56 protein-coding genes and 1 riboswitch (1 of these 57 running past the window's edge) are annotated in these 55449 nt (G+C 66.3%); of the genes, 25 read left to right on the top strand and 31 right to left on the bottom strand.

All coding sequences use genetic code 11. The features are described 5' to 3' along the window. From QHG62_RS24585 to QHG62_RS24575, 3 genes are all read left to right on the top strand, one after another. On the top strand, positions 1-15 hold the end of the coding sequence (locus tag QHG62_RS24585; RefSeq protein WP_432445630.1) for a c-type cytochrome. 693 nt of this gene lie to the left of the window's left edge; only the last 15 of its 708 coding nucleotides appear in the window; its start codon lies beyond the left edge, outside the window; it ends in the stop codon at positions 13-15. A gap of 16 nt (positions 16-31) precedes the next feature. Beyond that, positions 32-1312, top strand: a complete 1281-nt coding sequence (locus QHG62_RS24580) for a c-type cytochrome (RefSeq protein WP_281151800.1) — start codon at positions 32-34, stop codon at positions 1310-1312. Between the two features lie 167 nt (positions 1313-1479). Next, complete coding sequence (locus QHG62_RS24575; RefSeq protein WP_281148223.1) at positions 1480-1728, top strand: hypothetical protein; 249 nt, start codon at positions 1480-1482, stop codon at positions 1726-1728. Between the two features lie 19 nt (positions 1729-1747). Here QHG62_RS24575 and QHG62_RS24570 read toward each other — a convergent pair whose 3' ends face one another. The 3 genes from QHG62_RS24570 to ruvB form a co-directional block, all read right to left on the bottom strand. Beyond that, positions 1748-2617 (bottom strand): UDP-2,3-diacylglucosamine diphosphatase, encoded by an 870-nt coding sequence (locus QHG62_RS24570; protein WP_281148222.1) that lies wholly within the window; start codon positions 2615-2617, stop codon positions 1748-1750. A gap of 94 nt (positions 2618-2711) precedes the next feature. Then, complete coding sequence (gene dmeF, locus QHG62_RS24565; RefSeq protein WP_281148221.1) at positions 2712-3698, bottom strand: CDF family Co(II)/Ni(II) efflux transporter DmeF; 987 nt, start codon at positions 3696-3698, stop codon at positions 2712-2714. A 9-nt stretch (positions 3699-3707) separates the two neighbouring features. Beyond that, positions 3708-4772, bottom strand: coding sequence for a Holliday junction branch migration DNA helicase RuvB (gene ruvB / locus QHG62_RS24560; protein WP_281148220.1), 1065 nt, complete (start codon positions 4770-4772; stop codon positions 3708-3710). 82 nt (positions 4773-4854) lie between these two features. On the opposite strand from ruvB, the gene QHG62_RS24555 reads away from it, so the two are divergent. From QHG62_RS24555 to QHG62_RS24525, 7 genes are read left to right on the top strand one after another with little or no spacing between them, the layout of a single operon-like run. Beyond that, positions 4855-5457 (top strand): CDP-alcohol phosphatidyltransferase family protein, encoded by a 603-nt coding sequence (locus tag QHG62_RS24555; RefSeq protein WP_281148219.1) that lies wholly within the window; start codon positions 4855-4857, stop codon positions 5455-5457. Between the two features lie 40 nt (positions 5458-5497). Beyond that, positions 5498-7273: a bifunctional alpha/beta hydrolase/class I SAM-dependent methyltransferase gene (locus tag QHG62_RS24550; RefSeq protein WP_281148218.1), complete on the top strand. Its 1776-nt coding sequence runs from the start codon at positions 5498-5500 to the stop codon at positions 7271-7273. Between the two features lie 19 nt (positions 7274-7292). Next, positions 7293-8642: a phosphatase PAP2/dual specificity phosphatase family protein gene (locus QHG62_RS24545; RefSeq protein ID WP_281151799.1), complete on the top strand. Its 1350-nt coding sequence runs from the start codon at positions 7293-7295 to the stop codon at positions 8640-8642. Continuing rightward, entirely contained in the window at positions 8635-9075 is a 441-nt protein-coding gene (locus QHG62_RS24540) for a hypothetical protein (protein ID WP_281148217.1), read from the top strand. Before QHG62_RS24545 ends, QHG62_RS24540 begins: the two co-directional genes overlap by 8 nt. Then, positions 9072-9806, top strand: a complete 735-nt coding sequence (locus QHG62_RS24535; RefSeq protein WP_281148216.1) for a lysophospholipid acyltransferase family protein — start codon at positions 9072-9074, stop codon at positions 9804-9806. The genes QHG62_RS24540 and QHG62_RS24535 overlap by 4 nt, the downstream gene beginning before the upstream one ends. After that, positions 9803-10756, top strand: a complete 954-nt coding sequence (locus QHG62_RS24530) for a phosphatidate cytidylyltransferase (protein WP_281148215.1) — start codon at positions 9803-9805, stop codon at positions 10754-10756. The genes QHG62_RS24535 and QHG62_RS24530 overlap by 4 nt, the downstream gene beginning before the upstream one ends. Positions 10757-10791: 35 nt before the next feature. Beyond that, a complete protein-coding gene (locus QHG62_RS24525) occupies positions 10792-11379 on the top strand; it encodes a YdeI/OmpD-associated family protein (RefSeq protein WP_281151797.1) in 588 nt (195 codons plus the stop codon). Between the two features lie 16 nt (positions 11380-11395). Here QHG62_RS24525 and ruvA read toward each other — a convergent pair whose 3' ends face one another. Continuing rightward, a complete protein-coding gene (gene ruvA / locus QHG62_RS24520; RefSeq protein WP_126749423.1) occupies positions 11396-11968 on the bottom strand; it encodes a Holliday junction branch migration protein RuvA in 573 nt (190 codons plus the stop codon). A gap of 169 nt (positions 11969-12137) precedes the next feature. Here ruvA and QHG62_RS24515 point away from each other — a divergent pair, with 169 nt between their 5' ends. Genes QHG62_RS24515 through QHG62_RS24505 form a run of 3 tightly spaced genes read left to right on the top strand, consistent with a single transcriptional unit; the run spans position 12138 to position 14146 of the window. Continuing rightward, positions 12138-13085, top strand: coding sequence for a PhoH family protein (locus QHG62_RS24515; protein ID WP_281148214.1), 948 nt, complete (start codon positions 12138-12140; stop codon positions 13083-13085). 1 nt (position 13086) lies between these two features. Continuing rightward, positions 13087-13548, top strand: coding sequence for an rRNA maturation RNase YbeY (gene ybeY / locus QHG62_RS24510; RefSeq protein ID WP_281148213.1), 462 nt, complete (start codon positions 13087-13089; stop codon positions 13546-13548). Position 13549: 1 nt separating this feature from the next. Next, positions 13550-14146 (top strand): class I SAM-dependent methyltransferase, encoded by a 597-nt coding sequence (locus QHG62_RS24505; RefSeq protein WP_281148212.1) that lies wholly within the window; start codon positions 13550-13552, stop codon positions 14144-14146. 10 nt (positions 14147-14156) lie between these two features. Here QHG62_RS24505 and dtd read toward each other — a convergent pair whose 3' ends face one another. Both dtd and QHG62_RS24495 read right to left on the bottom strand, forming a co-directional pair. Continuing rightward, positions 14157-14600 carry a D-aminoacyl-tRNA deacylase gene (gene dtd / locus QHG62_RS24500; protein ID WP_281148211.1) on the bottom strand — a complete coding sequence of 148 codons (444 nt, stop codon included), beginning with the start codon at positions 14598-14600 and terminating at the stop codon, positions 14157-14159. Continuing rightward, positions 14597-15508, bottom strand: coding sequence for a cation diffusion facilitator family transporter (locus QHG62_RS24495; RefSeq protein ID WP_281148210.1), 912 nt, complete (start codon positions 15506-15508; stop codon positions 14597-14599). Before QHG62_RS24495 ends, dtd begins: the two co-directional genes overlap by 4 nt. Positions 15509-15651: 143 nt before the next feature. Between QHG62_RS24495 and QHG62_RS24490 the strand changes: the two genes are divergently transcribed. Both QHG62_RS24490 and QHG62_RS24485 read left to right on the top strand, forming a co-directional pair. After that, positions 15652-16149, top strand: coding sequence for a FecR family protein (locus QHG62_RS24490; RefSeq protein WP_281148209.1), 498 nt, complete (start codon positions 15652-15654; stop codon positions 16147-16149). Positions 16150-16151: 2 nt separating this feature from the next. Continuing rightward, positions 16152-16766, top strand: a complete 615-nt coding sequence (locus tag QHG62_RS24485; RefSeq protein ID WP_281148208.1) for an OmpA family protein — start codon at positions 16152-16154, stop codon at positions 16764-16766. Positions 16767-16826: 60 nt separating this feature from the next. Here the strand turns inward: QHG62_RS24485 and tyrS are convergent, their stop codons facing one another. Further along, entirely contained in the window at positions 16827-18059 is a 1233-nt protein-coding gene (tyrS, locus tag QHG62_RS24480) for a tyrosine--tRNA ligase (RefSeq protein ID WP_281148207.1), read from the bottom strand. Between the two features lie 157 nt (positions 18060-18216). Here tyrS and QHG62_RS24475 point away from each other — a divergent pair, with 157 nt between their 5' ends. Both QHG62_RS24475 and QHG62_RS24470 read left to right on the top strand, forming a co-directional pair. Continuing rightward, positions 18217-19557, top strand: coding sequence for a peptidoglycan DD-metalloendopeptidase family protein (locus QHG62_RS24475; RefSeq protein WP_281148206.1), 1341 nt, complete (start codon positions 18217-18219; stop codon positions 19555-19557). A 55-nt stretch (positions 19558-19612) separates the two neighbouring features. Beyond that, the gene (locus QHG62_RS24470; protein WP_281148205.1) at positions 19613-20740 is read left to right on the top strand and encodes an anhydro-N-acetylmuramic acid kinase; all 1128 of its coding nucleotides are present in this window, start codon (positions 19613-19615) and stop codon (positions 20738-20740) included. Between the two features lie 103 nt (positions 20741-20843). Here the strand turns inward: QHG62_RS24470 and erpA are convergent, their stop codons facing one another. The 3 genes from erpA to rplM all read right to left on the bottom strand — a co-directional run bounded on the left by erpA (position 20844) and on the right by rplM (position 22223). After that, positions 20844-21209: an iron-sulfur cluster insertion protein ErpA gene (gene erpA, locus QHG62_RS24465; RefSeq protein WP_126749433.1), complete on the bottom strand. Its 366-nt coding sequence runs from the start codon at positions 21207-21209 to the stop codon at positions 20844-20846. A gap of 177 nt (positions 21210-21386) precedes the next feature. Continuing rightward, complete coding sequence (gene rpsI, locus QHG62_RS24460; RefSeq protein WP_126749434.1) at positions 21387-21779, bottom strand: 30S ribosomal protein S9; 393 nt, start codon at positions 21777-21779, stop codon at positions 21387-21389. Positions 21780-21791: 12 nt separating this feature from the next. Continuing rightward, the gene (rplM, locus tag QHG62_RS24455; protein ID WP_028259766.1) at positions 21792-22223 is read right to left on the bottom strand and encodes a 50S ribosomal protein L13; all 432 of its coding nucleotides are present in this window, start codon (positions 22221-22223) and stop codon (positions 21792-21794) included. Positions 22224-22445: 222 nt separating this feature from the next. Between rplM and QHG62_RS24450 the strand changes: the two genes are divergently transcribed. Continuing rightward, positions 22446-23405, top strand: a complete 960-nt coding sequence (locus QHG62_RS24450; RefSeq protein WP_281148204.1) for a 23S rRNA (adenine(2030)-N(6))-methyltransferase RlmJ — start codon at positions 22446-22448, stop codon at positions 23403-23405. Between the two features lie 30 nt (positions 23406-23435). Here QHG62_RS24450 and QHG62_RS24445 read toward each other — a convergent pair whose 3' ends face one another. From QHG62_RS24445 to ahcY, 4 genes are all read right to left on the bottom strand, one after another. Further along, positions 23436-24032, bottom strand: coding sequence for a septal ring lytic transglycosylase RlpA family protein (locus QHG62_RS24445; RefSeq protein WP_281148203.1), 597 nt, complete (start codon positions 24030-24032; stop codon positions 23436-23438). A gap of 86 nt (positions 24033-24118) precedes the next feature. Then, on the bottom strand, positions 24119-24943 hold the full coding sequence (metF, locus tag QHG62_RS24440) for a methylenetetrahydrofolate reductase [NAD(P)H] (protein ID WP_281148202.1): 825 nt from the start codon (positions 24941-24943) through the stop codon (positions 24119-24121). Between the two features lie 10 nt (positions 24944-24953). After that, positions 24954-25745 carry a TlyA family RNA methyltransferase gene (locus QHG62_RS24435; protein ID WP_281148201.1) on the bottom strand — a complete coding sequence of 264 codons (792 nt, stop codon included), beginning with the start codon at positions 25743-25745 and terminating at the stop codon, positions 24954-24956. Then, entirely contained in the window at positions 25746-27185 is a 1440-nt protein-coding gene (ahcY, locus tag QHG62_RS24430; protein WP_281148200.1) for an adenosylhomocysteinase, read from the bottom strand. Between the two features lie 66 nt (positions 27186-27251). Next, positions 27252-27320: riboswitch (S-adenosyl-L-homocysteine riboswitch) on the bottom strand. Between the two features lie 116 nt (positions 27321-27436). Here ahcY and QHG62_RS24425 point away from each other — a divergent pair. The 3 genes from QHG62_RS24425 to QHG62_RS24415 all read left to right on the top strand — a co-directional run bounded on the left by QHG62_RS24425 (position 27437) and on the right by QHG62_RS24415 (position 30440). Beyond that, positions 27437-28069, top strand: a complete 633-nt coding sequence (locus QHG62_RS24425) for a hypothetical protein (RefSeq protein ID WP_281148199.1) — start codon at positions 27437-27439, stop codon at positions 28067-28069. 142 nt (positions 28070-28211) lie between these two features. Further along, on the top strand, positions 28212-28724 hold the full coding sequence (phaP, locus tag QHG62_RS24420) for a TIGR01841 family phasin (protein ID WP_281148198.1): 513 nt from the start codon (positions 28212-28214) through the stop codon (positions 28722-28724). A gap of 87 nt (positions 28725-28811) precedes the next feature. Further along, positions 28812-30440 (top strand): peptide chain release factor 3, encoded by a 1629-nt coding sequence (locus QHG62_RS24415; RefSeq protein ID WP_281148197.1) that lies wholly within the window; start codon positions 28812-28814, stop codon positions 30438-30440. A 23-nt stretch (positions 30441-30463) separates the two neighbouring features. Here QHG62_RS24415 and QHG62_RS24410 read toward each other — a convergent pair whose 3' ends face one another. Genes QHG62_RS24410 through QHG62_RS24400 form a run of 3 tightly spaced genes read right to left on the bottom strand, consistent with a single transcriptional unit; the run spans position 30464 to position 33109 of the window. Then, positions 30464-31267, bottom strand: coding sequence for an ABC transporter permease (locus QHG62_RS24410; RefSeq protein WP_281148196.1), 804 nt, complete (start codon positions 31265-31267; stop codon positions 30464-30466). Between the two features lie 7 nt (positions 31268-31274). Beyond that, entirely contained in the window at positions 31275-32117 is an 843-nt protein-coding gene (locus QHG62_RS24405) for an ABC transporter permease (protein ID WP_281148195.1), read from the bottom strand. Continuing rightward, positions 32114-33109, bottom strand: a complete 996-nt coding sequence (locus QHG62_RS24400) for an ABC transporter ATP-binding protein (protein WP_281148194.1) — start codon at positions 33107-33109, stop codon at positions 32114-32116. Before QHG62_RS24400 ends, QHG62_RS24405 begins: the two co-directional genes overlap by 4 nt. 103 nt (positions 33110-33212) lie before the next feature. Here QHG62_RS24400 and QHG62_RS24395 point away from each other — a divergent pair, with 103 nt between their 5' ends. After that, positions 33213-34052 carry an HAD-IIB family hydrolase gene (locus QHG62_RS24395; protein WP_281148193.1) on the top strand — a complete coding sequence of 280 codons (840 nt, stop codon included), beginning with the start codon at positions 33213-33215 and terminating at the stop codon, positions 34050-34052. Here the strand turns inward: QHG62_RS24395 and QHG62_RS24390 are convergent. After that, positions 34042-35310, bottom strand: coding sequence for an MFS transporter (locus QHG62_RS24390; protein ID WP_281148192.1), 1269 nt, complete (start codon positions 35308-35310; stop codon positions 34042-34044). The two genes, QHG62_RS24395 and QHG62_RS24390, sit on opposite strands and share 11 nt — an antisense overlap. An 88-nt stretch (positions 35311-35398) precedes the next feature. Between QHG62_RS24390 and QHG62_RS24385 the strand changes: the two genes are divergently transcribed. Beyond that, positions 35399-36001, top strand: coding sequence for a TetR/AcrR family transcriptional regulator (locus QHG62_RS24385; protein WP_281148191.1), 603 nt, complete (start codon positions 35399-35401; stop codon positions 35999-36001). On the opposite strand, the gene QHG62_RS24380 is transcribed toward QHG62_RS24385, so the two are convergent. The 4 genes from QHG62_RS24380 to uvrA form a co-directional block, all read right to left on the bottom strand. Beyond that, positions 35955-36935, bottom strand: coding sequence for a Bug family tripartite tricarboxylate transporter substrate binding protein (locus QHG62_RS24380; RefSeq protein WP_281148190.1), 981 nt, complete (start codon positions 36933-36935; stop codon positions 35955-35957). The two genes, QHG62_RS24385 and QHG62_RS24380, sit on opposite strands and share 47 nt — an antisense overlap. 97 nt (positions 36936-37032) lie before the next feature. Then, entirely contained in the window at positions 37033-38079 is a 1047-nt protein-coding gene (locus QHG62_RS24375; RefSeq protein ID WP_281148189.1) for a histone deacetylase family protein, read from the bottom strand. A 7-nt stretch (positions 38080-38086) separates the two neighbouring features. After that, the gene (locus QHG62_RS24370; protein WP_281148188.1) at positions 38087-39136 is read right to left on the bottom strand and encodes an ornithine cyclodeaminase; all 1050 of its coding nucleotides are present in this window, start codon (positions 39134-39136) and stop codon (positions 38087-38089) included. Positions 39137-39306: 170 nt separating this feature from the next. Beyond that, a complete protein-coding gene (gene uvrA, locus QHG62_RS24365; RefSeq protein WP_281148187.1) occupies positions 39307-45156 on the bottom strand; it encodes an excinuclease ABC subunit UvrA in 5850 nt (1949 codons plus the stop codon). A 179-nt stretch (positions 45157-45335) separates the two neighbouring features. Between uvrA and QHG62_RS24360 the strand changes: the two genes are divergently transcribed. Together QHG62_RS24360 and QHG62_RS24355 are read left to right on the top strand one after the other, a co-directional pair. Next, positions 45336-46442, top strand: coding sequence for an ABC transporter substrate-binding protein (locus QHG62_RS24360; protein ID WP_281148186.1), 1107 nt, complete (start codon positions 45336-45338; stop codon positions 46440-46442). A 158-nt stretch (positions 46443-46600) separates the two neighbouring features. Further along, positions 46601-47722: an ABC transporter substrate-binding protein gene (locus QHG62_RS24355; protein WP_281148185.1), complete on the top strand. Its 1122-nt coding sequence runs from the start codon at positions 46601-46603 to the stop codon at positions 47720-47722. Positions 47723-47726: 4 nt separating this feature from the next. Here QHG62_RS24355 and QHG62_RS24350 read toward each other — a convergent pair whose 3' ends face one another. The 9 genes from QHG62_RS24350 to QHG62_RS24310 all read right to left on the bottom strand — a co-directional run bounded on the left by QHG62_RS24350 (position 47727) and on the right by QHG62_RS24310 (position 55393). Then, positions 47727-47873 (bottom strand): hypothetical protein, encoded by a 147-nt coding sequence (locus tag QHG62_RS24350; protein ID WP_281148184.1) that lies wholly within the window; start codon positions 47871-47873, stop codon positions 47727-47729. A 117-nt stretch (positions 47874-47990) separates the two neighbouring features. Next, positions 47991-49685 (bottom strand): MFS transporter, encoded by a 1695-nt coding sequence (locus QHG62_RS24345; RefSeq protein WP_281148183.1) that lies wholly within the window; start codon positions 49683-49685, stop codon positions 47991-47993. Between the two features lie 169 nt (positions 49686-49854). Continuing rightward, positions 49855-50499, bottom strand: coding sequence for a 2-hydroxychromene-2-carboxylate isomerase (locus QHG62_RS24340; protein WP_281148182.1), 645 nt, complete (start codon positions 50497-50499; stop codon positions 49855-49857). Next, the gene (locus tag QHG62_RS24335; protein ID WP_432445559.1) at positions 50496-50762 is read right to left on the bottom strand and encodes a DUF1289 domain-containing protein; all 267 of its coding nucleotides are present in this window, start codon (positions 50760-50762) and stop codon (positions 50496-50498) included. Before QHG62_RS24335 ends, QHG62_RS24340 begins: the two co-directional genes overlap by 4 nt. Next, on the bottom strand, positions 50759-51247 hold the full coding sequence (locus QHG62_RS24330) for a YbaK/EbsC family protein (RefSeq protein WP_281148181.1): 489 nt from the start codon (positions 51245-51247) through the stop codon (positions 50759-50761). The genes QHG62_RS24335 and QHG62_RS24330 overlap by 4 nt, the downstream gene beginning before the upstream one ends. A gap of 16 nt (positions 51248-51263) precedes the next feature. Beyond that, the gene (gene rhtB, locus QHG62_RS24325) at positions 51264-51911 is read right to left on the bottom strand and encodes a homoserine/homoserine lactone efflux protein (protein WP_281148180.1); all 648 of its coding nucleotides are present in this window, start codon (positions 51909-51911) and stop codon (positions 51264-51266) included. Between the two features lie 23 nt (positions 51912-51934). Next, on the bottom strand, positions 51935-52855 hold the full coding sequence (locus QHG62_RS24320) for a hydroxymethylglutaryl-CoA lyase (RefSeq protein WP_281148179.1): 921 nt from the start codon (positions 52853-52855) through the stop codon (positions 51935-51937). Between the two features lie 148 nt (positions 52856-53003). Continuing rightward, positions 53004-54173 carry an acyl-CoA dehydrogenase family protein gene (locus tag QHG62_RS24315; RefSeq protein WP_281148178.1) on the bottom strand — a complete coding sequence of 390 codons (1170 nt, stop codon included), beginning with the start codon at positions 54171-54173 and terminating at the stop codon, positions 53004-53006. Continuing rightward, a complete protein-coding gene (locus QHG62_RS24310) occupies positions 54170-55393 on the bottom strand; it encodes a CaiB/BaiF CoA transferase family protein (protein WP_281148177.1) in 1224 nt (407 codons plus the stop codon). The genes QHG62_RS24315 and QHG62_RS24310 overlap by 4 nt, the downstream gene beginning before the upstream one ends. Between the last annotated feature and the right edge of the window lie 56 nt (positions 55394-55449).

Raw genomic sequence — 55449 nt, 5'->3', positions numbered from 1 at the left:
GGCATGCCGAAGTGAGGCGGCGATGAAGAAGATGAAATATCTCGGCTGGACGCTGCTGGCTGTGGTGCTGCTGCTGGGCGGCGCGGCCGGCGGCATCGTGGCGCTGAACCTGCGCGGCGAAGACCCGCTGCCGGAGCAGGCCGAGGCCTTCAACGCCACGCCCCAGCAGGTCGAGCGCGGTCGTTATCTTGCGCTGGCCGGCAACTGCGCCGGTTGCCACACCACGCGCGGCGGCCAGCCCTACGCGGGCGGCCTGCCGATCAAAACGCCTTTCGGCACCGTGTATTCGAGCAACCTGACGCCGGACGAAAAATCCGGCATCGGCAGCTGGAGCAGCGCCCACTTCTGGCGCGCAATGCACAACGGCCGCAGCAAGGATGGCCGGCTGCTGTATCCCGCGTTCCCTTACCCCAACTTCACGCAGGTCACGCGCGAAGATTCGGACGCCATCTATGCCTACCTGCGCAGCCTGCCACCCGCGCCGGCGCCCAACCTGGCGCACCGGCTGCGGTTTCCCTACGACACGCAGGCCGCGCTGGCAGTGTGGCGGGCTCTTTCCTTCAAGCCCGAGACCTTCGTCGCCAACGCAGGCAAGCCCGCGGAATGGAACCGCGGCGCGTACCTTGTCGGCGGGCTGGGCCACTGCATCGCCTGCCACGGCCCCCGCGATTCGCTGGGCGCCACGCAGACCCAGCTCGGCCTTTCGGGCGGGCTGATCGCGGCAGAGAACTGGTATGCGCCGTCGCTTGCCGATCCGCACGAAGCGGGCGTGGCCGACTGGCCCACGGCGGAAGTGGTCGCGCTGCTCAAGAGCGGCATCGCACCGCGCGGCTCCGTCATGGGGCCGATGGCCGACGTGGTGTTTCGCAGCACCCAATACCTGAGCGATGCCGACCTGGCCGCGATGGCGAGCTACCTGAAAGACCTGCCCGGCGCGCCGGCTGCAACTGCCGCCCCCGCGCAACCTGCCGCCGTCCTGCGCCGGGACGCCGGCACCATGGCGCGAGGCGCGAAGATCTACGATCAGCGCTGCGCCTATTGCCATGGCGACCAGGGCCAGGGAGTGCCAGGGGCGTTTCCGCCGCTGGCAGGGAACCGCGCCGTGAACATGGCGCAGACGGCGAACCTGATCCAGGTGATCGCGCACGGTGGCTACCTGCCCGCCACCGAAGGCAATCCGCGCCCCTACGGCATGCCGCCGTTCGGACACCTGCTGGACGCGGGCGACGTGGCCGCGGTGCTCGCCTTCGTCCGCGGCTCATGGGGCAACGACAGCCCGCCCGTGACACAGCTCGACACGATGCGGCGCTGAGCTGGCGCTCCAGGGCACTCGATGCGCTGTGGAAACGCCCCGCTTTATGAACTCTTTTGTTTTCATTCGGGATTGCCCGAGGCGCTTTCTCCCGCGTTTACTGTTCCAATTCGTTACGGGAGTTGTTCTTAGGTGCCCCAGAACGCGCCGCTCGAAGGAGAGCAACCTTGAGCCTTGTCGCCACGAATTTCTCGCACGCCAGCGTCGAGCGGCTGTGCGACTACGAACTGCCAGACCCGCAGGCACAAGCCGCCCCAACGGCCGACCCGCTACCGGAACCCACGGGCGCAGAAAATCTTGCGCTCGCCTGGTGGCTTTGGGCCGATGAAGTGGGCAAGTCCATGCTGCGGCACTACGACAGCTGGCGCGAACAGCACCTCGGCCAGTCGCCGCATCGGCCTGGAGCCGGCCAGTAGCCGCTGAGCCGCCCCTTGTTCAGGCCGCGACGGGCTCGCGCTGCGCGCCGGCCTTCGCGTTCACCGGCATGTGCCGGGCCCAGTCGATGATCTCCAGCGTGCCGTCGGCATGCTCGGCCAGGGCCGTGAGGCTTTCGACCCAGTCGCCGTCGTTGCAATAGAGGATGCCGTCGATGTCGCGCATTTCGGCGTGGTGGATGTGGCCGCAGACCACGCCCTGCACCCCGCGCTTGCGAGCCTCGCGCGCCACCGCGTTCTCGAAGTCGCCCACGTAGCTCACGGCACGCTTGACCTTGCCCTTGAGATACTTGGAAAGCGACCAGTAGGGCAGCCCCATGCGCGCGCGCAGCGAGTTGAGGTGCCGGTTGAGCTTGAGCGTGAACTCGTAGAGCGAATCGCCCACATGCGCGAGCCACTTGGCGCACTGGATCACGCCGTCGAACAGGTCGCCGTGAATGATCCAGAGCTTGCGGCCGTCCGCCGTCTCATGAATCCATTCCTCCGCCACGTCGATACCGCCGAAATTGTGGTGCAGGTACTTGCGCGCAAACTCGTCGTGATTGCCCGGAATGAAGATCACGCGGGTGCCCTTGCGCGCCTTGCGCAGCAGCTTCTGGATCACGTCGTTGTGCGCCTGCGGCCAGTACCAGTGCCGCTTGAGTTGCCAGCCGTCGATGATGTCGCCGACCAGGAACAGGGTTTCGCACTCGGTGTGCTTCAAAAAGTCGAGCAGCGCACGGGCCTGGCAGCCGGGCGTGCCCAGGTGCAGATCGGAGATCCAGAGGGTGCGATAGCGCAGCGGCGGGCGCGCAAGATCGTCGTCCTCCGGCTCGGGGGTCCGGGTCGCGGTGTCGCGCCATGCGCGGAGGAAAGCATCGTCGCGTTGCATGGACGGGTAGGCTCCCACCGCCGCGTGACGGCGCGATGGCTTTCCCGTGACACTCCGGTGACGCGTGGTCAGGACGCCACGCGCCGCAGTCGGCTCAAGTTGTGCAGCGCTGGATTTCCACCGTCGAGTGGCGGATTTCCTCGTGCATCGAGAAGCAGGCGCGCACCTCGTCGGCCGAGAGCGTGGGGGAATGCGTCACCACGGTGAGCGCACAGGCATAGGCCTCGCGCCCCACGCGCCACACATGCAGGTCGACCACGCGCGTTTCCGAATCGGCCAGCATGGTTTCCACGCCTTCGCGAATCTCGGCCGTGACGGGATGGTCCATCTCGCGATCGAGCAGCACGCGGCCGGTTTCCTTCAGCAGGCCCTTGGCCCAGACCGACACCAGCACCGCGCCGACGATACCCATCATCGGGTCGAGCCAGGCCCAGCCGAAGAACCAGCCGCCCAGCAGCGCCGCGATGGCGAGCACGGAGGTGGCGGCGTCGGCCACCACGTGCAGGTAGGCCGAGCGCAGGTTCAGGTCGTGGCCGTGAGAACCGTGTGCATGGCCGTGCGAGTGGCCATGATCGTCGTGATGGTGCGCATGTCCGTGGTCATGGTCGTGCCCATGCCCGTGGTGGTGAGCCGATCCGAGCAGCCGCGCACAGACCAGGTTGACCACCAGCCCCAGCACAGCCACAGCCACCGCTTCGCGGTAGTGGATGGCCGAAGGCGAGAGAAGCCGTTCGATGGAGCCCACCACCATCAGCGCCGCAACGCCGAGCAGCATCAGCGCGCTCGCAAAGCCGCCCAGCACCTCGATCTTCCAAGTGCCGAAAGCAAAGCGCGGATCGTTCGCGTAGCGCCGCGCCGCCGCATAGGCAAAGGCGCTCAGGCCGATGGCCAGCGCATGTGAGCTCATGTGCCAGCCGTCGGCCAGCAGCGCCATGGAGTTGAACCACCAGCCGGCGCCGATCTCGACCACCATCGCGGCGACGGTGATCCACATCACGAGGCGGGTGCTGCGCTCGGCCGATTCGTTGCCTGCGCCGAAATGATGGTCGTGCTGCCAGGCACTCAGGTCATGGGTATGCATGGATAAAAATCAGATTCCGAAAAGGTCTTGTCCGTCCGAGCGGCTCGAAGGCGGCGTCACGCCCAGGTGGCGGTAGGCCGCCAGCGTGGCGATGCGTCCGCGCGGAGTGCGCTGGAGGTAGCCCTGTTGAATGAGGTAGGGCTCGATCACGTCCTCGATGGTGTCCCGCTCCTCGCCGATGCTGGCCGCCACGTTGTCAAGGCCCACCGGGCCGCCGTCGAAACGGTGGATCACAGCCTCGAGCAGCTTGCGGTCCATCAGGTCGAAGCCCTGCGGATCGACGTCGAGCATGGCGAGGGCCTTGTGCGCAATCTCTTCGGTGATGCGGCCGTTGCCCTTTACCTCGGCGTAGTCGCGCACGCGCCGCAGCAGGCGGTTGGCAATGCGGGGCGTACCGCGTGAACGGCGCGCAATCTCGAAGCCGCCGGCTTCGTCCGTTTCGACCTTGAGAAGCCCGGCGCTGCGCCGCACGATGAGCGCCAGCTCCTCGGGCGTGTAGAACTCCAGCCGCGCGACGATGCCGAAGCGGTCGCGCAATGGGTTGGTGAGCATGCCGGCACGCGTGGTGGCGCCCACCAGCGTGAAGGGCTGCAGGTCGAGCTTGATGCTGCGCGCCGCGGGGCCTTCGCCGATCATGATGTCGATCTGGTAGTCCTCCAGCGCGGGGTAGAGGATTTCCTCGACCACCGGGCTCAGGCGGTGGATCTCGTCGATGAAGAGCACGTCGTTCGGCTCGAGATTGGTCAACAGCGCGGCAAGGTCCTTGGGCTTCTCGAGCACCGGGCCGGAGGTCTGGCGCAGGTTCACGCCCAGTTCGGCCGCAATGATGTGCGACAGCGTGGTCTTGCCGAGGCCGGGGGGGCCGAACAGCAGCACGTGGTCGAGCGCCTCCTTGCGCTTGCGCGCCGCGCCAATGAAGATTTCGAGCTGCTCGCGCACCTTGGCTTGGCCGACGTATTCGTCGAGCAGCTTGGGGCGCAGCGCCCGCTCTATCGCCTCTTCCTGGGGCGACGCGGGGGCGGCGGACACCACGCGAGGAGGAGCGGGCGCGAAGTCGTCGGTCTGAATGGTCATTTGAGGGGTCTTCGGCTTGAGTTTAGTGCCTGCCACACTGGCAGAATGCTCCGGCCATATAACAAACGAGGGGAAGCCAAGGGTGTCGATCTACGAACTGAAGCCTCGGTTCCAGGCGCTGCTGCGGCCGCTCGTCGGCCGGCTGCACGCCATGGGCATCACCGCCAACCAGGTCACGCTGGCCGCGTGCGTGGTTTCGGTGGCCATCGGGCTCTGGCTTTTCTTTGCGGCGCCGTCGCTCGCGGCCTTTGCGCTCATACCGGCCTGGATGTTCGTGCGCATGGCTTTCAACGCCATCGACGGCATGCTGGCGCGCGAGCACGGGCAGCAGAGCAAGCTCGGCGCTTTCCTCAACGAACTGACCGACGTGGTCTCCGATGCTGCGCTCTACCTGCCGTTTGCGCTGGTTCAGCCGTTCAGCCCGTTCTGGGTCGGCGCCGTGATCATGCTCGCCGGACTGAGCGAGTTTGCCGGCGCACTTGGCCCCACGGTGGGCGCCTCCCGCCGCTACGACGGCCCGCTCGGCAAGAGCGACCGCGCCTTCGTGTTCGGGGCGCTCGGCCTTTATGTGGCGCTGGGCTGGCCCCTGCCGGGCTGGACCGCCTGGCTGATGCCGCTTATCGCAGTGCTGGTCGCCTGGACAGTGGCCAACCGCGTGCGGCGCGCGCTGGCCGAAGCCGCATGAACCCATGCATAACAAACAAAAGAACAGCGATCTGGATTCAATGACCGATACCGATACCAACACCCACCAACGCACGGCGCAAGAGCGCCAGTTCCGCACGCACGACGGCGAATCGCTCTTCTACCGGCATTGGCCGGCCACGGGCGCAGCGCGCCGCGGCGCCATCGTGCTGTTTCACCGCGGGCACGAGCACGGCGCGCGCATGGCGCACCTGGTCGACGAACTCAACCTGCCCGACTTCGACTTTTTTGCCTGGGACGCGCGCGGCCACGGCCGCTCGCCGGGCCAGCGCGGCTACAGCCCGAGCTTTGCCACGTCGGTGCGCGACGTGCAGACCTTCGTCCAGCACATCGGCAGCGCGCATGGCGTGGCCGAGCAGGACATCCACGTTGTTGCGCAGAGCGTGGGGGCCGTGCTGGTCTCCACCTGGGCGCACGACTACGCGCCCAAGGTGCGCGGGCTCACGCTGGCCTCGCCGGCCTTCAAGGTCAAGCTCTACGTGCCTTTTGCGCGCGCCGGGCTGGGCCTGATGCACAAGCTGCGCGGCCTGTTCTTCGTCAACAGCTATGTGAAGGCGAAGTTCCTCACGCACGACCGGGAGCGCATTGCGAGCTACGAGAGCGATCCGCTGATCTCGCGGCCCATCGCCGTCAACATCCTGCTGGGCCTCTACGAAGCCGCCGACCGCGTGGTGGCCGATGCCAACGCCATCACGCTGCCGGTTCAGCTGCTGATCTCGGGCGCCGACTGGGTGGTGCACCACAAGCCGCAGCACCAGTTCTTCGAGCGGCTGGGCAGTGCCATCAAGACCAAGCTGGAACTGCCGGGCTTCTTTCACGACACGCTGGGCGAGAAGGACCGCGCACCGGCGGTGCAGGCCATCCGCGAGTTCGTCCTGCAGCTGTTCGAGGAGCCGCCGGCACCGGTCGACCTGCGCGCCGCACACCTGAGCGGCAACACGGCCGACGAGTCGCGCGCGCTGGCCGAGCCATTGGCGACGCTGTCTCCGCGCGGCGCCTACTGGGGACTGACGCGCGCCGGGCTGCGCTTTGGCGGCACTCTTTCGCGCGGCGTGAAGCTGGGGCACGACACCGGCTTCGATTCGGGCAGCACGCTCGACTACGTCTACCGCAATCATCCGGAAGGCAAGGGGCCGCTCGGCCGCTCCATCGACAAGACCTACCTGAACTCGATCGGCTGGCGCGGCATCCGGCAGCGCAAGATCCATGTCGAGGAGTTGATCCGCATTGCGATGGAGCGGCTGGCCGAAATGCATCGCGAGGTGCGCGTGATGGACATCGCAGCGGGCCATGGCCGCTATGTGCTCGACGCGGTGGCTGCAAGCCCTGTGAAGGCCAGCTCGATCCTGCTGCGCGACTACAGCGACATCAACGTGCGCGACGGCCGCGCGCTCATCGCCGAAAAAGGCCTGGAAGACGTCGCGCAGTTCGTTCAGGCCGACGCCTTCGACCGCATCAGCCTGGCGACCGTAACGCCGCGCCCCACGCTGGCCGTGGTGTCGGGCCTGTACGAACTCTTTCCCGACAACGACATGGTGCGGCGTTCTCTCGCGGGTGTGGGCGACGCGGTGGAAGACCGCGGCTACCTGGTCTACACCGGCCAGCCCTGGCATCCGCAGCTCGAGATGATTGCGCGCGCGCTCACCAGCCACCGCCAGGGTGAGGCCTGGGTCATGCGCCGCCGCACGCAGGCCGAGATGGACCAGCTGGTCGAAGAAGCGGGCTTCCGCAAGATCGACCAGCGCATCGACGAGTGGGGCATCTTCACCGTCTCGCTCGCAGTGAGGATGGCATGAGCTCGGGGCCTTGCGCAAAATGAAGCACTGGCTGGCACAACGCCCGTGGAAGCGGGCCGCGGCATGGCTGGTGCTCCTGGGGCCGCTGTTCTATACGACCTACGGCCTTGCCAATTGGTGGGCCACCACGCGCGCGCAGGTGCCCTCGATGGCTTTCGAGTGGGAGCGGCAGGTGCCGTTCTGGGCCTGGACGATCTTTCCGTACTGGACGATCAACGTCTTCTACGCACTCTCGCTTTTTCTCGCGCGCAGCAAGCACACGCTCGACCGGCATGCGCTGCGGCTGGTGAGCGCCACGCTCATCGCGTGCACCTGCTTCGTGCTCTGGCCGCTGCATTTCAGCTTTGGGCAACCGGAGGTCCAGGGTGCCCCCGCGTTCCTGTTCAATGCGCTGCGCGGCTTCGACCAGCCCTACAACCAGGCGCCGTCGCTGCACATTGCACTGGCAGTGATCCTGTGGGACTGGTACCGGCAGTTCCTGCGCGCAGCGTGGACAAGATGGGTGCTGCATGTGTGGGCATTCGCCATCTGCGCATCGGTGCTCACCACCTGGCAGCACCACTTCATCGACATTCCCACGGGCGCACTGCTGGGCCTTTTCTGCGTATGGCTGTGGCCGCTGGAGCGCACGGTGTCGATGCCGCGCGCCTGGCAATGCACGCGCGATGCGCAGCGCCGCAAGCTCGCGAGCTTCTATGCCGCCGGCGCGGCGTTGTTTCTTGCCGCCGGCCTGTATGGCGGCGGCCTATTGCTGTGGCTCGCCTGGCCTGCGGTTTCGCTGGCCTTGGTGGCGCTCAACTACATCGGCTTCGGCGCCCGTGGCTTCCAGATGAACGGCGGCGGGCACATGAGCTGGGCCGCGCGTTGGCTGTTTGCGCCCTATCGCCTGGGCGCCGCCCTCAATGCGTGGCTCTGGACGCGCAAGCTGCCCGCCTCGGTCGAAGTAGTACCGGGGCTGCGCCTCGGACGCCTGCCGACAAAGGCCGAGTGGATTGCTGCCGGGCAGCCCCGGCTCGTCAGCCTGTGCGCCGAACTGCAGACGCCAGCCGGCGTTCCGCACGCGCGCTGCGTGCCGATACTCGACCTGACCGTGCCACCGACCGTGCGGCTGCAACGCGCCGCCGCGGTGATCGAAGGGCAGCGCCTCGATGCCGGAGGCGCAGCCGTGTGGGTCTGCTGCGCGCTGGGCTTCTCGCGCAGCGCCGCGGCAACCATCGCATGGCTGGGGCGCTACGGCGCGTCAGGCGGGCTGGCGCAGGCGGAAGACACGGTGCGCATGGCGCGTCCGCAGATCGTTCTTCGCCCCGCGTGGCGCGTTTCGCTCGAGCCGCTGGGCACCACTGTTCCCGGAGTGCCGCCCCATGACTGAAAGCGATCGCGCCACCTGCGCCGCCCTTGCCGGATTGCTGCGCTCGGTGACGGTGCTGGCGGTGTGGGGTTTCGCACTCATGTGCATTGCGGCGCTGGTGCTCGCCCTCACGGTGCGCTCCCTCTCGACCACGGCAGCCATGAGCCTTGGCGCGGTGGTGGTGCTTGGAGCGCTCGAACGCTATTTCGCATTCAGGCTGCGGTTCGACGAGGCGTTGTTCGCCAATCTGGCGCGCGGCACCATCGCATCGCTCGACGCGCTCGACTCCGCACTCGACCGGCTCGGCCTGCGCAACGCACAACCGCCCATGGCCCTGCGGCCGCTCGATGACCGCGTGCAAGGCACGCGGCAGCTCATGCAGCGGCATGCCATCGTGGTTGCTTGCCAGAGCGCGATGTTTCTCCTTGCCTTGATGACACAGGACCTGTCGTGACCGAAGAAGACAACAACAGCAACAACAAAGAAAAAGACTCCCGGCCCGAGAGCACGCTATTTCGCCGCGCACTCGCCGTGGTTGCGGGCAAGCTGATCATCGGCGCAGCCGGGCTCTTGACGGGCGTGCGCGCCATCTGGAGCGGCACCACGCCCAAGGCCGAGCAGACGCTGTATTTCGCCAACCACACGAGCCACGGCGACTTCGTGCTGCTGTGGGCCACGCTGCCGCCCGATCTTCGCGCGCTGACGCGGCCGGTGGCGGGGCAGGACTACTGGATGGCCTCCAAGGTGCGCCGGTTCATTGGCGCCGATGTGTTCAACGCACTGATGATCCGCCGCGACGGCTCGGGCCAGGGCGGCAACCCTGTCGATCAGATGAAAGCAGCGCTGGAAGGTGGGGACTCGCTCATCATGTTTCCCGAGGGCACGCGCAACACCGGCGACGAGATCCTGCTGCCGCTCAAGAGCGGGCTCTATCACCTGGCACGCGCCTGCCCCGAAGTGCGGCTGGTACCTGTGTGGATCGAAAACCTGAAGCGCGTGTTGCCCAAGGGCACGCTGGTGCCCATTCCATTGGCCTGCACGGTTCGCTTCGGCGCGCCGATCCGCCTGGCCGACGGCGAAGACAAGACCAGCTTTCTCGCCCGCGCGCGCGCCGCCATGCTCGACCTGCGCCCCGAATACGACCGCGTGCCCGAACAAGAAAAAGCAGCTGCAACCACGCCATGAACATCTCGCCCTCCACCCAGACCACGCTGCAACTGTTCGGAGGCGTGGCCGGCGTGCTGATACTTGCCTCCGCCATTGGCGCCACGCTCAAGTGGCGCGTGGCGCAGGGCCAGCCCAATTCCGTCATCGACAACCTCAACGCCCGCGTCAATGCGTGGTGGGTGATGGTGGCGGTGATCGGCCTTGCCTTTGCCTTCGGCAAGGGCGGCGTGATCGCGCTGTTCTATCTGATCTCGTTCTATGCGCTGCGCGAGTTCATCAGCCTGGCCTACACGCGGCGCGGCGACCATCATGCAATTGCGGCGGCGTTCTACATCGGGCTGCCGGTGCAATACTTTTTGGTGTGGATCGAGTGGTACGGGCTCTATTCGATCTTCATTCCGGTCTACGCCTTTCTGGTGCTGCCGATTCTTGCGGCCGTGGGCGGCGACACGCAGCGCTTTCTGGAGCGCACCTCCAAGATCCAGTGGGGCCTGATGATCTGCGTGTTCTGCATCAGCCACGTGCCCGCGCTGCTCACGCTGCAGATTCCCGGTTTTGAGGGACGCAACCTGCTGCTGATCGCTTTTCTGGTGATCGTGGTGCAGGGCAGCGACGTGCTGCAGTACGTCTGGGGCAAGCTCTTCGGCAAGCGCAAGGTGGCGCCCGAACTTTCGCCCTCCAAGACCTGGGAAGGCCTGGTCGGCGGGGTCGCCAGCGCCACCGCGCTGGGTGCGGCGCTCTATTGGGCGACGCCCTTCAATCCGTGGCAAGCCGCGCTGATGGCGCTCACCATCTGCCTCATGGGCTTCTTCGGCGGGCTCGTGATGTCGGCCATCAAGCGCGACCGGGGCGTGAAAGACTGGGGCTCGATGATCGAAGGCCACGGCGGCATGCTCGACCGGCTCGACTCGGTGATCTTCGCGGCGCCGATCTACTTTCACGCCTTGCGCTACTGGTGGGTGCCGTGAGCACGGCACGCGCAAGTACCAGGGCAAAGAAAGCGATGGCGGCCGAGCGCGTTCCGCACGACACGCCCGTCGAATGCACCACCGCCGCGTCATGGGAGCGGTGGCTCAAGCGCCACCATGCCGCCGCAGCCGGCGTGTGGCTGCGAATCGCAAGGAAGGACAGCGGCATTGCATCGGCCACCCACGCCGAGGCCCTCGAAGTTGCGCTGTGCTACGGCTGGATCGACGGGCAGCGCAAGGCGGAAGACGACACGCACTTTCTGCAGCGCTTCACCCCGCGTACGCCGCGCAGCACCTGGTCGAAGATCAACCGCGACAAGGCACTGAAGCTGATCGGGGAAGGCCGCATGCAGCCTGCCGGCCTGGCCGAGGTCGACCGCGCCCGGGCCGACGGCCGCTGGGATGCGGCCTACGACGCCCAGAGCGTCGCCACCGTGCCGTCCGACCTGCAGACGGCCCTCGATGCGAATCCCAAGGCCGCAGCCTTCTTTGCCAAGCTCGATTCACGCAACCGCTATTCGGTGCTGTTCCGCACGCAGGGCGCAAAGAAGCCCGAGACCCGGGCGCGGCGTATTGCGCAATTCGTTGAAATGCTCGCCAAGGGCGAGAAGATCCACCCCTGAGCGGGGGTCCGGCGCCCTACTTCGCCAACGCCTTCAGCGCCAGCTTGATGCCCTCGCTCACTGTCGCATCCTTTGGCAGTGCCTTCAGCGCCAGCGCGGCTTCCTTGTCGCTGTAGCCCAGCGCAATGAGCGCCTGAAGGATGTCGGCCTGCGCGTCGGAGGCCGCATGCGCGGGCAGGCCGATGTCGGCGCCCAGCTTGCCCTTGAGTTCCAGCAGCAGCCGCTCGGCGGTTTTCTTGCCGATGCCCGGAATCTTGACGAGCCGGCCGAGCTCCTGCGTGGTGATGGCCTGCGACAGCTCGCCCACGCTCATGCCCGAAAGCAGGCCGAGCGCCGTGCGCGGCCCCACGCCGGTGATCTTGATGAGTTGCCGAAAAGCCGCACGCTCCTCGGCGGTGCCGAAACCGTAGAGAATCTGCGCGTCCTCGCGCACCACGAAGTGCGTGAGCAGCGAAACGCGCTCTCCGGTGCCGGGCAGGTTGTAGAACGTGCTCATCGGCACATCGACCTCGTAACCGACGCCGTTGCAGTCCACCACCACCTGCGGTGGGTTGCGCTCGGCCAGGATGCCGGTGAGTTTGCCTATCATTGGCCCACCCCCGTTGCTTGCTCACTTCGTGTAGCCGCCTCCCCCCTCGAGGGGGCAACACCGGCGGCCCGGCAAAGCCGGTTCCGCGGTGTTCCCCGCTTTGGATTGCGTTTTTTCGAGCATGGCTGGTCTTGCATAGGGCTGCCAAAAAGATGGAAATGGATACCGCGTGATTCTGCGACACACTTTTGCCCCACCGAACAACTCGCGCCTCGGCCACCTGTGCGGGCCGCTGGACGCGCACCTGCGGCGCATCGAAGAGGCCTTGGGCGTGAAGATCGCGCACCGCCACGAGCAGTTCAAGGTCGACGGCCCCAAGGCTTCCGCGCAACGGGCGATGGACGTGCTGCAGGCGCTGTACGAAATTGCCCAGCGCCCGATCGACCCGGCCGTGGTGCAGCTCACGCTGGCGGGCGACGGCTCCATGATCGACGGCGACGAGGACGCGGCCATGCTCGTCACGCGCCGCGCCGACCTGCGCGCGCGCACGCCCACCCAGGCGCTGTACCTGGACAACATCGCCAAGCACGACATCACCTTCGGCATCGGCCCGGCCGGCACCGGCAAGACCTACCTGGCGGTGGCCTGCGCGGTCGATGCGCTGGAGCGCGCGGCTGTGCAGCGCATCGTGCTCACGCGACCGGCGGTGGAAGCCGGCGAGCGGCTCGGCTTCTTGCCGGGCGACCTGACGCAGAAGGTCGACCCTTACCTGCGTCCGCTGTACGACGCGCTGTACGACCTGATGGGCTATGAAAAGGTGCAGAAGGCTTTCGAACGCAACGCACTCGAAATTGCGCCATTGGCCTTCATGCGCGGGCGCACGCTGAACAATGCCTTCGTCATCCTGGATGAAGCGCAGAACACCACGGTCGAGCAGATGAAGATGTTTCTTACGCGCATTGGCTTCGGCGCCAAGGCGGTGGTCACGGGCGACGTGAGCCAGATCGACCTGCCCAAGCAGCAGCTGAGCGGACTGATCGACGCCGAGCGCGTGTTGCGGCGCGTGAGCGGCATTGCGATCACGCACTTCACCAGTTCGGACGTGGTGCGGCACCCGCTGGTCGCCAAGATCGTCGATGCCTACGACGGCCAGCGCAAGCGCGCGGGGTCGCATTGATATGGCGCTGGCCCAGCTTTCGCTTTCGCTGCAGTTCGCGCCAGGCTTCAAGGGCATCGAGCGTCACCGCGCCGCATTGCCGCGGCACAGCGTGGCCCGCTGGATCCGCCATGCGCTGGACGTCGACGGCGAGATCACCGTGCGCATCGTCGATGCCGAGGAAGGCCAGCGCCTGAACCGCGAATTCCGCGGCAAGGACTATGCGACCAACGTGCTGACTTTCGACTATGCGCAAAGCCCGGTCGTCATGGCCGACCTCGTGCTCTGCGCGCCGGTGGTGGCCAGCGAAGCGAAGCAAGAACGCAAGACCCTGGCCGCGCACTACGCGCACCTGCTGGTTCACGGCACCCTGCATGCACAGGGCTGGGACCACGAAACCAGTGAGGCGGACGCCGAGGAAATGGAAGCGCGCGAGATCGAGATCCTCGCGGGCCTCGGCATTCGCAATCCATACGGCCGCTAGCATGCCGGCGCCGCAAGCGGGCACCGATCCGTGGCTGGACCGCTGGCTCGGTCTGGTCGCCGAGCGCGCAGGAACAGCCCCGGTGCTGGAACTGGGCTGCGGAACGGGCCGGGACAGCGCGGTGCTGGTGAACGCGGGGCTGCATGTGGTGGGCATTGAGCTCTCGACCGAATCGGTAGCAGCTGCGCGGGCGCGTGTCCCGCATGGCGCGGAGTTTCACTGCCGCGATTTCCGAGAGTCTTTTCCACTGGCCGACGAAAGCGGCGGCGCGGTTCTCGCGAGCCTTTCGCTGCACTACTTTGCATGGGATGAAACACTGGCTTTGGCACGGCGGATTCACCGGGTGCTTCGCCCGGGCGGCGTGCTGCTGTGCCGGTTGAATTCGGTGAACGACTTTCACCACGGCGCCAATGGCCCGCCGCCGGAGGGCGAAGATTCCTTCTTCTTGGTGGACGGCATGCCCAAGCGCTTTTTCGACCGTGCGGCGGTGCAGCGGCTCTTTGCCGACGGCTGGCGCATGCTGCACCTGGAGGAACGCACGGTCGAGCGCTACGAGCAACCGAAGGTGCTCTGGGAAGCCGTGCTCGAACGCGAGTGAATGCGGCGCGCTAGGCCACCATCTGCAGTGGAATGGTGACCGGTCCGTCGTTGATCAGGTGCACCTGCATGTCGGCGCCAAATTCGCCCGTTGCAACGACGGGGTGCGCAGCGCGGGCCTGCGCCACAAAATATTCGTAGAGCCTCCGCCCCTCGTCAGGTGCCGCCGCCTGCGTGAAGCTGGGACGATTGCCGCCGCTCACGTCAGCCGCAAGCGTGAATTGGCTCACCACGAGCAGGCCGCCGCCGACGTCCTGCAGGCTGCGGTTCATCTTGCCCGCGTCATCCGAAAAAATGCGCAGCTTCAATATCTTGGCGAGCATGCGGTCGGCCAGCGCATCCATGTCGCCGCGCTCTGCACAAAGCAGCACGAGCAGGCCGGCCTCGATGGCGCCCACTGTCTGCCCGGCAATATCGACGCGCGCGCCGGCCGTACGCTGAACTACCGCTTTCATCCCTCTTCCTCCATTTGCGTAGCGCGCGCTTCCATGCCCAGCGGCAGCAGCTGGATGGTCACGCGCAGGCCGGGCACGGCGTCCATCAGTGCCTGCTCCAGTTCATCACGCATGGCCGCCGCATGCTGCAGTGTCCACTCGCCAGGCACGTGCATGTGCAGGTCGGCAAACCGGCGCTGGCCCGCACGCCGGGTGACCATGTCGTCGAAGCGCAACCGCGCGCCCTCAGGCAGGCGCGCGGCAAACTGATCGAGCGTGGTGCGCAGCGTGGCGATGGTCTCGGGCTCCAGCGCTTCGTCCATCAACCCTTGCGACGAGCGCCACACGAGCTTTACACCTTCGCGCACGATGTTGAGCGCCACGCCGATGGCCAGCAGCGGATCGAGCCAGAGCCATCCGCTGAAATGCACGGCCACGATGCCTATGAGGACTGCAGCCGATGTCCAGACGTCGGTCACCAAATGCCGTGCGTCGGCCTCCAGCGCGATAGACCGGTGCGTGTGAGCCGCGCGAAACAGCGCAAAGGCCAAGGCCGCATTGAAGCCCGAGCTGAGCACCGAAAGCCCCAGCCCCCAGCCCAGTTGCTCGAGCGGCTGGGGAGAAAGCAGCCGCTGCACCGAAACCCAGAGAATGGCGCCCGCCGCTGCGACGATGAGAATGCCTTCGAAGCCCGATGAAAAGTATTCGGCCTTGTGGTGGCCGTAGGGATGGTCCTCGTCGGCAGGGCGCGCCGCCACGGTCACCATTGCCAGGGCGAACATTGCGCTCGCAAGATTGACGAACGACTCCATGGCGTCTGAAATCAGGCCCATCGAGTTCGTCACATAGCCGGCCATTCCCTTGAGCAGGATCGTGACCAGGGCAACGGCAACGGAAACGCGAAGCAGCGTCTTGGGAGTGAAAGTCATGCGCGGTGAGAAGCGTCGATCAATAAAAACGACGGAAATGCGGTAAAAGGCCGCATCTTTGTAGCCGAGTTATCAAACGGAGCCACCGCTTGTAACAGGTTCAATTTAATATTTGTGTCACCGCGAGACATTCGCAGAGAGTGATGATGAAAAAAATCCTGACCGCCTTGGGAGGCTTTGCCTTTTGGGGCGCAGTGGCGCTGGCCCACGCACAAGCAACCACCTCTACCGCGCCGGCAGCAGCGCCGGTCGCCGAGCTCCAGGCGGGCTTCATGAAATCGGTGCGCGGCAGCGTACAGCTGCTCAGTGCCGCCGGCGCGCCTCGCGACGCGAAGCCAGGCGATGCGCTCAGCGCGGTGGATCGCATCGTGACGGGCCCGGACTCTTCCGCCGCCGTGGTCTTGCGCGACGACACAACGCTCGTGGTCGGGCCTTCGTCGCGGCTGGACCTGAAGGAATTTCACTTCAACGCCACAACGCATGAAGGCGGCGTGCTCGTGTCGCTTTTGCGCGGCTCCATGCGCATGATCACCGGCCTGATCGGCAAGACCAACTCCGACGCGATCCGCGTGGAAACGCAAACGGCCACGATCGGGATCCGTGGAACCGACTTCATCGTGCAAGCCGACGGCCAACCATGACCATGAAATTGCGGTCCCATGCCTCTTTCATCGTTTTTGTCGCCCTGATCACTTCGGTGCTTGCCGCCTGTACCACGCCAGGCACCCGTGTGGTGCTGCTGCCCCAGGCAGATGGCAAGCCTTCGGCAGTGGTCGTGCGCGCAAAAGACGGTGAAGAAACGCTTTCCACGCCCTATCAGCGCGCGACAGCTGCTGTCGGCGCTTCCGGCGCCCCGGTGGTCGACAAGGCGGACCCAGCCAAGGTGCAGGCCGAGAACAAGGTGCTGTTCGACATGCGCCCGCCTCCGCCGCAGCGCTACACAGTGTTTTTCGACGCCGGCGGCACCACGCTCACGCCCGCATCGCAGCAGGTCATGAACGAAGCGCTCATTGCGGCGCAAACCCGCAGCGGCAGCGACATCGTGGTAACCGGGCACACCGACACCAAGGGTGCTCTCGAGCAGAACGACATGCTTTCGAAGCGCCGGGCGCAGGAGGTGGTGCAGCTCTTCGTGGACCGCGAGTTTCCGGCCAGGCGCATCGAGGCTGTGGGCCGCGGCGAACGTGAGCTGGCCGTTTCTACCGCCGACGAAGTGGACGAGCCGCGCAACCGCCGCGTCACCATCGAAGTCCGGTAAATGCGGTTGGCGGCCGACGCCGCCCCCCCCCCCCCGCCCTCCCCCCCGCCCTCCCCACCGTCAGCTGAGGGTTACGCGCGCAAACTTGCGCTTGCCGACCTGTACCACGTAGCTGCCCGCGGGCAGCTTCAAGGCCTTGTCGCTGACCACGACCGAGTCGACCCGCACGCCGCCGCCGTCGATCAGCCGGTTGCCCTCGGAGGTCGAGGGTGCCAGCCCGGCCTGCTTGAGCAACTGGGCAATGCCCAGCGGCGCACCGCCGAGCGACACCTCGGGGATGTCGTCAGGCACGCCGCCCTTGCTGCGGTTGATGAAGTCCTGCTCCGCCGTCTCTGCCGCTGCCGCGCTGTGGAAGCGGGCGGTGATTTCCTTGGCCAGCGCCACCTTCGCGTCCTTCGGATTGCGGCCGGCCGCAATCTCGGCCTTGAGCGCCTCGATCTGCTCCAGCGGCTGGAAGCTCATCAAGGTGTACCACCGCCACATCAGGTCGTCCGAGATCGACAGCACCTTGGCAAACATGGTGTTGGCGTCTTCGCTGATGCCGATGTAGTTGTTCTTGCTCTTGGACATCTTCTCGACACCGTCGAGCCCTTCCAGCAGAGGCATAGTGAGTATGCACTGCGGCTCTTGGCCGTATTCCTGCTGGAGATGGCGGCCCACGAGCAGGTTGAACTTCTGGTCGGTGCCGCCCAGCTCGAGGTCACTCCTGAGCGCCACCGAGTCGTAGCCCTGCATCAGCGGGTAGAGGAACTCGTGCACCGAGATCGACTGGCCGGCCTTGAAGCGCTTGTTGAAATCGTCGCGCTCCATCATGCGGGCGACGGTGTACTTGGCGGCCAGCTGGATCATGCCGCGCGCGCCCAGCGGGTCGCTCCATTCGGAGTTGTAGCGAATCTCGGTCTTTTCAGGGTCCAGCACCAGGCTGGCCTGCCGGTAGTAAGTTTGGGCGTTGGCCTCGATCTGCTCCCGGGTGAGAGGCGGCCGAGTGCTGTTGCGGCCGGAGGGGTCGCCGATGGTGGTCGTGAAGTCGCCGATCAGGAAAATTACCCGATGCCCCAGATCCTGGAGCTGGCGCATCTTGTTGAGGACAACCGTATGGCCAATGTGGATATCGGGGGCTGTCGGGTCGAGCCCCAACTTGATGCGCAGCGGCGTTCCGCTTGCCTCCGAGCGCTGCAGCTTGCGCACCCATTCGTCCTGCGGCAGGAGCTCGTCGGCGCCACGGAGGGAGATTTCAAGCGCTCGTCTTACACTATCGGACAGGCCATTGGATGTAACAGATTCGGCATTCATAGGCTTTTTGGCTGATTTTCAGGTTGCCGAAGCTATACTCAGCCCGACTTTTCAAGCGCCGGATTCTAAGCGGCGCTTTTTTCCGCACCGTCCTGCCGCCCTGTCCGTTCTGGGCTTTGCAGCGCGGATTTGCAGAACCTGAGCTGGAATCCAAAGTTTGATCAACGGCATTCTCGCCGCCGAGGAGCTCCTGGCTTCTCGCGTGGCCTATACATTCCGGACCTATCCCAAGCAGATCACCGCGGCCATCGCGGCTGCCTTGCTGAGCGCCGGAACCCTGGCGGTGGCCTCCCTTGGCCCCGACGCCTCCGACCTCCCAGTCCAACAGGTGCTTGAAGCGACCGCGCCCCTGTCCTTTGCAGAACAGAGCGAATCGCTCGAGAACTTCAGCTTCACGCTGTTTCGCACCGACATCACCCGCTCCAGCGACACGGCCGAGGCCCTGCTGAAGCGCCTGGGTATTTCAGACCCCGCCGCCACCGCCTTCGTGCGCGCGAGCGGCGAAGCCCGCAACGCACTGTTCGCGCGTGCGGGCCGCACCATCACGGCCGAAGCCACCCAGGAAAACCAGCTCAAGAAGCTGAGCGCCCGCTGGATTCCCGACGGCGACGGCGGCTTCAAGCGTTTCGTGATCGAGCGCACGGCCGTCGGCTTCGTTGCACTCACCGAGCGCGACACCCTGACGCCCGGCACACGCCTGGCCAGCGGCACCATCCGCACCTCGCTGTTCGCAGCCACCGACGACTCCCGCGTTCCCGATTCGGTCGCAAGCCAGCTGGCCGACATCTTTGCAGGCGATGTCGACGTGCGTGCACTGCGCAAGGGCGACCGCTTTGCCGTGGTGTACGAAACCTTCGAAGCCGACGGCCAGGCGCTGCGCAGCGGCCGCGTGCTCTCGGCCGAGTTCGAGAGCGGCGGCAAGGTGCACCAGGCCGTGTGGTTCCAGCCCCCCGGCCAAAAGGGCAGCTACTACCGCCCGAACGGCGACAGCCTGCGCAAGGCGTACCTGAGCTCGCCGGTCGAGTTTTCGCGCGTGTCGAGCGGCTTTGCGATGCGCATGCACCCCATTCTCAACAGCTGGCGCCAGCACAACGGCATCGACTTTGCCGCGCCCACGGGTACGGCAGTGCGCAGCGTCGGCGACGGCACCGTCGATTTCGCGGGCACGCAAAGCGGCTACGGCAACATCGTCATCGTCAAGCACCGCAACAACCAGCAGACGGCCTACGCCCACCTGAGCCGCGTCGACGTCAAGGCCGGCGAAAGCATCAGCCAGGGCCAAACCATCGGCGCCGTGGGCTCCACCGGCTGGGCCACCGGCCCTCACCTGCACTTCGAGTTCCGCGTGAACGGCGAATACCAGGACCCGGCTTCCATTGCCCAGGAAGGCGGCGCTCCAATCACCGCGGCCATGCGCCCGGCCTTCGAACGCATCGCGGTCGGTGCTCGCACCGAACTGGCCGCGGCGTTCTCGGTCATCCAGGCCAGCGCGGACTGAGCACCCGCGGGGCAATAGCGGCGGCCCCACAACGCCCCGCCCGCCCCGTTCAGCAATGGCCGCCGAACTGTTCATCGGCTTGATGTCCGGCACGTCGCTCGACGGTGTCGATGGCGTCCTGGCCGACTTTTCCGAAGGCCGCATCGCGGTACGGGCCTACGCTACCGCCGCTTTCCCCGCCGATCTGCGGACGGAACTGATGGCGCTCAACACGCCCGGCGACAACGAGCTGCACCGCGCTGCGCTAGCCGGCAATGGCTTGGCCCGCATCTATGCAGGCGTCGTCGGCCAGCTCCTCGCGGACAGCGGGACTCCAGCCAGTGCCGTTACGGCGCTTGGCGCTCATGGCCAGACGGTTCGCCACCGTCCCACCGAATTCGACGCCTTGGGCTACACGCTGCAGATCAACAACCCGTCGCTGCTGGCCGAGTTGAGCGGCATCGACGTGGTTGCAGACTTTCGCAGCCGCGACCTCGCCGCGGGCGGCCAGGGCGCTCCACTGGTGCCGGCATTCCACCGTGCGCTCTTCGCGCGCGCCGACGAACCCGTGGCGGTGCTGAACATCGGCGGCATTTCCAATTTGAGCCTGCTACCCGCCGCTGATGCGCCGGGAGAGCCCGCCGTGCTGGGTTTCGACTGCGGGCCAGGCAATGCCTTGATGGATTACTGGTGCCAGCTTCACACCGGCCAGCCCTTCGATCGCGGGGGGCAATGGGCCGCAAGTGGGCAGGTGCTGCTCGAGCTGCTTGCAACGCTGCAGGCCGAGCCCTATTTCGCAAAGGCGCCACCCAAGAGCACGGGTCGCGACCTGTTCAACCCGCCTTGGCTTTCAGCGCGCCTTGCGGCGGCTGCGGGCGCCGCGCCTGCCGACGTGCAGGCGACCCTGACCGAATTCACCGCCAGCGTTTGTGCGGCTGATGTGCGTCGCTATGGAAATGATAGCGGACTGCTGGTTGTTTGCGGTGGCGGTGCCTTGAACCACGAGCTGCTCGCCCGTTTGCGCGCATTGCTGCCGGGCGTGGCGGTGGACGCGTCCACGAAGCACGGCCTGCCCCCCCTGCAGGTCGAGGCTGCGGCCTTTGCATGGCTTGCGCGCAGCACCGTGCGGCGCGAGGCAGGCAACCTTGCCAGCGTGACCGGTGCACGTGGCCCCCGCGTGCTGGGCGCGATTTACCCGGCCTGAGATTCCCGCAAGCGGAGCACGCTTTCTCGTTTGCGGGCAAGAACAAAAGCACCAGGCAACAAAAAGCCGCCCGAAGGCGGCCTTTACCGGCAGAAGAACAAAATCAAGCCGAGAAGCTCGATCCGCAGCCGCAGGTGCTGGTGGCGTTCGGATTCTTGATCACGAACTGGGCGCCCTGCAGGTCTTCCTTGTAGTCGATTTCAGCGCCGACCAGGTACTGGTAGCTCATGGCATCGATCAGCAGCGACACGCCGTTCTTGGTCATGGTCGTGTCGTCTTCATTCGTGATTTCGTCGAAAGTGAAGCCGTACTGGAAGCCCGAGCAGCCGCCGCCTTGCACGAACACGCGCAGCTTGAGGTCGGGATTGCCTTCTTCGGCGATCAGGTCGGCCACCTTGGCCGCCGCACTGTCGGTGAAGACGATGGGTTCTGGCATCTGGGTCTGGATGTTTTCGGCAACAACGCTCATGTGGGATAACTCCTTGAGGGCCGAACAGGCGGCCAATGAACCAATGCTACTGCAATGCGGCATTCTCGGCAGGGCGGCATTGGCGAGCACCCAACACAAGTGGGGTCGAAAACCGCCCCCGCCAAGGCCGCAATGAAAAAGCCGCCCGAAGGCGGCTCTTGCTTGCAGCGGACAGTATCAGCGCTTGCTGAACTGCTTGCGGCGGCGTGCAGAGTGCAAACCGACCTTCTTACGCTCGACTTCACGCGCATCGCGGGTAACGAAGCCAGCTTGGCTCAGCACCGGCTTCAGGCTTGCGTCGTAGTCGATCAGCGCACGGGTGATGCCGTGGCGCGTTGCGCCGGCCTGGCCCGATTCACCGCCGCCGTTCACGTTGACCATCACGTCGAAAGCTTCGAGGTTGTTGGTCAGCACGAGGGGTTGCTTCGCGATCATGATCGAGGTTTCGCGGCCGAAGAACTCTTGAATGTCCTTGCCGTTGACCGTGATCTTGCCCGAGCCCTTTTTCAGAAACACACGGGCGACGCTCGATTTGCGACGGCCGGTGCCATTGTTCCATTCACCAATCATTCTCAAGGCTCCTTACAGTTCCAGCACTTTGGGCTGTTGGGCGGTATGCGGGTGCTCAGCGCCACCGTACACCTTGAGTTTCTTGATCATCGCGTAGCCGAGCGGGCCCTTGGGCAGCATGCCCTTGACAGCCTTTTCCAGGGCGCGGCCCGGGTGCTTGGATTGCATGTCGCGGAAGTTGGTCGCCGTGATACCGCCCGGGTAGCCCGAGTGACGGTAGTACACCTTGTCGATCGACTTGGCGCCGGTGACGCGCAGCTGGGCTGCGTTGATGATGACGATGAAGTCACCGGTATCGACGTGAGGCGTATAAATGGCCTTGTGTTTGCCGCGCAAACGGAGAGCAACTTCGCTGGCTACTCGTCCGAGGACCTTGTCGGTCGCGTCAATCACAAACCACTCGTGCGTCACGTCAGCGGGCTTTGCGCTGAACGTTTTGGTCATGAGTTTTTCTCTTGAAAAGAGGGTTTGGCGAGCCCTTTTCCACGGTCGGCGTTCCTCTGACGGGAATCTCTTAGGTGGGTTTCACGCGCCCTGGAGAACAGGTTGCGTGCCTTCGCCGCGGGGCCACAAAAACGCTGCGAAGCCCGCGATTATACGAAGAATCGGGCCATCGAAGCAAATTGAAGCCTGCCGGGGAGCCCAAGACGTTACCATCCTCACCCTATGTTCAGTTACCGCCACGCCTTCCATGCCGGCAACCACGCCGACGTGCTCAAGCACACGGTGCTGATTGCCACGCTCGACCACCTGCTTGAAAAAGAAGCAGCCCTGACCGTCATCGACACCCACGCCGGCGCCGGCCTTTACCGCCTCGACGGGGACTACGCCGGCACCAGCGGCGAGGCGGCTGAAGGCATATTGCGGCTGCTTTCCGACAAAAAGGCTGCTGCTCCCACGGCGCAACCGGCTCCGGCTGCAAAGTCCGCTACTAAAAAGGTAGCACCCGAAGCCGAAACACCCCTGGCCGACGCGATTGCGCGCTATCTCAGCGTGATTCACGACTTCAACCCCAAGGGCGGCGCGCGCGTCTACCCGGGTTCGCCGTTCATCGTGCAGCACCTGCTGCGCGACCACGACAAGCTCAAGCTGTTCGAACTGCACCCGACCGACGCACGCACGCTGGATGCCAACATTGCGCAACTCGAGGCGGGCCGCCAGATCGCCGTGCTGCGCGAAGACGGCTTCGGCAGCGCCACCAAGTTCCTCCCTCCACCTTCGCGCCGCGCGCTGGTGCTCATGGACCCCAGCTACGAAATCAAGAGCGACTACGGCCGCGTGCTCGACTTCGCAGCCGAGGCGCTCAAGCGCTTTGCGACCGGCACCTATGCGATCTGGTACCCGATCATTCCGCGGCCCGAAGCGCATGATTTGCCGCGGCGGCTCAAGACGCTGGCAACCAAGGCCGGCAAGTCTTGGTTGCACGCCACGCTCACGGTCAAGTCGAGCAAACTGATCACCACGACAACGGGCGAAACCCAGCGCCCGGGACTGCCCGCCAGCGGCATGTTCCTGATCAACCCGCCCTATACGCTGAAGCCGCTGCTGGCCGCTGCCCTGCCGCAGCTGGTGGAGCGCCTGGCTCAGGACAAGCACGCCGCCTTCTCGCTCGATTCGGGCGGCTAGCCCTTTCCTGGTTTTCTTCGCCCGGCGTTTTCAGCGTCGGCGACGCGCCGGCACGTTCACCTTGCGGCGCGGGGCTGCCGGTGCAGATGCCACCGGCTGCTCGGCCGCCTCCACGTCGGCGCCACCGCAGCGCATGCCGTCGCGGTCGATGATCGTCAGTGCCACCTGCTTGATGCCAAGGCCGATCATGCCGATGCGTTCGGCCGCGGCACGGCTCAGGTCGATGATGCGGCCCTGCGCGTAGGGACCACGGTCGGTAATGCGCACCAGCACTTCGCTGCCGGTGACCAGGCTGCGCACGCAAACACGGGTGTTGAACGGCAAGGTCTTGTGGGCCGCCGTCATGGCCGTCATGTCGAAACGTTCGCCGCTCGCGGTCTTGCGCTGGTGAAACTGGATGCCGTACCAGGACGCTCCGCCCCGTTCGTAGATCTCGCGCGGCCCCCCGTCGCCCGGCACGCCATCGTCCGGCCCGAGGTCGCCGGAGCTGGGCGCCGCAAGGTCGTAGCGGACCGAAGGCACGCTCGAACGAGCCGGTGCGCCCGCAGGCACGGCCAATTGCCGCGGCAATGGCGACAGCTTTGCGTCTTTTGTGTCCGTCGCCGAGCCTTCGGTGGCCGGAGGCATGGAGCAGCCGGCCAGTGCGCAGGTTGCCGCGACAAGGGCCACCCGAAAGGCCCCGCGCAGCGAGCGTCCTGCTTCTGCGCCCCCCCTCAACCGAGGCGCTCCAGCACAGCCAGCGTCGGCGCCGACTGGTTCATTGTGTAGAAATGCAGCGCCGGCGCGCCGCCATCGCGCAGCCGCGCGCAGAGGTCGGTCACCACGTCGAGGCCAAAAGCCTTGATGGATGCCGTGTCGTCGCCAAAGCCCTGCAGCCGCAGGCGAATCCAGCGCGGGATCTCGGCGCCGCAGGCGTCGGAGAAGCGCATGAGCTGCGTCGAGCTGATGATCGGCATGACGCCGGGGACGATCGGTATGTCGAGCCCCAGCTTGCGGGCGTCGTCGACAAATCGGAAGTAGGCCTCGGGGCTGAAGAAATACTGCGTGATTGCCGAATCGGCGCCGGCCTTCACCTTGGCGGCAAAGGCCTGCAGGTCGGCCTCGGGCGAGCGCGCCTGGGGATGCACTTCGGGATAGCAGGCCACCTCGATGTGGAAGTCTCGGCCGGTTTCTTCGCGAATGAAGCCCACGAGATCGCTCGCGTACAGAAATTCGCCGCCGATGCCGTAGCCACTCGGCAGGTCGCCGCGCAGCGCGACGAGGCGCTTCACGCCCATGGACTTGAGCTCGGCCAACTGCTCGCGCACCGTGGCGCGCGTGGCGCCAATGCACGAGAAGTGGCTTGCGGCGTCGACGCCCTCGGACAGGATCTCCTGCACCGCACCGAACGTGCCCTGGTGCGTAGAGCCGCCAGCGCCGTAGGTGACCGAGCAGAACTCGGGCTTGCGCGCATAGAGCTGCTGGCGCACGGCGCGCAGCTTGACCGCGCCTTCTGGCGTCTTGGTCGGAAAGAATTCGAAGCTCAGCGGAAGGCGCACCTGCGTCTCCTTAAGAGCCGTCCGCTTGAACAGCGCGCACGGCGTGAATGAAAAACTCGCGGTTGCCGTCGCCGCCGGCAATGGGGCTGTCGAACCACTGCAGCACGCGAAGCTCGAGGGCTTCGCAGGCATCGCGCAGGCGCTTTTCGACCACCGCATACATCGACTCGTCGCGGACGATGCCGCCCTTGCCGACCTGCCCCGGCTGCAATTCGAACTGCGGCTTGACCAGCATCAGCAAATGGCCGTCATCGGCCAGGAACGGCATCAGCGCCGGCAGCACCAGCGTCTGCGAAATGAACGACAGGTCGCCGACGATGAGGTCGAAGCGCAGTTCGGAAGGCTCTTCTTCGCCCTCCTCTTGCAGATCGTCCGCCGTCAACGCGCGCGCATTGACGCCTTCGATGGCGACCACACGCTCGTCTTCGCGCAACCGCGCATGCAACTGCCCGTGGCCCACGTCGACGCCCACCACCTTCGCAGCGCCGCGCTGCAGCAGGCAGTCGGTGAAGCCTCCGGTCGACTGGCCCACGTCGAGGCACAGCTTGCCCGATGGGTCCAGGCCGCTCGCTGCCAGCGCACCCTCAAGCTTGAGCCCGCCACGCGACACGTAGCGCGCCTCCGCCGCGTCGTCGAGTTCGACTTCGGCCGATTCGGGCACTTCGTCGCGGTTCTTCACGACGGAGCGCCACGCGTCGCCCGTGCCGGCGTCGCGCCAGCGCATGCCGCCGGCAATCAGCCGCACGGCCTGCGAGCGCGACGCGGCAAAGCCGCGTTCGACCAGCAATTGATCAGCGCGCATTCAGTACCGGTACGTGTCCGCCTTGTACGGACCCGCCTTGTTCACGCCGATGTAGGCGGCCTGTTCGTCGGTCAGCTCGGTGAGCATGGCGCCGACCTTCTTCAGGTGCAGGCGCGCGACCTTCTCGTCCAGGTGCTTGGGCAGCACGTAGACCTTGCCGGCCTGGTACGCGTCGGGCTTGGTGAAGAGCTCGATCTGGGCAATGGTCTGGTTCGCGAACGACGACGACATCACGAAGCTCGGGTGGCCCGTGCCACAGCCCAGGTTCACGAGGCGGCCCTTGGCCAAGAGGATGATCTTCTTGCCGTCCGGGAAGGTGATGTGGTCGACCTGCGGCTTGATCTCTTCCCACTCGTACTTCTCGATCGACGCAACGTCGATCTCGTTGTCGAAGTGGCCGATGTTGCAGACGATGGCCTGGTCCTTCATGGCAACCATGTGCTCATGGCGGATCACGTCCTTGTTGCCCGTGGTGGTCACGAAGATGTCGGCCTTGTCGGCGGCGTATTCCATGGTGACGACCTTGTAGCCTTCCATTGCGGCCTGCAGAGCATTGATGGGGTCGATCTCGGTCACCCACACCTGGGCGCTCAGTGCGCGCAGCGCCTGGGCCGAGCCCTTGCCCACGTCGCCGTAGCCGGCCACGCAGGCCACCTTGCCGGCAATCATCACGTCGGTGGCGCGCTTGATGCCGTCCACCAGCGATTCGCGGCAGCCGTACAGGTTGTCGAACTTGCTCTTGGTGACCGAGTCGTTCACGTTGATGGCGCGGAACAGCAGCGTGCCCTTGGCGCTCATCTCGTTCAGGCGGTGCACGCCGGTCGTCGTTTCCTCGGTCACGCCGATGATCTCGGCCGACTTGCGCGTGTACCAGGTCGAATCGACAGCCAGCTTGGCCTTGATGGCCGCGTAGAGGATGCGTTCTTCCTCGCTGGTCGGGTTGGCGAGCACGCCCAGGTCCTTTTCAGCGCGCTGGCCCAGGTGCATCAGCAGCGTGGCGTCGCCGCCGTCGTCCAGGATCATGTTCGGGCCTTCGCCCTTCGAACCCTTGGGGCCGAAGTCGAAGATGGCGTGGGTGTAGTCCCAGTAGTCCTTCAGCGACTCGCCCTTGATCGCGAACACCGGAGTGCCCGCGGCGGCAATGGCAGCAGCGGCGTGGTCCTGCGTCGAGAAAATGTTGCACGAGGCCCAGCGAACGGTGGCGCCGAGCGCTTGCAGCGTCTCGATCAGCACGGCGGTCTGGATGGTCATGTGCAGCGAACCCGTGATGCGCGCGCCCTTGAGCGGCTGCGCCTTCGAGAACTCTTCACGGATGGCCATCAGGCCGGGCATTTCGGTTTCCGCAATGCGGATTTCCTTGCGGCCCCAGGCGGCCAGCGAGAGGTCGGCAATGGCCTGGTCGGCGGAGGAAACGGGGGTGGGCTTGAGAACAGCGCTCATGAGAACTCCAACAAAGCTAGTTTGAAAGGTGCCACTGCGTTCGGGGAAAAGACTCACCGCGAGAACAGCGGGTGAGCGTGGTTGCGATGTAGTCCGAGCCTCACGCCTGATGGCGCTGCAACGCTCCTCGGAACGGGGGATTGTAGACGGGGTGGCAAAGCGAGCCAATCGCCGGGATATCCCACATACCGGAAAGCGCGTTTCATATCCGAGGCGTACATTGATCTGCTCCCAACGACGGAAGTTCATCCATGCTTTTCAGAATCTCCCAGGTCTTGCTGGCCTCGGCATCCCTGCTTGCCGCCGGCGCGCCGGTCCTTGCCTCAGCGCAAGCTACCTCCGAGCAGGTCCGCATCCGCGGCACCATCGTCCGTGTCGACGAGACCACCCTCGTGGTGCAAGACCGCAGCGGCGAGGTCGTCAGCCTCGCCCGGCCGGCCGACATGGCCGTGTCGGAGGTCTATCCGATCAAGCTGTCCGACATCAAGCGGGGGAGCTTCATCGGCACCGCCGCCATGCCGCAGGCAGACGGTTCGCAAAAGGCGCTCGAGGTGGTGGTGTTCCCCGAGGCCGCGCGCGGCACCGGCGAAGGCCACCGTCCGTGGGACCTGCTGCCGCAGAGCACCATGACCAACGCCACCGTGGCCGACCTCGCCGCGGCGCCGAAATCGGTACGCGGCGGCCAGCAGCTTCGGCTGACGTACAAGGGTGGAGAAAAGACCGTCGTGGTACCGCCCGACGTGCCGGTCGTAACCTTCCGCCCCGGCACCGAGTCACTGCTGGTGCCTGGCGCCAAGGTGCTGGTCAATGCGCAGGAAAAGAACGGCACGCCCACGGCGCTGCGCGTCACCGCCGGCCGCAACGGCTTTGCGCCGCCGATGTAGGGCCCCAAGGGAAATCCCGCAGGCGAATTTGTTGCCGCGGGCATTGCGGCCGTTCCAGTGCGGCGTATCGTGGCGGGGGACTTCGCCGTCCGGCCGGTCCTTGCCATTCACCCGTCCACCCCGACACAGGAGATACCGCACCATGGCCACAGCCAAGAAAGCCGCCGCCAAGAAGACCACGGCCAGCAGCAGCGACAACAGCAATGGCAGCACCAGGGCATCCGCCCCTGACGCCGCCGACATGCTCAATCCGCTGAAGAATCTCAAGGCCATGACCGATCGCCTGCAGGAACTCAACCTGACCAGCGGCGCGAGCAAGCTGCTCGAAAGCGGCCAGAAGGACCTCCAGGCGCTGATGCAGGCCAACGAAAAGTCCTACCAGGGCCTGCAAACCGTGGTGCAGCGTCAGACCGAGATGATCAAGAGCGCCATCACCGAATGGCAGACGGCCGCCAAGGAAATGCCCGGCAAGGACCCGAAGGCCAACCTGGCCAAGCTCGACGAACTCGGCCGCCAATCGTTCCAGCGCGCTATCGACGACATCAAGGAACTGGCCAACCTTGCCGCCAAGTCGCAAGCCGATGCCTTCGAGCTGGTGCGCCAGCGCATCCAGGCCAATGTGGACGAAGTGACCAAGATGCTGAAGCGGAAGTAAGGCGGCCGCGGGGGGCGTTCCGGCCTCGGACGGAGGATTCCCGGGCCGCCTTCTAAAATCGGGCAATCCCCCTGCAGATTGCCCATCTTGTCTTTTGTTGCCGAAACCCGCCGCCGTCGCACCTTTGCGATCATTTCCCACCCTGACGCCGGCAAGACCACGCTGACTGAGAAGCTGCTGCTTTTCTCCGGTGCGATCCAGATTGCCGGCTCGGTCAAGGCGCGCAAGGCCTCGCGCCACGCCACCTCCGACTGGATGGAAATCGAAAAGCAGCGCGGCATTTCGGTGGCCTCGTCGGTCATGCAGATGCTGTACCGCGACCACGTGATCAACCTGCTCGACACGCCCGGCCACAAGGACTTCTCCGAAGACACGTACCGCGTGCTCACGGCCGTCGACTCGGCCCTGATGGTGATCGACGCGGCCAACGGTGTGGAAGCGCAGACGCGGCGGCTGATCGAGGTTTGCCGCCAGCGCGACACGCCGATCATCACCTTCGTCAACAAGATGGACCGCGAAGTGCGCGAGCCTCTCGACATCCTCGACGAGGTGGAGCGCGAACTTGGCATGCCGTGCGTGCCCATGACCTGGCCGGTGGGCCAGGGCAAGAGCTTCCGCGGGATCATGAACCTGCGCACGCAGACGATGACGGTGTTCGAATCGGGCAGCGAGCGGCTGCCGCAAGACTTCGAGACCATTCCGCTATCGGAGCGAGACACGCTCACCAAGCGCTTCGGCGCCGATTTCGAATCCGCCATGGACAGCATGGAACTGGCCACCGGCGCCTCGCCCAGCTGGGACCGCGAGGCCTTCCTGGCCGGAAAGCAGACGCCCGTGTTCTTCGGCTCCGGCGTGAACAACTTCGGCGTGATGGAAGTGCTCGACGCGCTGGTCGACCTGGCGCCGCCGCCGCAGTCGCGCACCAGCACCACCATGGTCAACCGCCAGCCCGTGGTGAAGGAGATCCAGCCCGAGGACAAGGACTTCGCGGGCGTGGTCTTCAAGGTGCAGGCCAACATGGACGCCAACCACCGGGACCGCATCGCCTTCGTGCGCATGGCCTCGGGCAAGTACACGCCGGGCATGAAGCTCAAGGTGCAGCGCACCGCCAAGGAACTGCGCCCCACCAGCGTGGTCACTTTCATGAGCCAGCGCCGCGAGGCGGTCGAAGAGGCCTATGCGGGCGACATCGTGGGCTTTACCACGCACGGCGGCGTGCAGCTGGGCGACACCATCACCGACGGTGCGAGCCTGCAGTTCACCGGGCTGCCCTTCTTTGCGCCAGAGCTGTTCATGACCGTGATCCTCAAGAATCCGCTGCGCACCAAGCAGTTGCAGCAGGGCCTCGCCCAGCTCGGCGAAGAAGGTGCGATCCAGGTGTTCCGACCCGAAATCGGCGGCCCGATGCTGCTGGGTGCCGTTGGGCAGCTGCAGTTCGAAGTGGTGCAGCACCGGCTGAAGGCCGAGTACGACGCGGACGTGCGGCTCGAAGGCTGCCAATACACCGGCGCGCGCTGGATCACGGCCGACTCGCCCGCCGAGCTGCGCGAGTTCGTCAACGCCTATCCGCAGCGCATGGCAAAGGATGCGGCCGATACGCTCGCTTTTCTGTGCACTTCGCCTTACGACGTGCGGCTGGCGCAGGAGCGTTTTCCCAAGATCCACTTCCATCCGCTGCGCGAGCACGCGGGCCTGGCGCTTCAGAGCGCGGGCTGAAGCGCGGCTGAACCGCGCGCCGGCTAGCTGCCGGTCGAGGCGTAGTGGCGCAGCCCGATGCGCCAGGCGCCGAAGGCCGCCGCAAGAAACGCAAAGCCCGCGAGCGGCGACACCATGCCCACCCACGCCGGCGCACCCAGCGGGTCTGGCTTGCCGAGAATCGCGAGCGCCGGGTAGTACGCCACGCAGGCCAGCGGCACAATGAAGGTCAGCACGCGGCGGAACCACTGCGCATATAGCGCCAGCGGGTACTGGGCGGCCTGCACGCCGCCGTAGGTGAGCACATTCGCGATTTCCAGGCTCTCGACGGTCCAGAACGACAAGGTGCCCTGCAGCACCAGAATGCCCAGGAAGAGCGCGATGCCGCCGGCCAGCGCAAACAGCGCGAGCGCCACGGTGCCCGGCGTCCATGCGATGCCGACCTGAACAGTAGCGAACACCAGCACGACGAGGCCCTGAAGCAGACGGCCGAGGCGGCTGATGCGCACGTCATGCCCCATGAGCTGCAGCGCCAGCGGGCGGGGACGCAGCAGCAGCCGGTCGAAGGTGCCCGTCCGCAGGAACTCGGTGCCCAGAACATCGAAGCCGCGCCCCAGCGCGTCGGCAATTGCGAACATGCAGTTGACCAGCCCGTAGAACAACGCCACCTCGCCGATGCGCCAACCCTGCACCTCGCCGAAGCGATGGAACAGCGCCCAGACGGCGATCACCTCGATGCCCGTGCCGAGAAATTGGCCGATGGTCAGCAACAATGCGGAGGCAGGGTATCGCGCCTGGCCGCTGATCGAAGCGGCCATGAGGCGAAAGAAAAGCGGGAGCGCGCCCATCGTCTCCCTAGCCACCCTGCACCTGCAAACTGCGCATCGTGCGCCTCATCGCCGCGCGCCCTAACGCCACCAGCACAACGATCCAGAAGCACTGCAGCGCCAAGCCTGCCAGCCCGTGCCAGCCGCTCAGCCGCCCGAAGTACAGCCGCGCCGGAATGTCGAACAGCCCGGCCAACGGCTGCACCAGCAGCGCCGGCTGCCAGGCATCGGGCAGCAGCGCCAGCGGCAGCAGGTTGCCCGAGAACACGATGACCACGGGTGTCGCCACCGCGCTGATCCCGCGCTCGTTGAGCGCAGCAGTGACCGCCACGTTGAGCAGCATCACCATCGCAGTCGAGAGCAACAGCGCAAGCCCCACCGACAGCACAAACGCCATGCCGGCCACCACACTGGGCGGCAGTTGCCAGGCCCACTCGCCCAGGCCGGCCAGCGGCAGCACACCGCCCGCAAAGGTTGCCATCAGGGCCACGCGCGGCAGCAGGCGCGCCGCAATCCAGCCTGCGCTGCGCGCAAACCACAAGGCATAGGCGTCCACCGGGCGCAGCCGGTCGTAGGCCACCGCACCGGTGCGCACGGCCTGCGCCACCTCGGGGTCTCCGAGCCATGGCAGCAGCACCAGCAGGCCTTGCGCGAGCCACGTGTAGGTGATGGCCTGTGCGAGCGACATCGACGGTGCCGCGCCCGCCATGGCGCTGCCGCCATAGAACGCCGCGAACACCATCACCTTGATTCCACCCCACCAGCACTGCGTTGCAAAGCCGGCGAGCGCAGCGGTGCGGTACTGCAGCATCTGGATGAAGCGCGACGCAAAGGCCGCGGCATAGGGGCGAAGCAGGTCGCGCGGGCTCACGCTTCCGCCGCTCCGTGCATTGCGTAGAAACGCGCGATCACGGCTTCGATGGCCATGCCCTCCAGGCGAATGTCCTCCACCGCATGGGCGGCCGCAATGCGCGCGATAAGTGCCGGGGCCGAGGTCGCCCCGGGATCGAAGTCGAGCACCAGCGTCTGGCCGTCGCGCGAATGCACCTTGGCGCCCGCTACCTGCGTGGGCAGTTCAGCATCTTGCGCAAAGTCGACCACCAGCCGGCGCTCGGCCATTACCTGCGCACGCAAGGCTTCCACCGGGCTGTCGGCCAGCACGCGGCCATGGCCTATGACGATCACGCGCCCGGCCAGCGCCTCGATGTCGTGCATGTCATGCGTGGTCAGCAGCACTGTGGTGCCGCGTTCGCGGTTGGCGCGCCGCACGAAGTCGCGCACAGCCAGCTTCGAGGGCGCATCGAGGCCGATGGTCGGCTCATCGAGAAACAGGATGTCGGGCTCGTGCAGCAGCGCCGCCGCAATTTCCGCGCGCATGCGCTGTCCCAGCGACAGTTGGCGCACCGGCTGGCCGAGCACGCGTTCCAGATTGAGCAGCGCGACCAGTTCGTCTCGCGTGCGCCTGTAGCGCTGCGGGTCGACGCGATAAATGTCGCGCAGCAGGTCGAAGCCGTCGCCCACCGGCAGGTCCCACCACAGCTGCGTTCGCTGGCCGAAGACCACGCCGATGCGCGCCACGTGCCGCTCGCGGTCCGCGAAGGGATCGCGGCCGTCGACCTGCACATGCCCGCCGTCGGGCCGCAGGATGCCGGCAAGAATCTTGATGGTGGTCGACTTGCCCGCGCCGTTCGGCCCGATGAAGCCGAGCAGCTCGCCACGCTCGAGCGAGAACGACACGCCCGACAACGCCTCCACGATGCGGTGCCGGCGCTGCACCAGGCCGCGCAAAGCACCCATCACACCGGGGTCCCTCTCGGAGATGCGGTAGGTCTTGAGAAGGTTGTCGACAAGGATGTGGGGCATGGCGGCGCCGCAGCGGCACGGAAAGCGCGGCGGGGGCGGGATGCTACACGAAAGCGCCGGTACGATCATGGGCTCTCCAAGCGATACCAAGCGTCAGTCCGCCATGTCTCCATCTTCGTCGCCCCTGCCTCCCTCACCCACCCATCTGCTGCCGCTGGATCACTGGGCCGCGCCCGCGCGCAGTGCGCTCGTCGGCGTGTTCACCGACATCGACGACACGCTCACCAGCGAAGGCGCGATCACGGCCGACGCACTGCAGGCGCTCGGCGACCTCAAGGCGGCGGGGCTTTCCATCGTGGCGATCACCGGCCGGCCGGTGGGCTGGAGCCTGCCCTTCGTCAACACCTGGCCGGTCGACGCGATCGTGGCCGAGAACGGCGCGGTGGCATTGCTGCCGGCCGCCGGGGGCAAGATCGAAAAGCGCTACCAGCAAGATGCCCCCACGCGCGCTGCCAACTTCGAGCGCATGCAGGCCGTGCTGGCGCGCATCGAGCGCGAGATCCCGGGCGCCCGGCGCGCCACCGATTCACCGGGCCGCGAGACCGACATTGCGATCGACCACAGCGAGTTCGTGCAGTTGAGCGACGAGACCATTGCGCAGGTGGTGGCACTGATGCGCCGCGAGGGCATGCACGCCACGGTGAGCAGCATCCACATCAATGGCTGGTACGGCGACAACGACAAGCTCGAAGGCGCGCGCTGGATCGTGCGCGAGCTCTGGGGCCGCATGCTCGACGACGAGCTCGACCGCTGGGCCTATGTGGGTGATTCGACCAACGACCAGCTGATGTTCCGCACCTTTGCGAGCAGCATCGGCGTGGCCAACGTTGCACGCTTTGTGCCGCAGCTGGAGCACCTGCCGCGCTACGTGACCGAGGGCGAGCGCGGCGCGGGCTTTGCCGAGGTGGCGCGCGCCGTGCTCTCGGCGCGTGCTATTCGGTGAGCGGCACGTTCCGTTCCGACGCGCCCCGCAGCGCTGCCCATTGGCGCCAGACACCGAAGGCCGCGATAAGCAGCAGCACCGCTGCATAACCTTCCGCCACGCGCAGAAGCCCCAGCGGTGCCACCAGAAAGCCCGCGAGCATTGCGGGCAGGCTGAACGCAAGGTAAGAGACCACGAAGATCGCCGCGAACAACTCACCGCGCTCATGGGCGTCGGCAAGCGGAGCCAGAATTTGAATCAGCGCGGAGAACGCGCCGCCAAAGCCGATTCCCGCGACTGCCGTGCCGACGAAGAAAAGCGTGAGCGACTGCGTGGCCAGCGAAGCCAGCAGCAACACCAACCCGACCGCGATGCTGACTGTGCCAAAGATGACCGAACGAGGCGCACCCAGGCGGCCCAGCAGCGTGGGCGCGACCGCACCGAAGCCTGACAGCACCGCAATCGTGAGGCCGTTGACCACGCCGTTGTCGATGCCGAACACGTGGTGCATCAGCGAGGGCGCAAGCGACAGTTGCAGGCCTCCGAGCGCCCACACCACGACAAGCACCGGCAGGCCGCGCGCAAACTCGCGCCGCGCCCGCGCAGGAATCGAAACGCGCGGCACCAGCGAGGCCATCGCACCGGCACGCGGCGTCACGGTTTCGGGCAGCCACAGCACTGCGACTGCGCCCAGCGCGAACACCGCGGCCAGCACGCCGAAGACCAGCGCCACCGGCACGCCTGTGAACTTCACCGCCATGCCCGTCAGCAGCGCCCCCACGGCGAGCCCTGAAAGCGGTGACACGCTCGTGATCAATGCTCCCAGCCGCTTGCGCGACGCCGGCGCCGCCTCGACCACCGCCGCGCTCAGCGCGCCGCTTGCCACGCCCGTGGCCACGCCCTGCACGATGCGCGCGGCAATCAGCCCGGCGATGTCATGCGCCAGCAGGAAGAGCCCCATGGCCACTGCCTGCAGCACCAGCGCCCCCAGCACCACTGGTCGGCGCCCGATGTGGTCCGACAGCGATCCCGCCACCAGCAGCGAAATCAGGAGCGCAATGGCATAGACCGCAAAAGCCACGGTGAGCATCGACGCCGAAAACCCCCAGGCGTGCTGGAACACCACGAAAAGCGGCGACGGCGCGGCCGCGGCAAAGAAGAACGCAAAGAGCACGGCACCCAGCAGCGCAAAGCTGACAGACGCCGGAAGGCGCCAGGGCTTGGACCGAGTGGCGGTGGCGGCTGTGGCAACCGCGAGTTCAGGGCAGGAGGACGACATGGCAGATCCTTAACGCAACTCTTTTAGCTTTTGCGATTCTAGACCTGCATATTCACTAAAGCAAATAACTTTGCGTTAAAGTGTTGCCATGAACGATGTCGTCCTTCCCAGCAAGCGTCCCGGCGGCCGCAGCGCGCAAGTGCAGGCACTGGTGCGCACCGCCCTTGAAGAACTGGTGGCCGAGCAGGGCCGTGAGCGCGTCACCGTGCCCGCCGTGGCCGAACGCGCGGGTGTCAGCGCCTCGAGCATTTACCGGCGATGGGGCGACCTGTCAGGCCTGCTGGCCGAAACCGCAACCCATCGGCTCGACCCGAACCGGCCCCTGCCCGACACGGGTTCGCTGCGGCAAGACCTGGTGGCCTGGGCGCAGGAACTCATCACCCATCTGGCGCAGCCCTGCAGCAAGTCCTTGTTGAAAGCCGCGGCCGCTTTGGCCAACGACGGCGCGGACACCGACTGCCTGCGCAACCGCCGCAAGGAGGCGGGCACGCTGGTCGAGCAGGCGCGCGCCCGCGGCGAGCATGCGCCCCAGACGCAGCAGGTCATCGATCACCTGATCGCCCCCATCGTTTTCCGGCTGGTGTTCGGCGCCGAGCCGGTAAAGCCCGAGCTCGCCCAGCGGCTGGTGGGCGAGCTGTTTGCGATCAGTTCGTCTTCGGCTGTTCCTTCGCCAGGCCCAGCTTCTCGATGACAGCCTTTTCCTTCACCACGGTCTCCTGCGCAAACTTGGTGTAGGTGGCCGAGCTCATGTAGTTAGGCAGCATGTCGTAGCGGCCGAGCGACGCCACGTAGCTCGGCTCTTCCATGGCCTGCTTGAATGCGTCGTGCAGTTTCTTCACCACTTCGGGCGGCGTCCCCTTGGGTGCGCCAATGCCGAACGGCGAGTTCTGCACCACGTCATAGCCCAGCTCCTTCAGCGTCGGTGCATCGGGGAACTTGGCCAGGCGCTTTTCGCCCCAGGTGTTCAGCACGCGCAGCTTGCCGGCTTCGACCTGCGGCGCAAAGCCGGTGCTGTCGGCAGCGGCCATCAGCTGGCCGCTGACCACGGCGAGCATCAGGTCGGCGCTGCCCTTGTAGGGCACGTGCTGCAGTTCGATGCCGGCCTTCTGCGCAATGATTTCCGTCGTGAGGTGCGGACTCGTCAGGTTGCCGGTGGAGCCGTAGGTGAGCTTGCCGGGGTTGGCCTTGGCATAGGCGACAAAGTCGGCCCAGGTCTTGAAGGGGCTGCTGGCCGGCACCACGATGCCGAAGGCGTAGCCCGTCACATTGATGACGTAGCTGATGTCCTTGAGCGGGTCCCAGTTGATCTTGGTGGTGTAGCCCAGGCGGAACACGCCGAGCGGAATCTGCGCGACCGTGTAGCCGTCGGGCTGCGAGGTTTGCAGCGCCTGTGCGGGCAGCGTGCCGCCGGCGCCGGGCTTGTTGTCGACGATGACCGGCTGGCCGAGGATCTTGCTCGCGTTGTCGGCCAGCTGGCGCATGGTGATGTCGGTCGGGCCGCCCGCGGGGAACGCGATGACCAGCTTGATCGGCTTGCTGGGAAAGGCCTGGGCAAGCGCCGCCAAGGGAAAAGCAAGTCCGCACGCGGCAAGCGTGGCGGCACAGAGAAGGGAACGGCGGGACATGGCGGAAGACTCCTGAAACTGAAATGAACCGCGCATTGGGCCTTGCCCCGCCGCCCCCGGCAATCGGGGCTCACCCCACTGCTGTCGCCCAGGTTGCTCAGCCGGCCCGCTGGCCAAAACCTTCGAGCACGTTCACGGTGTTGATGCCGACTTCCGCGACCGCGTAGCCACCTTCGAACACGAACACCGTGGGCAGCCCCGCGCCCGCCAGGTCTTCTCCCATGCGCAGGTAGTCCTCGCTTTTCAGCTTGAATCCGGAGATCGGATCCCCCTCGAAGGTGTCGACGCCGAGCGACACCACCAGGGCACCGGCCTTCACTTTCGCGATGCCGTCGAGCGCCGACTTGAGAGCCGCTCGCCAAGCGGAAAAGCCGGTGCCGCGCGCGAGCGGCAGGTTGTGGTTGAAGCCCTCTCCTTGGCCCGCGCCGCGCTCGTCGGCATGGCCCAGGTAATACGGGTAGTCGGTGAGCGGGTCTCCGTGCAAGCTTGCAAAGTGAACATCGCTTCGTTCGTAGAAGATGGCCTGCGTGCCGTTGCCGTGGTGGTAGTCCACGTCGAGCACGGCAACGCGTTCCACGCCGGCATCGCGCAGCGCCTGTGCAGCGACAGCGGCGTTGTTGACGAAGCAGTAGCCACCAAAGAAATCGGCACCCGCATGATGGCCGGGCGGCCGCGTGAGTGCAAAGGCGGCGCGACGCCCATCAATGACGCGCTGCGCCGCGGTCCATGCACAGGCGGCGCCGTGCCGCGCAGCGGCCCAGCTGCCGGCCGTGAGCGGCGTGCCCGCATCGAACGAGAACAGGCCCAGGCGGGCCGGGAAGCTCTGGGGCAGCACATCGGTGCGCATGCCGCGCGTGGGCCAGTACGAAGGCAGCGCATCGCGCGAGGCGTTGGCTGCGTCTAGCGCCACCCACTCGTCCCAGGCATGCGCAATGAAGTCCAGGTAGCGCGGCGCATGCACCTTGGCCAGCAGGGCTTCGTCGAAATGGTCTGGCATCTGCAGCGGGCCCAGGCGCCGGCGCTCCAGTTCATGCTTCACGTGGTCGACGCGGTCGGGCACCTCGAAGCACGGCACCAACTCGCCGCGGAACATCTCGACTTTGCCTTGGTGAAGCGCGTGCTGGTCGTTGTAGATGGTGAGCATGCCTGGATCATGCCGCACGCCGCAGCACCGCGCGGCGCCGGCCCGATGCAGTCAGGCCGAACAGATCCTTCGGGTCGTCCAGCTCGGGCACCAGCGCAATCTGCTGGCCCACACCCCGTTCGATGGCCAGCTGGTGGATGTAGCGCAACGCGGTGTAGTCCTCGAGCGCGAAGCCGACCGAATCGAACACCGTGACCTGGTCGGCGGTTTCGCGGCCCGGCACGTCGCCGACAAGCACCTTCCAGAGTTCGTGCACCGGAAAGCCGGCCGGCAGCTGCTGGATCTCGCCCTCCACGCGGGTCTGGGCCTCGTATTCGACGAACACGCGCGCCAGGCGCAGCACATCGGGGTGCAGCTCGGTCTTGCCGGGCGAATCGCCGCCCACGGCATTGATGTGCATGCCGGGGTCGATCATGTCGGGCGTGAGAACGGTGGCCTGCCCCTGGAAAGCCGTGATGGTGGTGACGATGTCCGCGCCGCGCACGGCCTCGGCCACGGAGCGGGCGCGCACCACATCGAGCGGCGTGCAGACGGACAAGTGGCGCACCAGCTTGTCGGTCGCCCGCGCGTCGATGTCGAACACGCGCACTTCCTCGATGCCCAGCAATGCATGGAAAGCCAGCGCCTGGAACTCGCTTTGCGAGCCGTTGCCGATGAGCGCCATGCTGCGCGAGCCAGGCCGCGCCAAGGCCTGCGCCGCCATGGCCGAAGTAGCGGCGGTGCGCAGCGCGGTGGTGAGCGTGAGCTCGGAGAGCAGCACCGGGTAGCCGGTGTCGACCTCGGCCAGAACGCCGAAGGCCATGACGGTGGGCAAGCCGACCTGCGTGTTGTGCGGATGGCCGTTGACGTACTTGAAGGCGTAGGCGCCGTCGTCCGCCACCGGCATCAGCTCGATCACGCCAAGGTGCGAATGGCTCGCCACGCGCGCTTTTTTATCGAACTCACGCCAGCGCAGAAAGTCGTCGCGCAGCGCGTCGGCCAACGCCGTGAGAAATTGCGGAACGCCGGTTTCGTCCACCAGGCGAACCAGGCTGTGAACATCGATGAAGCGGGTCATGACATGGCTCCTTGCGTAGCCCCGGCACGGCGCTTCATCCTGTCACCCGACTCGATCCCCCATGGCTGATTCAGGATGCGCCTGCGCCAAGGATTGAAGCCATTGTGCGCCCGCTTGCGGCGCTTTGCGAGCCCCTGCGGAACCGGCGTTTGCCGGTCCGCAGTGCTGCACTACCTCGTCAGCACCGGCGCCAGCGCTACGCCCGTATGGGTGCCCAGCCGAACCACCTCTTCGGGCGGCGCCGCGGCCACGATGCGCCCACCGGCATTGCCGCCTTCCGGCCCCAGGTCGATGATCCAGTCGGCCTCGGCAATCAGGTCGAGATCGTGCTCGATCACCACCACGCTGTGGCCGCCGTTCACCAGCCGGTGCAGCACGCGGATCAGCTTCTCGACGTCGGCCATGTGCAGGCCCACGGTCGGCTCGTCGAGCACGTAGAGCGTGTGCGGCGCCTTCTGGCCGCGGCGCGTGATGTCGTCGCGCACCTTGCTCAGTTCGGTCACCAGCTTGATGCGCTGCGCCTCGCCGCCCGAGAGCGTGGGCGAAGGCTGCCCCAGCGTGAGATAGCCCAGGCCGACGTCTTTCAGCAGTTGCAGCGGATGGCTGATGTTGGGCATGGCGGCAAAGAACTCCACCGCCTCGTCCACTTCCATCTGCAGCACGTCGCCAATGCTCTTGCCGCGCCAGCTCACCGCCAGCGTCTCGGGATTGAAGCGCGCGCCGTGGCACACCTCGCAAGGCACCTTCACGTCGGGCAAAAAGCTCATCTCGATGGTGCGCACGCCCGCGCCTTCGCAGCCGGGGCAGCGGCCTTCGCCGGTGTTGAAGCTGAAGCGCGCCGGGCCATAGCCGCGCGCCTTGGCTTCGAGCGTGTCGGCAAACAGCTTGCGGATGGTGTCCCAGAAGCCGATGTAGGTGGCCGGGCAGCTGCGCGGCGTCTTGCCGATGGGGGTCTGGTCGACCTCGAGCACGCGGTCGATGGTTTCGTAGCCTTCCACGCGATCGCAGCCGGACCATGCCGGGCGCTTGCCCGCGGCATCGGCGTCACGGCCCGCCTTGGTCATGCGCTGAATCACGACCGCCTGCACGCTGGCCAGCAGCACGTCGCGCGCCAGGGTCGACTTGCCCGAGCCGCTCACGCCGGTGACCACCACCAGGCGGTGGAGCGGCAGCGTGGCGGTCACGTCCTGCAGGTTGTGCAGGTCGGCGCCGTGCACCGTGAGCCAGTTGCCGCTGTCCTCCGCCTTGGGGTCAGGCGAGGGAATGAGCCGGCGCGCCTGCAGCGGATGCTTGATGGCATCGCGCAGGTAGCGGCCGGTTTGCGAATCGCCTGCCGCCTGGATGTCGGCCACCGAGCCTTCCGCCACGAGGCGGCCGCCGCGCTTGCCTGCGCTGGGACCGATGTCGATGATGTGGTCGGCGCGGCGAATGGTGTCTTCGTCATGCTCCACCACCACCAGCGTGTTGCCCTTGTCGCCGAGCTTGTGCAGCGCGTCGAGCAATATCTGGTTGTCGCGCGCATGCAGGCCGATGGTCGGCTCGTCGAGCACGTAGCACACGCCCTGCAGATTGCTGCCAAGCTGCGCCGCAAGCCGAATGCGCTGTGCCTCGCCGCCGCTCAGCGTGGGCGCGCCGCGGTCGAGCGTGAGATAGCCCAGGCCCACCTCTTCGAGAAACTCGAGCCGGCTCTTGATCTCGGGCACCAGGTCGCGCGCAATCTCCGCTTCGCGGCCGGTCAATGCGAGCCCTTCGAACCACTGGCGCACCTCGGTCACGCTCATGCGCGCGAGTTCGGTAATGCCGATGCCGCCCATGCCGTCCGCCAGCGATGCGCCGAAGCTCACCGCACGTGCCGTCGCGTTGAGCCGCGTGCCTTCGCACGTGGGGCACGCCACATCGGCCAGGTCTTCCACCTCGGGCTCGGCAAAGGTCTGTTCGCGGCCCTTGTTGTCGTCGTCCCGAATCGAGTCGTCGAAGACCTTGCGCTGGTCCTTGCTGAGCTTGACGCCCGTGCCCACGCAGTCAGGGCACCAGCCGTGCTTGCTGTTGTAGCTGAACAGCCGCGGATCGAGCTCGGCGTAGCTGGTGCTGCAGACCGGGCACGCACGCAGCGTGGAAAACACGTTCACGCGGCCGATGCCCGAGGCAGACACACCGGCCATCATCGCGGCCTTGAGGCCGTCGAGTTCGCTCAGCACATGCACCACGCCCTTGCCATGCTCCAGCGCCTTGGTCAGCGCCTCGCGCAGTTCGGTCTCTTTCGATGGCAGCACGTCGAGGCTGGCTACCGGCAGTTCGATGCTGTGTTCCTTGAAGCGGTCGATGCGCGGGAAGCCGGTGGTCGGCAAGAAGTCGCCATCCACGCGCAGGTGCGTAAAGCCGCGCGGCCGTGCCCAGTCGGCCAGCTCGGTGTACACGCCCTTGCGGTTGCTCACCAGCGGCGCCAGCAGGCCGATGTGCTGGCCCTTGAAGTTGCGCATCAGCTGTGCCGCAATGCTGTCGGGCGTCTGCGGCTGCACGGCCGCGCCGTCGTGCGTGCAATGCTGGATGCCCAGCTTGACGTACAGCAGGCGCAAGAAGTGCCACACCTCGGTGGTGGTACCCACCGTGCTCTTGCGGCCGCCGCGCGACAGGCGCTGCTCGATGGCCACCGTGGGCGGAATGCCGTACACCGCATCCACTTCGGGCCGGCCCGCGGGCTGCACGATGCTGCGTGCATAGGCGTTGAGCGATTCGAGATACCGCCGCTGCCCTTCGTTGAACAGGATGTCGAAGGCCAGCGTCGACTTGCCCGAACCGCTGACACCCGTCACCACGCTGAATTTGCCGCGCGGAATATTGACGCTGAGGTTTTTCAGGTTGTGTTCGCGTGCGTTGACGATCTCGATCGCCTTGCCGCCGGGCGCCGTCTTGGCATTGGCAATGTAGCGCCGCGCGGCGCGCTCGGCCACCTTGTAGGCCTCGGGACCGATGGCCAGCTCGTAGTCGGCCAGCGCCGCGCCGGTGAGCGAGGCGCGGTTCTCGCGCAACTGCTCCGGCGTGCCCTCCGCCACCACCTGGCCGCCGCCCTCGCCGCCTTCGGGGCCGAGATCGATGCACCAGTCGCTCGCGCGGATCACGTCGAGGTTGTGCTCGATCACGATCAGCGAATGCCCCGCGTCGAGCAGCTTGCGCAGCGCGCGCATCAGGCGTGCAATGTCGTCGAAGTGCAGGCCCGTGGTCGGCTCGTCGAAAAGAAACAGCGTGCCCTTGCGCGCGACCGACTGCTTGCTGGCCGTTCCGTTCTTTGCCGCTTCCGCCAAAAAGCCCGCGAGCTTGAGGCGCTGCGCCTCGCCGCCGCTCAGCGTGGGCACCGGCTGGCCGAGCTTCACGTAGTCGAGCCCCACGTCTGAAATGGGCTGCAGCACGCGCAGCACGTCGCGGTCGGCCTCGAACACGGCGGCCGCTTCGGCCACGGTGAGTTCGAGCACGTCGGCCACGTTGTAGCTCTTGCCCTTGCGCTCGACTTTCACTTCGAGGATTTCAGGGCGGTAGCGCTTGCCGTCGCAATCGGGGCAGCGCAGGTACACGTCCGACAGGAACTGCATTTCGACGTGCTCGAAGCCCGAGCCGCCGCAGGTCGGGCAGCGGCCGTCGCCCGAGTTGAAGCTGAACTTGCTCGCGGTGTAGCCGCGCTGGCGCGAGAGCGCCGCAGTGGCGAAGATCTCGCGAATCGCGTCCCATGCGCCCACGTAGCTCGCCGGGTTGGAACGCGCCGTCTTGCCGATGGGCGACTGGTCGACAAAGACCACGTCGCCCAGGTGATCGGCGCCCAGCAGGCGGTCGTGCGCGCCGGGCGTTTCCGTGGCCTTGCCAAAGTGCCGCATGAGCGCGGGCGCCAGCACGTCCTGGATCAGCGTCGACTTGCCCGAGCCGCTGACGCCGGTGACGCACACCAGGCGCGCGAGCGGAAACTCGACGGTCACGTTCTGCAGGTTGTGCTCGCGCGCACCTTCGAGGATGAGCCGGTGCGTGTTCTCGCTCACGAGCCGCTTGAAGCCCATGCCGATCTTCTTGCGGCCGCCCAGGTATTGGCCGGTGAGGGTGTCGGCATCGCGAAGCTGGTCGGTGCTGCCGTCGAACACGATCTGCCCGCCGCGCACGCCGGGGCCGGGGCCCATGTCGATCACGCGGTCGGCCGCAAGCATCACGGCCGGGTCGTGCTCGACCACCACCAGCGTGTTGCCTGCGTCGCGCAGGCGCAGCATGGCTTCGGTGATGCGGTTCATGTCGCGCGGATGCAAGCCGATGCTGGGCTCGTCGAGCACGAAGAGCGTGTTGACCAGCGAGGTGCCCAGCGCGGTGGTGAGATTGATGCGCTGCACCTCGCCGCCCGAAAGCGTGCGGCTCTGGCGGTCGAGCGTGAGGTAGCCGATGCCCACGTCGTGCAGGTAGCGCAGGCGCGTGGTGATTTCTTCATGGAGGAGCTTGAGGGCCTGGGCTTCGCCCTGTCTTGCACCTTCCCCCGCTGGGGGAAGGTGGGGATGAGGGCTCCCGGCCCCTACCACCGCCACAGCCTTTTCAGAGGCCGCGTGCCCCCACCCCAACCCTCCCCCAGCGGGGGAGGGAGCCAAACCCATGCGGTCGAAAAACTTGCGCAGCCGCTCGATCGGCAGCAGCATCAGGTCGTGCAGGCAAAGCCCGGGCAGCGCCTCGAGCTGCGCGCGCGTCCACTTGGCGCCGGTCGGCATGAAGCGCTTGGCGGGCTCGAGCACCGCATCGGCGTCTTCCTTGCTGCCGATGCGCCACAGCAGGCTGTCGAGCTTGAGGCGCGCGCCGCTGCACACGGGGCACGGCGTGTAGCTGCGGTACTTCGACAAGAGCACGCGGATGTGCATCTTGTAGGCCTTGCTTTCCAGGTAGCCAAAAAAACGGCGCACGCCGTACCATTGCTTGTTCCAGTTGCCCTCCTTGTAGTTGGGCGTGCCTTCGATCACCCAGTGCTTCTGCTCGTCGGTGAGCTTGTTCCAGGGCGTGTCGCGCGGAATGCCGGCCGCCTCGGCGTGCCGCATGAGGTCGTCCTGCGCTTCTTTCCACGCCGGCGTCTGGATGGTCTTGATCGCGCCGGCGCGCAACGTGAGCTTGTCGTTCGGAATCACCAGGCCCAAGTCGACGCCGATCACCCGGCCGAAGCCGCGGCAGGTGTCGCAGGCGCCGACGGCCGAGTTGAACGAGAACATCGACGGGATCGGGTCGGTGTAGCGGATGTCGCTTTCGGGGCAGTGCAGGCCGGTCGAAAACTTCCACACATCGGTGGGCGCGTTTTCTTCTGCGCCTGTTGCATGCACCGTAACGCGCCCGCTGCCTCGCTTGAGCGCCACTTCGATGGCTTCGACCACGCGCGACCGCTCGGCGCTCGAAATACGGAAGCGGTCGGCCACCACGTCGAGCATCTTGCGCGGCCCAGTGGGCGTGGCCACCTCGCGCTCCGCCTGCACGCGCGTGAAACCGCTGGCCGACAGCCACTGCGTGACTTCTTCCGCCGAAGTGCCCGCGGGCAGTTCGACCGGAAAGGTGACCACAAGGCGTGGATCACCCGCCGCGGCCGCGCGCTCGGCAATCTGCGCATAGATGCTGTCCGGCGAATCGTGGCGCACGGGCAACGCGGTTTCGCGGTCGAACAGCTGGGCCGCGCGCGCATAGAGCAGCTTCAGGTGGTCGTTGAGTTCGGTCATCGTGCCGACCGTGGAGCGCGAGGAGCGCACCGGGTTGGTCTGGTCGATGGCAATGGCGGGCGGCACGCCCTCCACTTTGTCGACCGCCGGCTTGTCCATGCGGTCCAGGAACTGGCGCGCATAGGCGGAGAAGGTTTCTACATAGCGCCGCTGGCCTTCGGCGTAGAGGGTGTCGAACACAAGGCTCGACTTGCCCGAGCCGCTCGGCCCGGTGACCACGGTCATCTCGCCTGTGCGGATGTCGAGGTCGAGGTTCTGGAGGTTGTGCTGGCGCGCGCCGCGAATCCGGATGGAGCCCTGTGTCATGAGTGCCTTGGGGGGTGGGGCAAACATTCTAGGGAGTGGCTGGTGACGAATTTGTGCACTCCGTCACATGGACTGTGTGCGTGCAGGGGTTTATACGGATTCAGCCTCAGACACTTTGAGTAACAAATAGCGGATTTTGTTTACGTTTACCTGACTTGGCCGCTTGAGGAAGATTACCCATGAAGACGCTGCACGCAATTTGCGCCGCCCTCCTGACGATGGTGGCCACGGCCGCTTCGGCCCAGATCCTGATCGGCCAGACCACGGGCGTGACCGGCTCGGTGGCCGCCAGCGTCAATGAAGCCCTGGGCGGCGCCCAGCTGGTGATCGATGCCGCCAATGCCCAGGGCGGCATTCACGGGGAGAAGATCGAGATCCTCCGCATGGACGATGCGTTCGACGTGAAGCGCGCCAGCGAAAACGCCCGCGTTCTGATCGAAGACAAGAAGGTGCTGGCGCTGTTCCTGAGCCGTGGCACCCCGCACTCGCAAGCCATCGTGCCCTGGCTCGACAAGCACGGCGTGCCGCTGATTGCGCCTTCCACCGGCGCCATGGCGTTGCACAAGCCGGTTCTCAAGCACGTGTTCAACGTGCGAGCCACCTACCAGCGCGAAGCCGAGAAGGCGGTCCAGCACCTGCTCACCACCGGCATTGCGCGCATCGCGGTGGTCTACGTGACCGACTCCTTCGGCCAGGACGCGCTCGAAGGCGCAATGACCGGTTTTGCCAAGGCGCAGGCCAAGCCCATCGTCACCGTGCCGGCCGACCGCGAGAAGCCCGACTACAAGTCCATCGTGCCCGCCATCAAGGACGCCAATGCGCAGGCGGTGCTGTGGATCGGCTCGGGCGTGGCGGTGGTCGACGGCATCAAGGCGCTGCGCGCCGCCGGGTCGTTCGCGCAGGTGGTCACCTTGTCCAACAACGCCTCGTCGGGCTTCATCAAGCAGCTGGGCGACGCGAGCAAAGGCGTGATCGTGACGCAAGTGTTTCCGAACGAGCGCTCCATCAGCTACCCGATGGTCAAGGAGGCGATGGCGCTTGCGCAGGCCAAGGGCCAGGCCGAGCTCTCGCCAGCGGCGCTGGAGGGCTTTGCCTCGGCCAAGGTGCTGGTGGAGGCACTGCGCCGCGCCGGGCCGAAGCCCACGCGTGCCAAGGTGCTTGCAGCACTCGAAACCCTGCGTGCCTATGACCTCGGCGGCTTGGAAGTGAGCTATTCGCCGCAGGACCATTCGGGCATCGACTTCGCCGACCTGGCGATCATCAGCGACGGCCGCTTCAAGCGGTAAACCGCGCCCGCGCGGTCCGCGTTGTTGCGTGGGCTCCCTGCCCATGCCATGGGCAACTATGGTTTGACAGGGTTTCCACGAGCGAGTGAACGCCACTCGCTGGAACACATTTGCGCATCTTCCGACGGAAGCATCCGCTTCGCGTAAAGGCTCGTTCGATGAAGATGTACAGTTTCCGCGCCGCCGCGCTCTTCTTGGCCGTGAGCTTGGCCGTGGCGGTCTCCGGCGCATCGGCGCAAATCGTCATCGGCCAGTCGGCCGACCTGTCGGGACCGGCGGCGGTGGGCGTGAAGGAAACGATCATGGGCTCGCAGCTGGTCATCGACCATGTCAACGCCCAAGGAGGCATTCACGGCGAGCAGATCGAGGTGATCCGGCTGGACGACGGCCTGGACCCCAAGCGTTCGGTCGAGAACACCCGCATCCTCATCGAGGACAAGAAGGTGCTGGCGCTGCTGCTCAACCGCGGCACGCCCAACACCATTGCCGTCATCCCCCTGCTCGACAAATACGGCGTGGCGCTGGTCGGCCCTTCGACCGGCGCCATGGCGTTGCACCAGCCGCTACAGAAGAATGTATTCAACGTGCGCTCGACCTACCAGCGCGAGGCCGAAAGAGCAGTGCTGCACCTGGCCACCACCGGCATCCAGCGCATTGCCGTGGTCCAGGCCGACGATTCCTTTGGCAGGGACGCGATGGAAGGCGCGAGCAAGGGCTTCGAGCGCGCGGGGCTGGCGCCGGCCTTGGTCGCGCTGGCCGATCGCAGCAAGCCCGACTTTGCGGCCATCGTGCCTCAGCTGGTCAAGGCCAAAGCCCAGGCGGTGCTGTGGATCGGCTCCGGCACCGCAGTGACCGACGGCGTGAAGGGGCTGCGCGCCGCGGGCTCGGCGGCGCAGATCATCACGCTGTCGAACAACGCGGCATCGGGCTTCATCAAGGAGCTCGGTTCGGCCAGCACCGGCGTGATCGTCACGCAGGTGCTGCCCTACGAGCGCGCGTTCGGCCATCCGCTGGTCAAGGAGGCAATGGCACTTGCACAGGCCAGGGGGCAGACCGAACTGTCGCCGGCGCTGCTCGAAGGCTTTGTTGCCACCAAGGTGCTGGTGGAGGCCCTGCGCCGCACCGGCCCCAAGCCGACCCGCGCCAGGCTGGTTGCCACGCTCAACCGCTTTCAATACGACGTGGGCGGCAGGCTCGAGGTGAACTATTCGCCGCAGGACCACACCGGCATCGACTATGTCGACCTGTCGATCGTCAGCGAAGGCCGATTCAGGCGGTAGCTGGTTACTTGGCGGGCGCAGCGGGCGCGGGCTCGTGCATCGCGTCACCGCCATGCTTCTCGCCGGACATGTCGACCTTGTCGCCGGCCTTCGAGATCACGTACAGGGCAATGGCGGCAAAAATGACAAAGCCGACAACGAGTTTCCACATGGGTCGTATCTCCTGATGGGTTCAATGGGTTCAAGAAAAAGGCCTCATGCCGACGGCATGAAGCCCCTTTGTTGAACGGAGGGCCGGCTCTCGCCGCCCTCCTGCCGAACCCTGCGGTCAGTCGTTCGCGTAGATGTCCACGTCCTTCGTCTCGCGAATGAACAGCGTACCCACCACCAGCGTGACGCCGGCGATGATGATCGGGTACCAGAGGCCGTTGTACATGTTGCCGGTCGAGGCCACGATGGCAAAGGCGGTGGTGGGCAGCAGGCCGCCGAACCAGCCGTTGCCGATGTGGTACGGCAGGCTCATCGAGGTGTAGCGGATGCGGGTGGGGAACAGTTCCACCAGCATTGCGGCGATGGGACCATAGACCATGGTTACCAGCAGCACCAGCCAGAACAGCAGCCCGATGGTCAGCAGCTTGTTGATCTTCGTGGGGTCCGCCTTGGCCGGATAACCGGCAACCTTCAGGTCTTCGGCCACGCCTTTCTTGAAGGCGGCGATCTCCTTGACGGAGGTTTCGTCGAACTTGAGGTTGACGACATTGCCGACCGGTGCCTCGACCGTCTTGTTGCCGATCTTCACGACAGCCTTCGAACCGGGTGCGCCGGCCACGTTCTCATAGCTCACCGAGTTCTGCACAAGGTAGCGCTTGGCGATGTCGCACGAGCTGCGGAAGTCGATTTCGCGCGCCACGGGGTTGCCCTGGAACGAGCAGGTGGCAGGGTCGGCCGTGACGGTGACGCCGGCGGTGGCTTGCGCCTTGGCCAGGTCGGGGTTGGCAGCTTCGGTCAGCATCTTGAAGACCGGGAAATACGTGACCACGGCCAGCAGGCAGCCGGCCATGATGATCGGCTTGCGGCCGATCTTGTCGGACAGCGTGCCGAAGACCACGAAGAACGGCGTTCCGAGCAGCAGCGCGGCGGCGATCATCAGGTTGGCAGTGGTCGCATCGACCTTGAGCTGAGCGGTCAGGAAGAACAGCGCATAGAACTGGCCCGAATACCAGACCACCGCCTGGCCTGCCGTAAGGCCGACCAGCGCCAGGATCACGATCTTGAGGTTCTTCCACTCGCCGAACGACTCGGACAGCGGGGCCTTCGAGGTCTTGCCCTCGGCCTTCATCTTCTGGAAGGCCGGCGACTCCGACAGCGAAAGGCGGATCCACACCGAGATGCCGAGCAGCAGGATCGACACCAGGAACGGAATGCGCCAGCCCCAGTCGTTGAACACCGCTTCGCCGAGCCATTCGCGCACACCCAGGATGACCAGCAGGCTCAGGAACAGGCCGAGCGTTGCCGTGGTCTGGATCCACGAGGTGTAGGCGCCGCGCTTGCCGTGCGGCGAGTGCTCGGCCACATAGGTGGCGGCACCGCCGTACTCACCGCCGAGCGCAAGGCCCTGCAGCATGCGCAGCGCAATCAGGATCACCGGCGCGGCAACGCCGATGGTTGCGTAGCTGGGCAGCAAGCCGACGATGAAGGTCGACAGGCCCATGATGAGAATGGTGACCAGGAAGGTGTACTTGCGCCCGATCATGTCGCCGAGCCGGCCGAACACGATGGCGCCGAACGGCCGCACCAGGAAGCCCGCCGCGAATGCCAGCAGCGCAAAGATGAAGGCCGCGCCCGCATCGAGGCCGCTGAAGAACTGCTTCGCGATGATCGCGGCCAGCGAACCGTAAAGGTAGAAGTCGTACCACTCGAACACCGTGCCAAGCGAGGAAGCGAAGATGACCTTCTTTTCCTCCGCGGACATGGGCCGGGGGGCCGGATGCGGCACCCCCCTCGAATCCAGTGTTGCTGCCATTTGCGTCGTCTCCTGTGTATGCGTTCGTTCAGTCCCGGCATTCGGGACCGTGGGGCATTCTTGGAGGCGCGACTGACCCGAGCCTTTCGCGAAACTGAACCGACGCTTACGAATTAAGGTGAAACCCGCAGCGCTCGTTTCAGGTTGTAAGAAATCGGGAAAGTCCTGATCAGTTTTTGCTGCTGCGCAGCATCGATGGACGCTGGTCTGCGCCGGCCCACTGGGGCCCGTCGAACCACACATCGCCGGCCAGGTAGGCACGCAGCATCGCAAGCCCGTCGAAACCCCAGAACAGCCGGCCGTCGACCGCATACGCGGGCGTACCGAACACGCCCGCCTGTACCGCTTCGTCGGTGTTGCGCTTGAGCAATGCCTTGCTCTCGTCGCTGTTCATTTCGCGCCTGGGCCGCAGCTGCGCCGCGAGCGCGGCCAGGCGCGTGGGGTCGCCAGCTTCTTCGCCGCCGCGCCACACGTTGCGAAAAACGGTTTCGGCCACCAGGCGGCTGATGCTTCCGTCGTCCGACGTGGAGACCGCGAGCCGCAGGTGCGGAAGCGGGTTGTACGGGTGCGAGGCCGGCATCTCGATGGGAATGCCGTTGGCGTGACCTAGCCACAGCACATGCCTGTAGGTCCAGCTGCGCTTGGCCGGAATCTCGGCGGGGCCGAGCTGGCCATGGTGCTTGAGCAACGCACCAAGCAGCAGCGGCTTGTACGCCACGCTGCAGCTCAGGCCTTCGAGCGCCTGGGGCAGGTGCTCGAACGCAAGGTACGCATAGGGCGAAATGAAGTCGAGGTAAAAGTCGATGTGCTTCATGCGTGGTTGTCTCCGGGTGCCTCGGCCAGCCGCCAGATGCCGGCACGCGCCCGCAACTCTATCGCGTGCCATACCCCGCGGCGGGCGGCGTCCTCCATCTTGCTCCAGGCCGCAATCTCCGGGATGGTGCGCAGGCACCCCTCGCAGAAGCCGCTCTGGCGGTCCATGCGGCAGACGGAGGTGCACGGCGAGGGCACGCCTTCGGGCAGCGCTTGCACCGCGGCCGCGCGTGCGGCCAGCGTCTCGGCTTCTGCGAAGTTCAAACCACGTCCGCCACCGGCGCACCGGTGAGGGTTTCGAGATCTTGCGGCTTGAGTTGGAACACCGCATGCGGGTGCCCTGCCGCAGCCCAGATGTCATCGAAGCGGAACAGCTCGCGATCGATCAGCACCACCGGCTTGGTTGCATGCCCTACCGGCGACACGCCGCCGATGGTGAAGCCGGTGCGCGCCTTCACGAACTCGGCGTCGGCGCGCCCGGTCTTGCCGATGAGCGCGTCGACCTTCTTCTCGTCCACGCGCTTGTCGCCCGAGGTAATGACCAGCACCGCAGCGTCGTCGCTCTTGCGGCGGAAGATGATGCTCTTGGCAATCTGCCCGACCGAGATGCCGAGTGCATCGGCCGCCTGCTGCGCGGTGCGGCAGGCGTCGTCGAGCATGCGCGGCGAATGGGGGTGGCCGGCGTCCTGGAGCACGCGTGAGACGCGTTGCACGCCTTCGGGGAGGGAATGGAGTTCAGAGCCGCACATGATGCGCTCGAATTTATCAGGCGTTGCGCTTGAACATGAACAGGAAGGCGCCCATCGCCATCAGCACGCCGCCGAAGACGCGGTTCTGCGCGCGCCGGGCACGCACGCTGCGGAGCACGCCTTGCAGCCGCGCGGCCAGCCAGGCGTAGCCGTGCATCACGGTCACGTCGACCATCACCGTCGTGAGCAGCAGCACCAGCAGTTGCAGCCATAACGGCCGCGTCGGCTGGATGAACTGAGGCAGCACGGCGGCCATGAAGACGATGCCCTTGGGATTGGTCACGTTGGTCAGGAAGCCGCGCAGCACGCGCTGCCCTGCCGAGAGCTCGGGTTCGCGAACGGAATCCGGCGCACCGCCATCCGCCTTGGCGACAGCCGACACGGGCGCCCGCCATTGGCGCCAGCCCAGCCACAGCAGGTAGCACGCGCCCACCACCTTGATCACCGTGAACGCGGTCGCCGAGGCGGTGAGCACCGCGCCCACGCCGAGGCCCGCCACCAGCAGGATCACGGCCAGCCCCAGCTGCAGGCCGATGATGGTCGCCGTGGTGCGACGCACGCCGTAGCTGAGCCCATGGCTCATGCTGAGGACCGCGCCCGAACCGGGCGAAACCGCGATGACGCAACTGGCCACCAGAAATGCGAGCCAGACATGCAGGTCCATGAGAACTCCTTTGCGTGCGGGGCTCAGCCGGCCCGCTTGGTGCGGATGGCCTTCGACGCCCGCGAATTCGGCTCGCGCCCGAGCGCCTCGCTGATGTACACGCCCGCGTCGATCAGCTTGTCCAGGTCGATGCCGGTCTCGATGCCCATGCCATGCAGCATGTACACCACGTCTTCGGTCGCCACGTTGCCGGTCGCGCCCTTGGCGTAGGGGCAGCCGCCCAGCCCGGCGGAGGACGACTGGAAGTTCCAGACCCCCAGCTCCAGCGAGGCCAGCGTGTTGACCAGCGCCTGGCCGTAGGTGTCGTGGAAGTGGCCCGAGATGTCGTCCACGCCGAAGTGCGCCAGCGTGGCCTCGATGGCGGCCCGCACCTTGCGAGGCGTGCCCACGCCGATGGTGTCGGCCACGTCCACGCGCTGCACGCCGATGTCCTTCATCAACTTGGCCAGCATGCCCACACGCTCGGGCGCGACCTCGCCTTCGTACGGGCAGCCGACGGTGCACGACATGGCGCCGCGCACGCCGATGCCTTTTTCGCGCGCGGCGGCCACCACGGGCGCAAAGCGCTCGATGCTCTCGGCAATGGAGCAGTTGATGTTCTTCTGGCTGAAGGCCTCGCTCGCGGCGCCGAACACCACGATCTCGTCGGGCCACTCTTCGCGCGGCGCGGCAATGGCGGCCTCGAAGCCCTTCATGTTGGGCGTGAGCACCGAGTAGCGCACGCCGGGCTTGCGCTTGATGCCGTGCATCACCTCGGCGTTGTCGCCCATCTGCGGCACCCACTTGGGGCTGACGAAGCTGGTGACCTCGATCTCGTTCACGCCTGCGTCCTGGAGGCGATGCACCAGCCCGATCTTGACGTCAGCCGGGACGGGTTGCTTCTCGTTCTGCAGTCCGTCGCGCGGACCGACGTCGACGATCTTGACCTTGGCGGGGAGTTTCATGGCGTGTCTCTGGAATTCGCAGGAATAGGAAAAATGGCCGTCCGCCGATTGTCGGCCACCTGCATCCGGCGTGCTTGGCCGGGGCTGCCGCGCGGGGTTGCAATGCCCGCCGCTGGCGTTGCAAATCGTGCCAGCGCAGCAACATCGCTCAATACGACTTGGGCAATCCGAGCGCTTTTTCCGCAATGAAGTTCAGGATCATCTGCGGGCTCACGGGCGCAATGCGCGGGATGTAGCTCTCACGCAGCAGGCGCTCCACGTGGTATTCCTTCGCGTAGCCCATGCCGCCGAGCGTGAGCACCGCGTTCTGGCAGGCGTCGTGCGCGGCCTCCGCCGCCAGGTACTTGGCCGCGTTGGCCTCGGTGCCGCAGGGCTCGCCCGCGTCGTACAGCGTGGCGGCCTTGAACACCATCAGGTCGGCCGCCTCGAGGTTGGCCCAGGCGCGCGCAAGCGGATGCGCCACGCCCTGGTTCTGGCCGATAGGCCGGCCGAAAACGATGCGCTCCTGCGCGTACTGCGAGGCAATGCGCAATGCGGCCCGGCCGATGCCGATGGCTTCGGCCGCGATCAATATGCGCTCGGGATTGAGCCCGTGCAGGATGTACTCGAAGCCGCGGCCTTCTTCGCCGATGCGGTCTTCCTCGGGCACCTGGAGCCCGTCGATGAAGAGCATGTTCGAATCGACCGCCGCGCGTCCGAGCTTGTGGATCTCGCGCACCTCGACCTTGCTACGGTCCAGCGGCGTGTAGAACAGCGTGAGGCCCTGCGTGGGCTTTTTCACCTGATCAATCGGCGTGGTGCGCGTGAGGATCAGCATGCGATCGGCCACCTGCGCGGTCGATATCCAGATCTTGCGGCCGTGCAGCAGGTAGCTGCCGTTCGGCTGGCGCACCGCCTGCGTCTTGAGGCTCGTGGTGTCGAGCCCCGCATCGGGCTCGGTCACCGCGAAGCAGGCCTTCTCGGTGCCGGCGATCAGCGGCGGCAAAAACCGTTGGCGCTGCGCCTCGCTGCCGAACACCACCACCGGGTTGAGCCCGAAGATGTTCATGTGCACCGCTGACGCGCCCGACATGCCCGCACCCGATGCGCTGATGGCGCGCATCATCAGCGCCGCTTCGGTAATGCCCAGGCCCGCACCGCCCTGCGCCTCGGGCATTGCAATGCCGAGCCAGCCGCTATCGGCCACGGCGCGGTGGAACTCGTGCGGAAACGCGGCGCGGTCGTCGTGGTCGCGCCAGTAGTCGGCAGGAAAGTCTTCGCAGAGGCGCTCGATGGCCGCCACCAGCGAGCGCTGGTCTTCGTTCAGGGAAAATTTCATTCGCTGTCCTTCGTGGGTTCCGGCTGCAGCGTCACGCCGCGCGCGAGCATCCGGTCGATCTCTTCGCTTGCATAGCCCGCTTCGCGCAGCAGCTCGACACTCTGTTCGCCGATGCGCGGCGCGGGCCGGCGAATGGCCGCGGGCGTGGCGCTGTAGCGGCCGACCGGCGCGAGCGTGCGGATGCGGCCCTCGCTCGGGTGGCCGAGTTCGGGAAAGAAACCGACCGCGCGCAGGTGCGGGTCGTCGAGCAGGCTCTCGGTGCTGTGCAGGCGCGCGACCGGGATGTCGGCTGCTTCGAGCACCGCCATCCATTCGTCGCTGCCGCGCGTGGCCATCACCTCGGCCACGAACGCGTACACCGCACCAATGTTCGCGGCGCGCGCCGTGTGCGTGCCGAACATCGGCGAGTCGCGCAGCTCGGGCCGGCCGATCACGTCGAAGAAGGCCTGCCAGTGCTTGTCGTTGTAGATCAGCACACTCAGGTAGCCGTCTGCCGTGGCGTAGGGCTTGCGGTGCGGCGCGAGCAGGCGCGCATAGCCGGTGGGGCCGAGCGGCGGCTCGAAGCTGTGGCCACCCAGATGGTCGCCCATGACGAACTGCGAAAGCGCCTCGAACATCGGCACTTCCACCGCCTGGCCCTGGCCGGTGCGCTGCGCATGCAGCACGGCAGCCAGCAGCGCGATGGCGGCCTGCAGGCCCACGGCGCGGTCGGCCAGCGTGACCGGGGCATAGCGTGGTGCGCCGCCGCTTTGCTGCGCAAAGAGCGAAGCAACGCCGGCCGCGCCCTGGATCAGGTCGTCGTACGCGGGCTTGCCGGCATACGGGCCTTCTTCGCCATAGCCGAACGCGCCGAGGTAGACGATCTTCGGGTTGACCGCGGCCACCGCTTCGTAGCCGAGCCCGAGCCGCGCCATCGCCTGCGGCCGCGTGTTGTAGATGAGCGCATCGCAGCCGGCCGCGAGCCGCAGGCAGGCCTCGCGGCCCTCGGGCTGCTTGAGGTCGAGCACGATCGAGCGCTTGTTGCGGTTGAGGTGCAGCGCCATCGCGCCCATGCCGGCATTGCGCATCGGACCGACCGCGCGCAGGTTGTCGCCTGAAGGCGGCTCGACCTTGACGATGTCCGCGCCCAGGTCGCCGAGCGTCTGCGTGGCGTAGGGGCCCATCACCACCGCCGTGAGGTCGAGGATGCGGATGCCGTCGAGAGGTCCCGTAGTGTTCATGTCTTTGCTCCTTCCCCTTCCGGGGGAAGGTCGGGATGGGGGCAGGCAGAGCGCCC

It is taken from the genome of Variovorax paradoxus (genome assembly GCF_029919115.1).
GTDB classification, from domain to species: Bacteria; Pseudomonadota; Gammaproteobacteria; order Burkholderiales; family Burkholderiaceae_C; genus Variovorax; species Variovorax paradoxus_O.
The sequence above is the reverse complement of the archived record's forward strand: the minus strand, read 5'-3'. Positions and strand labels throughout refer to the sequence as shown.

Bases quoted from the DNA above. Each gene is read 5' to 3' on its own strand.
- QHG62_RS24580 (WP_281151800.1), top strand. From the start codon at position 32: ATGAAATATCTCGGCTGGACGCTGCTGGCTGTGGTGCTGCTGCTGGGC.
- QHG62_RS24570 (WP_281148222.1), bottom strand. From the start codon at position 2,617: ATGCAACGCGACGATGCTTTCCTCCGCGCATGGCGCGACACCGCGACC.
- dmeF (WP_281148221.1), bottom strand. From the start codon at position 3,698: ATGCATACCCATGACCTGAGTGCCTGGCAGCACGACCATCATTTCGGC.
- ruvB (WP_281148220.1), bottom strand. From the start codon at position 4,772: ATGACCATTCAGACCGACGACTTCGCGCCCGCTCCTCCTCGCGTGGTG.
- QHG62_RS24550 (WP_281148218.1), top strand. From the start codon at position 5,498: ATGACCGATACCGATACCAACACCCACCAACGCACGGCGCAAGAGCGC.
- QHG62_RS24545 (WP_281151799.1), top strand. From the start codon at position 7,293: ATGAAGCACTGGCTGGCACAACGCCCGTGGAAGCGGGCCGCGGCATGG.
- QHG62_RS24540 (WP_281148217.1), top strand. From the start codon at position 8,635: ATGACTGAAAGCGATCGCGCCACCTGCGCCGCCCTTGCCGGATTGCTG.
- QHG62_RS24530 (WP_281148215.1), top strand. From the start codon at position 9,803: ATGAACATCTCGCCCTCCACCCAGACCACGCTGCAACTGTTCGGAGGC.
- QHG62_RS24525 (WP_281151797.1), top strand. From the start codon at position 10,792: ATGGCGGCCGAGCGCGTTCCGCACGACACGCCCGTCGAATGCACCACC.
- ruvA (WP_126749423.1), bottom strand. From the start codon at position 11,968: ATGATAGGCAAACTCACCGGCATCCTGGCCGAGCGCAACCCACCGCAG.
- ybeY (WP_281148213.1), top strand. From the start codon at position 13,087: ATGGCGCTGGCCCAGCTTTCGCTTTCGCTGCAGTTCGCGCCAGGCTTC.
- QHG62_RS24505 (WP_281148212.1), top strand. From the start codon at position 13,550: ATGCCGGCGCCGCAAGCGGGCACCGATCCGTGGCTGGACCGCTGGCTC.
- dtd (WP_281148211.1), bottom strand. From the start codon at position 14,600: ATGAAAGCGGTAGTTCAGCGTACGGCCGGCGCGCGCGTCGATATTGCC.
- QHG62_RS24495 (WP_281148210.1), bottom strand. From the start codon at position 15,508: ATGACTTTCACTCCCAAGACGCTGCTTCGCGTTTCCGTTGCCGTTGCC.
- QHG62_RS24490 (WP_281148209.1), top strand. From the start codon at position 15,652: ATGATGAAAAAAATCCTGACCGCCTTGGGAGGCTTTGCCTTTTGGGGC.
- QHG62_RS24485 (WP_281148208.1), top strand. From the start codon at position 16,152: ATGAAATTGCGGTCCCATGCCTCTTTCATCGTTTTTGTCGCCCTGATC.
- tyrS (WP_281148207.1), bottom strand. From the start codon at position 18,059: ATGAATGCCGAATCTGTTACATCCAATGGCCTGTCCGATAGTGTAAGA.
- QHG62_RS24470 (WP_281148205.1), top strand. From the start codon at position 19,613: ATGGCCGCCGAACTGTTCATCGGCTTGATGTCCGGCACGTCGCTCGAC.
- erpA (WP_126749433.1), bottom strand. From the start codon at position 21,209: ATGAGCGTTGTTGCCGAAAACATCCAGACCCAGATGCCAGAACCCATC.
- rpsI (WP_126749434.1), bottom strand. From the start codon at position 21,779: ATGATTGGTGAATGGAACAATGGCACCGGCCGTCGCAAATCGAGCGTC.
- rplM (WP_028259766.1), bottom strand. From the start codon at position 22,223: ATGACCAAAACGTTCAGCGCAAAGCCCGCTGACGTGACGCACGAGTGG.
- QHG62_RS24450 (WP_281148204.1), top strand. From the start codon at position 22,446: ATGTTCAGTTACCGCCACGCCTTCCATGCCGGCAACCACGCCGACGTG.
- QHG62_RS24445 (WP_281148203.1), bottom strand. From the start codon at position 24,032: ATGCCTCCGGCCACCGAAGGCTCGGCGACGGACACAAAAGACGCAAAG.
- QHG62_RS24435 (WP_281148201.1), bottom strand. From the start codon at position 25,745: ATGCGCGCTGATCAATTGCTGGTCGAACGCGGCTTTGCCGCGTCGCGC.
- ahcY (WP_281148200.1), bottom strand. From the start codon at position 27,185: ATGAGCGCTGTTCTCAAGCCCACCCCCGTTTCCTCCGCCGACCAGGCC.
- QHG62_RS24425 (WP_281148199.1), top strand. From the start codon at position 27,437: ATGCTTTTCAGAATCTCCCAGGTCTTGCTGGCCTCGGCATCCCTGCTT.
- phaP (WP_281148198.1), top strand. From the start codon at position 28,212: ATGGCCACAGCCAAGAAAGCCGCCGCCAAGAAGACCACGGCCAGCAGC.
- QHG62_RS24410 (WP_281148196.1), bottom strand. From the start codon at position 31,267: ATGGGCGCGCTCCCGCTTTTCTTTCGCCTCATGGCCGCTTCGATCAGC.
- QHG62_RS24400 (WP_281148194.1), bottom strand. From the start codon at position 33,109: ATGCCCCACATCCTTGTCGACAACCTTCTCAAGACCTACCGCATCTCC.
- QHG62_RS24395 (WP_281148193.1), top strand. From the start codon at position 33,213: ATGTCTCCATCTTCGTCGCCCCTGCCTCCCTCACCCACCCATCTGCTG.
- QHG62_RS24390 (WP_281148192.1), bottom strand. From the start codon at position 35,310: ATGTCGTCCTCCTGCCCTGAACTCGCGGTTGCCACAGCCGCCACCGCC.
- QHG62_RS24385 (WP_281148191.1), top strand. From the start codon at position 35,399: ATGAACGATGTCGTCCTTCCCAGCAAGCGTCCCGGCGGCCGCAGCGCG.
- QHG62_RS24380 (WP_281148190.1), bottom strand. From the start codon at position 36,935: ATGTCCCGCCGTTCCCTTCTCTGTGCCGCCACGCTTGCCGCGTGCGGA.
- QHG62_RS24375 (WP_281148189.1), bottom strand. From the start codon at position 38,079: ATGCTCACCATCTACAACGACCAGCACGCGCTTCACCAAGGCAAAGTC.
- QHG62_RS24370 (WP_281148188.1), bottom strand. From the start codon at position 39,136: ATGACCCGCTTCATCGATGTTCACAGCCTGGTTCGCCTGGTGGACGAA.
- uvrA (WP_281148187.1), bottom strand. From the start codon at position 45,156: ATGACACAGGGCTCCATCCGGATTCGCGGCGCGCGCCAGCACAACCTC.
- QHG62_RS24360 (WP_281148186.1), top strand. From the start codon at position 45,336: ATGAAGACGCTGCACGCAATTTGCGCCGCCCTCCTGACGATGGTGGCC.
- QHG62_RS24355 (WP_281148185.1), top strand. From the start codon at position 46,601: ATGAAGATGTACAGTTTCCGCGCCGCCGCGCTCTTCTTGGCCGTGAGC.
- QHG62_RS24350 (WP_281148184.1), bottom strand. From the start codon at position 47,873: ATGTGGAAACTCGTTGTCGGCTTTGTCATTTTTGCCGCCATTGCCCTG.
- QHG62_RS24345 (WP_281148183.1), bottom strand. From the start codon at position 49,685: ATGGCAGCAACACTGGATTCGAGGGGGGTGCCGCATCCGGCCCCCCGG.
- QHG62_RS24340 (WP_281148182.1), bottom strand. From the start codon at position 50,499: ATGAAGCACATCGACTTTTACCTCGACTTCATTTCGCCCTATGCGTAC.
- QHG62_RS24330 (WP_281148181.1), bottom strand. From the start codon at position 51,247: ATGTGCGGCTCTGAACTCCATTCCCTCCCCGAAGGCGTGCAACGCGTC.
- rhtB (WP_281148180.1), bottom strand. From the start codon at position 51,911: ATGGACCTGCATGTCTGGCTCGCATTTCTGGTGGCCAGTTGCGTCATC.
- QHG62_RS24320 (WP_281148179.1), bottom strand. From the start codon at position 52,855: ATGAAACTCCCCGCCAAGGTCAAGATCGTCGACGTCGGTCCGCGCGAC.
- QHG62_RS24315 (WP_281148178.1), bottom strand. From the start codon at position 54,173: ATGAAATTTTCCCTGAACGAAGACCAGCGCTCGCTGGTGGCGGCCATC.
- QHG62_RS24310 (WP_281148177.1), bottom strand. From the start codon at position 55,393: ATGAACACTACGGGACCTCTCGACGGCATCCGCATCCTCGACCTCACG.